This window comes from Microbacterium luticocti DSM 19459 (assembly GCF_000422405.1).
In the GTDB taxonomy this organism is placed as follows: domain Bacteria; phylum Actinomycetota; class Actinomycetes; order Actinomycetales; family Microbacteriaceae; genus Microbacterium; species Microbacterium luticocti.
Genome location: NZ_AULS01000004.1, coordinates 114,035 through 171,705, shown reverse-complemented (window position 1 = coordinate 171,705; position 57,671 = coordinate 114,035). Strand labels below are relative to the sequence as shown.

At 71.4% G+C, this 57,671-nt stretch carries 51 protein-coding genes and 1 pseudogene (2 of these 52 running past the window's edge); 29 read left to right on the top strand and 23 right to left on the bottom strand.

Features of this window, described 5'->3' with window-relative positions; translation table 11 throughout:
• Window positions 1–761, bottom strand: partial view of a thiolase family protein gene (locus H577_RS0106950; RefSeq protein WP_029145350.1) — the 5' portion only. 415 nt of this gene lie to the left of the window's left edge; 761 of the gene's 1,176 nt are visible here — the first part of the coding sequence; its start codon is at window positions 759–761; the stop codon falls past the left edge of the window.
• Window positions 762–912: 151 nt separating this feature from the next.
• On the opposite strand from H577_RS0106950, the gene fdhD reads away from it, so the two are divergent.
• Window positions 913–1,782, top strand: coding sequence for a formate dehydrogenase accessory sulfurtransferase FdhD (gene fdhD / locus H577_RS0106945; RefSeq protein WP_029145349.1), 870 nt, complete (start codon window positions 913–915; stop codon window positions 1,780–1,782).
• A 31-nt stretch (window positions 1,783–1,813) separates the two neighbouring features.
• Window positions 1,814–4,111, top strand: a complete 2,298-nt coding sequence (locus tag H577_RS0106940; protein WP_029145348.1) for an FdhF/YdeP family oxidoreductase — start codon at window positions 1,814–1,816, stop codon at window positions 4,109–4,111.
• Here H577_RS0106940 and purU read toward each other — a convergent pair.
• From purU to H577_RS0106925, 3 genes are all read right to left on the bottom strand, one after another.
• Entirely contained in the window at window positions 4,104–4,979 is an 876-nt protein-coding gene (purU, locus tag H577_RS0106935; RefSeq protein ID WP_029145347.1) for a formyltetrahydrofolate deformylase, read from the bottom strand. The genes H577_RS0106940 and purU overlap by 8 nt on opposite strands.
• A 58-nt stretch (window positions 4,980–5,037) precedes the next feature.
• The gene (locus H577_RS0106930) at window positions 5,038–5,871 is read right to left on the bottom strand and encodes a serine hydrolase (RefSeq protein WP_245570351.1); all 834 of its coding nucleotides are present in this window, start codon (window positions 5,869–5,871) and stop codon (window positions 5,038–5,040) included.
• 112 nt (window positions 5,872–5,983) lie between these two features.
• A complete protein-coding gene (locus H577_RS0106925; protein ID WP_029145345.1) occupies window positions 5,984–7,975 on the bottom strand; it encodes a M13 family metallopeptidase in 1,992 nt (663 codons plus the stop codon).
• 113 nt (window positions 7,976–8,088) lie between these two features.
• Here H577_RS0106925 and H577_RS0106920 point away from each other — a divergent pair, with 113 nt between their 5' ends.
• The 3 genes from H577_RS0106920 (at window position 8,089) to H577_RS0106910 (ending at window position 11,257) form a co-directional block, all read left to right on the top strand.
• On the top strand, window positions 8,089–8,661 hold the full coding sequence (locus H577_RS0106920) for an isochorismatase family protein (RefSeq protein WP_029145344.1): 573 nt from the start codon (window positions 8,089–8,091) through the stop codon (window positions 8,659–8,661).
• Window positions 8,662–8,670: 9 nt separating this feature from the next.
• Window positions 8,671–9,993, top strand: a complete 1,323-nt coding sequence (locus H577_RS0106915; protein WP_029145343.1) for an MATE family efflux transporter — start codon at window positions 8,671–8,673, stop codon at window positions 9,991–9,993.
• A 151-nt stretch (window positions 9,994–10,144) separates the two neighbouring features.
• On the top strand, window positions 10,145–11,257 hold the full coding sequence (locus H577_RS0106910) for a hypothetical protein (RefSeq protein ID WP_169566263.1): 1,113 nt from the start codon (window positions 10,145–10,147) through the stop codon (window positions 11,255–11,257).
• Window positions 11,258–11,473: 216 nt separating this feature from the next.
• Here H577_RS0106910 and H577_RS0106905 read toward each other — a convergent pair whose 3' ends face one another.
• Window positions 11,474–12,127, bottom strand: a complete 654-nt coding sequence (locus H577_RS0106905) for a TrmH family RNA methyltransferase (protein WP_051191839.1) — start codon at window positions 12,125–12,127, stop codon at window positions 11,474–11,476.
• A gap of 116 nt (window positions 12,128–12,243) precedes the next feature.
• Here H577_RS0106905 and H577_RS0106900 point away from each other — a divergent pair, with 116 nt between their 5' ends.
• Window positions 12,244–13,533 carry an Nramp family divalent metal transporter gene (locus H577_RS0106900; protein ID WP_084515919.1) on the top strand — a complete coding sequence of 430 codons (1,290 nt, stop codon included), beginning with the start codon at window positions 12,244–12,246 and terminating at the stop codon, window positions 13,531–13,533.
• A 40-nt stretch (window positions 13,534–13,573) separates the two neighbouring features.
• Window positions 13,574–14,212, top strand: a complete 639-nt coding sequence (locus tag H577_RS0106895) for a metal-dependent transcriptional regulator (RefSeq protein WP_029145339.1) — start codon at window positions 13,574–13,576, stop codon at window positions 14,210–14,212.
• Between the two features lie 44 nt (window positions 14,213–14,256).
• On the opposite strand, the gene H577_RS0106890 is transcribed toward H577_RS0106895, so the two are convergent.
• Both H577_RS0106890 and H577_RS0106885 read right to left on the bottom strand, forming a co-directional pair.
• Window positions 14,257–14,943 carry a VIT1/CCC1 transporter family protein gene (locus H577_RS0106890; protein WP_029145338.1) on the bottom strand — a complete coding sequence of 229 codons (687 nt, stop codon included), beginning with the start codon at window positions 14,941–14,943 and terminating at the stop codon, window positions 14,257–14,259.
• On the bottom strand, window positions 14,940–15,908 hold the full coding sequence (locus tag H577_RS0106885; RefSeq protein ID WP_029145337.1) for an SDR family NAD(P)-dependent oxidoreductase: 969 nt from the start codon (window positions 15,906–15,908) through the stop codon (window positions 14,940–14,942). The genes H577_RS0106890 and H577_RS0106885 overlap by 4 nt, the downstream gene beginning before the upstream one ends.
• Window positions 15,909–15,983: 75 nt before the next feature.
• Here H577_RS0106885 and H577_RS0106880 point away from each other — a divergent pair, with 75 nt between their 5' ends.
• Both H577_RS0106880 and H577_RS18170 read left to right on the top strand, forming a co-directional pair.
• Window positions 15,984–16,775, top strand: a complete 792-nt coding sequence (locus H577_RS0106880) for an HAD-IIA family hydrolase (protein WP_029145336.1) — start codon at window positions 15,984–15,986, stop codon at window positions 16,773–16,775.
• A gap of 12 nt (window positions 16,776–16,787) precedes the next feature.
• Window positions 16,788–16,919, top strand: a complete 132-nt coding sequence (locus H577_RS18170) for a hypothetical protein (RefSeq protein WP_281166851.1) — start codon at window positions 16,788–16,790, stop codon at window positions 16,917–16,919.
• 91 nt (window positions 16,920–17,010) lie between these two features.
• On the opposite strand, the gene H577_RS0106870 is transcribed toward H577_RS18170, so the two are convergent.
• From H577_RS0106870 to pyrE, 6 genes are all read right to left on the bottom strand, one after another.
• The gene (locus H577_RS0106870; RefSeq protein WP_029145335.1) at window positions 17,011–17,907 is read right to left on the bottom strand and encodes an ROK family protein; all 897 of its coding nucleotides are present in this window, start codon (window positions 17,905–17,907) and stop codon (window positions 17,011–17,013) included.
• The gene (locus H577_RS0106865) at window positions 17,904–18,821 is read right to left on the bottom strand and encodes a carbohydrate ABC transporter permease (RefSeq protein ID WP_029145334.1); all 918 of its coding nucleotides are present in this window, start codon (window positions 18,819–18,821) and stop codon (window positions 17,904–17,906) included. The genes H577_RS0106870 and H577_RS0106865 overlap by 4 nt, the downstream gene beginning before the upstream one ends.
• Entirely contained in the window at window positions 18,818–19,708 is an 891-nt protein-coding gene (locus tag H577_RS0106860; protein WP_029145333.1) for a carbohydrate ABC transporter permease, read from the bottom strand. Before H577_RS0106860 ends, H577_RS0106865 begins: the two co-directional genes overlap by 4 nt.
• A gap of 123 nt (window positions 19,709–19,831) precedes the next feature.
• Window positions 19,832–21,115 carry an ABC transporter substrate-binding protein gene (locus H577_RS0106855; protein ID WP_029145332.1) on the bottom strand — a complete coding sequence of 428 codons (1,284 nt, stop codon included), beginning with the start codon at window positions 21,113–21,115 and terminating at the stop codon, window positions 19,832–19,834.
• A 161-nt stretch (window positions 21,116–21,276) separates the two neighbouring features.
• Entirely contained in the window at window positions 21,277–22,317 is a 1,041-nt protein-coding gene (locus tag H577_RS0106850) for a LacI family DNA-binding transcriptional regulator (RefSeq protein ID WP_029145331.1), read from the bottom strand.
• Between the two features lie 75 nt (window positions 22,318–22,392).
• Entirely contained in the window at window positions 22,393–22,971 is a 579-nt protein-coding gene (gene pyrE, locus H577_RS0106845; protein ID WP_029145330.1) for an orotate phosphoribosyltransferase, read from the bottom strand.
• Between the two features lie 176 nt (window positions 22,972–23,147).
• Between pyrE and H577_RS0106840 the strand changes: the two genes are divergently transcribed.
• The 4 genes from H577_RS0106840 to H577_RS0106825 all read left to right on the top strand — a co-directional run bounded on the left by H577_RS0106840 (window position 23,148) and on the right by H577_RS0106825 (window position 28,307).
• Entirely contained in the window at window positions 23,148–24,710 is a 1,563-nt protein-coding gene (locus H577_RS0106840; protein ID WP_029145329.1) for a Re/Si-specific NAD(P)(+) transhydrogenase subunit alpha, read from the top strand.
• Between the two features lie 5 nt (window positions 24,711–24,715).
• Window positions 24,716–26,119: a Re/Si-specific NAD(P)(+) transhydrogenase subunit beta gene (gene pntB, locus H577_RS0106835; RefSeq protein ID WP_051191838.1), complete on the top strand. Its 1,404-nt coding sequence runs from the start codon at window positions 24,716–24,718 to the stop codon at window positions 26,117–26,119.
• A 362-nt stretch (window positions 26,120–26,481) separates the two neighbouring features.
• Window positions 26,482–27,018 (top strand): YbhB/YbcL family Raf kinase inhibitor-like protein, encoded by a 537-nt coding sequence (locus H577_RS0106830; RefSeq protein ID WP_029145327.1) that lies wholly within the window; start codon window positions 26,482–26,484, stop codon window positions 27,016–27,018.
• 446 nt (window positions 27,019–27,464) lie between these two features.
• Entirely contained in the window at window positions 27,465–28,307 is an 843-nt protein-coding gene (locus H577_RS0106825; RefSeq protein ID WP_029145326.1) for an exodeoxyribonuclease III, read from the top strand.
• Between the two features lie 97 nt (window positions 28,308–28,404).
• On the opposite strand, the gene H577_RS0106820 is transcribed toward H577_RS0106825, so the two are convergent.
• Window positions 28,405–28,986, bottom strand: coding sequence for an NADPH-dependent FMN reductase (locus H577_RS0106820; RefSeq protein ID WP_029145325.1), 582 nt, complete (start codon window positions 28,984–28,986; stop codon window positions 28,405–28,407).
• A gap of 417 nt (window positions 28,987–29,403) precedes the next feature.
• Between H577_RS0106820 and H577_RS0106815 the strand changes: the two genes are divergently transcribed.
• The 4 genes from H577_RS0106815 to H577_RS0106800 all read left to right on the top strand — a co-directional run bounded on the left by H577_RS0106815 (window position 29,404) and on the right by H577_RS0106800 (window position 33,602).
• Window positions 29,404–30,630 carry a sensor histidine kinase gene (locus H577_RS0106815; RefSeq protein ID WP_029145324.1) on the top strand — a complete coding sequence of 409 codons (1,227 nt, stop codon included), beginning with the start codon at window positions 29,404–29,406 and terminating at the stop codon, window positions 30,628–30,630.
• A 22-nt stretch (window positions 30,631–30,652) separates the two neighbouring features.
• Window positions 30,653–31,513, top strand: a complete 861-nt coding sequence (locus H577_RS0106810; RefSeq protein WP_029145323.1) for a response regulator — start codon at window positions 30,653–30,655, stop codon at window positions 31,511–31,513.
• A gap of 101 nt (window positions 31,514–31,614) precedes the next feature.
• Window positions 31,615–32,499, top strand: a complete 885-nt coding sequence (locus H577_RS0106805) for an ABC transporter ATP-binding protein (RefSeq protein WP_029145322.1) — start codon at window positions 31,615–31,617, stop codon at window positions 32,497–32,499.
• On the top strand, window positions 32,496–33,602 hold the full coding sequence (locus H577_RS0106800; protein ID WP_029145321.1) for an ABC transporter permease: 1,107 nt from the start codon (window positions 32,496–32,498) through the stop codon (window positions 33,600–33,602). The genes H577_RS0106805 and H577_RS0106800 overlap by 4 nt, the downstream gene beginning before the upstream one ends.
• A gap of 10 nt (window positions 33,603–33,612) precedes the next feature.
• Here H577_RS0106800 and H577_RS0106795 read toward each other — a convergent pair whose 3' ends face one another.
• Window positions 33,613–35,409: a glycoside hydrolase family 15 protein gene (locus H577_RS0106795; RefSeq protein ID WP_029145320.1), complete on the bottom strand. Its 1,797-nt coding sequence runs from the start codon at window positions 35,407–35,409 to the stop codon at window positions 33,613–33,615.
• A 63-nt stretch (window positions 35,410–35,472) separates the two neighbouring features.
• Between H577_RS0106795 and H577_RS0106790 the strand changes: the two genes are divergently transcribed.
• A complete protein-coding gene (locus tag H577_RS0106790; protein WP_029145319.1) occupies window positions 35,473–36,843 on the top strand; it encodes a glucose-6-phosphate dehydrogenase in 1,371 nt (456 codons plus the stop codon).
• A gap of 141 nt (window positions 36,844–36,984) precedes the next feature.
• On the opposite strand, the gene rraA is transcribed toward H577_RS0106790, so the two are convergent.
• The 5 genes from rraA to H577_RS0106765 form a co-directional block, all read right to left on the bottom strand.
• On the bottom strand, window positions 36,985–37,461 hold the full coding sequence (rraA, locus tag H577_RS0106785; protein ID WP_029145318.1) for a ribonuclease E activity regulator RraA: 477 nt from the start codon (window positions 37,459–37,461) through the stop codon (window positions 36,985–36,987).
• A gap of 4 nt (window positions 37,462–37,465) precedes the next feature.
• A complete protein-coding gene (locus H577_RS0106780; RefSeq protein WP_029145317.1) occupies window positions 37,466–37,951 on the bottom strand; it encodes a peroxiredoxin family protein in 486 nt (161 codons plus the stop codon).
• 77 nt (window positions 37,952–38,028) lie between these two features.
• The gene (locus H577_RS15460) at window positions 38,029–40,224 is read right to left on the bottom strand and encodes an ATP-dependent Clp protease ATP-binding subunit (RefSeq protein ID WP_084515913.1); all 2,196 of its coding nucleotides are present in this window, start codon (window positions 40,222–40,224) and stop codon (window positions 38,029–38,031) included.
• Window positions 40,225–40,509: 285 nt separating this feature from the next.
• The gene (locus tag H577_RS0106770; RefSeq protein WP_029145316.1) at window positions 40,510–41,715 is read right to left on the bottom strand and encodes a glycosyltransferase family 4 protein; all 1,206 of its coding nucleotides are present in this window, start codon (window positions 41,713–41,715) and stop codon (window positions 40,510–40,512) included.
• Between the two features lie 9 nt (window positions 41,716–41,724).
• Entirely contained in the window at window positions 41,725–42,927 is a 1,203-nt protein-coding gene (locus H577_RS0106765; protein WP_029145315.1) for a glycosyltransferase, read from the bottom strand.
• Window positions 42,928–43,128: 201 nt separating this feature from the next.
• On the opposite strand from H577_RS0106765, the gene H577_RS0106760 reads away from it, so the two are divergent.
• A complete protein-coding gene (locus H577_RS0106760; protein WP_029145314.1) occupies window positions 43,129–43,722 on the top strand; it encodes a hypothetical protein in 594 nt (197 codons plus the stop codon).
• Window positions 43,723–43,746: 24 nt separating this feature from the next.
• Here H577_RS0106760 and H577_RS15455 read toward each other — a convergent pair whose 3' ends face one another.
• Window positions 43,747–44,919 (bottom strand): AI-2E family transporter, encoded by a 1,173-nt coding sequence (locus tag H577_RS15455; RefSeq protein WP_245570350.1) that lies wholly within the window; start codon window positions 44,917–44,919, stop codon window positions 43,747–43,749.
• Window positions 44,920–45,030: 111 nt separating this feature from the next.
• Between H577_RS15455 and H577_RS0106750 the strand changes: the two genes are divergently transcribed.
• Entirely contained in the window at window positions 45,031–46,404 is a 1,374-nt protein-coding gene (locus H577_RS0106750; RefSeq protein ID WP_245570349.1) for a DUF2252 domain-containing protein, read from the top strand.
• Window positions 46,405–46,419: 15 nt separating this feature from the next.
• Here H577_RS0106750 and H577_RS15450 read toward each other — a convergent pair whose 3' ends face one another.
• Window positions 46,420–47,793, bottom strand: a complete 1,374-nt coding sequence (locus H577_RS15450; protein WP_036284084.1) for a glutamyl-tRNA reductase — start codon at window positions 47,791–47,793, stop codon at window positions 46,420–46,422.
• Between the two features lie 174 nt (window positions 47,794–47,967).
• Between H577_RS15450 and hemE the strand changes: the two genes are divergently transcribed.
• The 9 genes and pseudogenes from hemE (at window position 47,968) to H577_RS0106695 (ending at window position 57,622) form a co-directional block, all read left to right on the top strand.
• Entirely contained in the window at window positions 47,968–49,086 is a 1,119-nt protein-coding gene (gene hemE / locus H577_RS0106740) for a uroporphyrinogen decarboxylase (protein WP_029145312.1), read from the top strand.
• Window positions 49,083–50,588 carry a protoporphyrinogen/coproporphyrinogen oxidase gene (locus tag H577_RS0106735; protein WP_029145311.1) on the top strand — a complete coding sequence of 502 codons (1,506 nt, stop codon included), beginning with the start codon at window positions 49,083–49,085 and terminating at the stop codon, window positions 50,586–50,588. Before hemE ends, H577_RS0106735 begins: the two co-directional genes overlap by 4 nt.
• Window positions 50,589–50,657: 69 nt before the next feature.
• On the top strand, window positions 50,658–51,371 hold the full coding sequence (hemQ, locus tag H577_RS18080; RefSeq protein ID WP_051191826.1) for a hydrogen peroxide-dependent heme synthase: 714 nt from the start codon (window positions 50,658–50,660) through the stop codon (window positions 51,369–51,371).
• Window positions 51,368–52,438, top strand: a complete 1,071-nt coding sequence (locus tag H577_RS15445; RefSeq protein WP_051191825.1) for a ferrochelatase — start codon at window positions 51,368–51,370, stop codon at window positions 52,436–52,438. Before hemQ ends, H577_RS15445 begins: the two co-directional genes overlap by 4 nt.
• Window positions 52,435–53,523: a hydroxymethylbilane synthase gene (gene hemC / locus H577_RS0106720; RefSeq protein WP_029145309.1), complete on the top strand. Its 1,089-nt coding sequence runs from the start codon at window positions 52,435–52,437 to the stop codon at window positions 53,521–53,523. Before H577_RS15445 ends, hemC begins: the two co-directional genes overlap by 4 nt.
• Entirely contained in the window at window positions 53,520–54,494 is a 975-nt protein-coding gene (gene hemB / locus H577_RS0106715; protein WP_036284082.1) for a porphobilinogen synthase, read from the top strand. Before hemC ends, hemB begins: the two co-directional genes overlap by 4 nt.
• 349 nt (window positions 54,495–54,843) lie before the next feature.
• On the top strand, window positions 54,844–56,286 hold the full coding sequence (hemL, locus tag H577_RS18075) for a glutamate-1-semialdehyde 2,1-aminomutase (protein WP_029145307.1): 1,443 nt from the start codon (window positions 54,844–54,846) through the stop codon (window positions 56,284–56,286).
• A 197-nt stretch (window positions 56,287–56,483) separates the two neighbouring features.
• Window positions 56,484–57,062, top strand: a pseudogene (locus H577_RS15440) (magnesium transporter); the annotation flags it as partial.
• 95 nt (window positions 57,063–57,157) lie between these two features.
• Window positions 57,158–57,622, top strand: coding sequence for a hypothetical protein (locus H577_RS0106695; protein ID WP_156876574.1), 465 nt, complete (start codon window positions 57,158–57,160; stop codon window positions 57,620–57,622).
• 7 nt (window positions 57,623–57,629) lie between these two features.
• Here H577_RS0106695 and H577_RS0106690 read toward each other — a convergent pair whose 3' ends face one another.
• Window positions 57,630–57,671: the 3' portion of a hypothetical protein gene (locus H577_RS0106690; protein ID WP_029145305.1), read on the bottom strand. 909 nt of this gene lie beyond the right edge of the window; the window shows 42 of its 951 coding nt (coding positions 910–951); its start codon lies beyond the right edge, outside the window; it ends in the stop codon at window positions 57,630–57,632.

Sequence of the window (57,671 nt, the reverse complement as noted above, 5' to 3'; positions counted from 1 at the left end):
CCGTCGTTGATCGGTGACGAGTTGCCGGCGGTCACCGAGCCGTTCCCGTCCGGCGCGAACAGCGCCCGCAGCCCGGCGAGCTTCTGGATCGACGTGTCATCGCGGATCCCCTCATCGCGGGCCAGCTCTGCCCCGGGCACCTGCACGATCTCGCCGTCGTAGACGCCCTGCGCCCAGGCATCCGCCGCCAGCCGGTGCGACCGCAGCGCGAACGCGTCCTGCTGCTCGCGCGTGATGCCCCCGTCGCGCGCGACCTTCTCGGCCGACTCGCCGTTCGAGATGGTCCAGTGCGCCGGCAGGGCCGGGTTGACCATGCGCCACCCGATCGAGGTGTTCCACATGGTCTGGTTGCCGGTGGCAGGCCATGGCCGCGCCGACTTCTCGACGATGAACGGGGCACGGCTCATCGACTCGACCCCGCCGGTCAGCACCAGCTGCGCGTCGCCGGTTTCGATGGCCCGCGAGCCCTGGATCACCGCCTCGACCGACGAGGCGCACAGCCGGTTGACGGTGACGCCGGTGACGGATGTCGGGAACCCCGCCAGCAGCGCACCCATGCGCGCGATGTTGCGGTTGTCTTCGCCGGCCTGGTTCGCATCGCCGAAGATCACGTCGTCGATGCGTGCGGCCTCACAGCCGGTACGCTCGACGATCGCCCGCATCACGACGGCGGCCAGGTCGTCGGGCCTCACGCCCGCAAGCGCACCGCCGGCGCGCCCGAACGGGGTGCGGACGGCGTCGTAGACGTAGGTAGCGGTCATCTCACTCCTTCGTGGGGGTCAGCTCGATCGTATTCGCACCGAACACCCCGCGCGCCGTGAAGCCGGCCGCGCCTTCCGGTGCCCGTCCGGTGGGAACGGGGTACCGTGGAGGAAGTCGAGGACGCAGGGTCGCGGCCTCGCGGAGGGTGCGATGGGCAGGGTCACGGCACGGACGAAGATCGTGCATCTGACCGTGGGCGGTGCGGCCGACGCGGCGATGGTGCGCCGTATGGACACGCTCGCCGCCGAGGAGCCGCTGGAGATCCGGGTGGGATCGCGGCCGCTCGCGGTCACCATGCGCACGCCCGGCGACGACGTCGAGCTGGCGGCGGGGTTCCTCGTCTCGGAGGGGGTGATCACCCGCGCCGAGCAGTTCGCTTCGGCGATCCACTGCGCGGGCGCCGACTCGCGCGGACCGGACGGCGCGAACACCTACAACGTGCTCGATGTCGCCCTGGCTGCCGGCACCGCGCCGCCGGACCCGGCCCGGGCGCGCCATTCGTACACCACCAGCGCCTGCGGCGTGTGCGGGGCCGCGTCGATCGACCAGGTGCGCACGAGCTCTGTCTTCGACGTGTCGGCCGACGACGTGCGCGTGGACATCGCCGTACTGGCCCGCCTGCCCGAGGCGCTGCGTGCGCGGCAGGCGGTGTTCGACCGCACCGGCGGCCTGCACGCCGCCGCGCTGTGCGACGCGCGCACCGGCGACGTGCTCGCCGTGCGCGAAGACGTCGGCCGGCACAACGCTGTCGACAAGGTCATCGGCTGGGCGGTGCTGCACGACCGGCTGCCGCTTCGCGGCACGGTGCTGCAGGTGTCGGGCCGGGCGAGCTTCGAGCTCGTGCAGAAAGCGGTGATGGCCGGCATCCCGATCCTGTCGGCGGTGTCGGCGCCCTCGTCGCTGGCGGTCGCGCTGGCCGAGACATCCGGCCTCACCCTGGTCGGTTTCGCGCGCGGCACCTCGATGAACGTGTATGCGGCGGCCGAACGGATCGCCGTGGACGAACCGGTACCGGTGTGAGCCGGCGCGACGCGAAGGAGCGTGGACCACGATGACCGCCAGGGCCCCCATCGAGGACGTCACCGAAGACGCCGCCGTCATGCAGGTCGGCGAGCCCAAGCACTGGGCGGCGGGCGTGCCCGGCATCGCGCACGCCATGGGGCCGGCGATCGCCGACATGGGCGCCGGCCGTGCCCTGACGCTGCTCACCGACATGAACCAGAAGGACGGGTTCGACTGCATGAGCTGCGCGTGGGCCGACCCCGAGCATCGCAAGACGTTCGAGTTCTGCGAGAACGGTGCGAAGGCGGTCACCTGGGAGGCGACGCCGGTGGTGATCCCCACCACGTTCTGGGCAGAGCATCCGATCAGCTCGCTGCGCGAGCGTTCGGAGTACTGGCTGGGCATGCAGGGCCGGCTGGTCGAACCGGTGTACAAGCCGGCCGGCGACGACCACTACCGCCCGATCTCGTGGGACGACGCGTTCACCCTCATCGCCGATCGGCTGAAGGCCATGGAGTCGCCTGACCAGGCCACGTTCTACACCAGCGGCCGCACCGCCAACGAGACCGCGTTCGCGTACCAGCTGCTGGCCCGGGTGCTGGGCACCAACAACCTGCCGGACTGCTCGAACATGTGCCACGAGTCCACCGGCATCGCCATGGGCGAGACGATCGGCATCGGCAAGAACACCGTCGCCTACAAGGACTTCGCCAAGGCCGACCTGATCATCGTGATGGGTCAGAACCCCGGCACGAACCATCCGCGCATGCTCACCGCGCTCGAAGAGGCGAAGGATGCCGGTGCCCAGATCGTCGCGATCAACCCGCTGCTGGAGGCGGGCCTGGTGCGGTACAAGAACCCGCAACGGGTGCGGGGCATCATCGGCCACGGCACCGGCATCGCCGACCAGTACCTGCAGATCCGCGCCGGCGGGGACGGCTGGCTGATGAAGGCGATCTCGCAGCGCGTGTTCGCCGCCGAGGACGCGAACCCCGGCACCGTGCTCGACCACGCCTTCCTCGCCGAGCACTGCCAGGGGCTGGACGAGTTCCGCGAGAGCCTGGCAGACCTCGACCCCGAGACGGTGCTGCGTGCCACGGGGCTGTCCACCGCCGAGATCGACGAACTGGCCGAACGCTATCTGCACGCCGACCGGGTCATCATCACGTGGGCGATGGGGCTGACCCAACACCGCGACGCGGTGAACATCATCAAAGAGGTCATCAACCTGCTGCTGCTGCGCGGCAACATCGGCAAGCCCGGCGCCGGCGCCTCGCCGATCCGCGGACACTCCAACGTGCAGGGCGATCGCACCATGGGCATCTGGGAGCAGATGCCCGACGCGTTCCTGGATGGGCTGGGCCGCGAGTTCGGATTCGAGCCGCCGCGCGCACACGGCTACGACGTGGTCAAGGCCGTCGAGGCGATGCGTCAGGGGCGGACGAAGGTGTGGATCGCGATGGGCGGCAACCTGGTCTCGGCGGTCGCCGACACCCGCGCCGCCGAAGAGGGGTTCGCCAAGGTCGGGCTGAACGTGCAGATCTCGACCAAGCTGAACCGCAACCACCTCACCGTCGGCGACGAGGCGCTCATCCTGCCGGTGCTCGGCCGCACCGAGATCGACATGCAGGCCACCGGTGAGCAGATCCTGTCGGTCGAGGACTCGGTCTGTGCCATCCACGCCAGCCGCGGCAAGGTGCAGCCGCTCTCGCCGCTGCTGCGCTCCGAGATCTCGGTGATCGTCGGCATCGCCCGGGCCCTGTTCGGCGACGACGGTCCGGTGGACTGGGCGAGCTTCGAGTGCGACTACGACGTGATCCGCGACCACATCGAGCACGTCGTGCCGGGTTTCGAGCACTTCAACGAGCGCCTCCACCGCGACGACGGGTTCATCCTGCCGCACGGGCCGCGCGATTCGCGCACCTTCCCGACTGCGACCGGCAAGGCGATGATCACCGTCACCGACCTGGAGTACATCGACTGCCCGCCCGGTCGGTTGCTGCTGCAGTCGATGCGCTCGCACGACCAGTTCAACACCACCGTGTACAGCCTGAACGACCGCTACCGCGGCATCAAGAAGGGCCGCCGCGTCGTGTTCGTGCACCCCGACGACCTCGCCGAGCTCGGCATCGCCGACGGTGCTCTCGTCGACGTGCACAGTGAGTTCTCGGACGGGGTCGACCGGGTCGTGCGCGCGTTCAAGGTCGTCGCCTACCCCACCTCCCGCGGCTGCGCGGCCACATACTTTCCCGAGGGCAACCCGCTGGTGCCGCTCGGGTTCACCGCCCTGGGCAGCAACACACCGGCATCCAAGTCGGTCGTGGTGCGCCTCGAACCGGTCAGGTGAACACGATGGTGTGGTTGCCGTGGCGGATGATGCGGTCTTCGGCGTGCCATTGCACCGCACGCGCCAGCACGGCACGTTCCACGTCGGCGCCGCGGGCCTGCAGATCGCCCGCGGTCATGGAGTGATCGACCCGGGTCACGTCCTGTTCGATGATGGGGCCGGCGTCCAGCTCGCGGGTCACATAGTGGCTGGTGGCGCCGATCAGCTTCACGCCGCGTTCTTTGGCCTTGCGGTAGGGGGCGGCGCCGACGAAGGCGGGCAGGAACGAGTGGTGGATGTTGATCACGGGCACCCCGACGGCATCCAAGAAGTCTTCTGAAATGATCTGCATGTACCGGGCCAGCACCAAGAAGTCCACGTTGCCGCGCACCAGGTCGAGGATCTTCGCCTCGGCCGCGGACTTGTCGGCGCCGGCGGAGGGCACGTGGAAGAACGGGACCGAGAAGCTGCGGACGTCGTCGGCGGTGACGGTGTGGTTGGAGATGACCATCGGGATCGTCACCGGCAACTCGCCGCGGCGGTGCCGCCACAGCAGCTCGAGCAGGCAATGGTCGCTGGTCGAGACCAGGATGCCCATGCGCTTGGGGATGGACTGGTCGGTGAGCCGCCACCTCATGCCCAACGGCGTCAGCGTCGCGTGAAGGTCGGCGTCGATCTCGTCGATCGCGGCGGCAAGGTCCGGCCTGTGGAACACGACCCGCTGGAAGAACGCACCCCCGGCGGGGTTGTCGGAGTACTGGTCGAGGGTGACGATGTTGCCGCGGTTGCGGGCGATCAGCCCCGACACCGCCTGCACCAGTCCCGGCTGGTCCGGGCCGTGCACGATCAGACAGGCGTGATCGGCGGGGGCGTGTGGCAGGGTCGGCATGCGTGTGACTCCTTCTGTCGCGTTCGTTCCCAGTCTGACCGATGCCGCCCGGGATGGGTCAGAACGCGTATTCCATGAGTTCGACGCCGAGCGTGCGGAACACCTCGTGTGCGCGCAGCCGGTGCATGATCGACAGGTCGTCGAAGCACACGATCAACGCGTACGAGACGCCGGCGCGCGGGCCGGCGAGCACGCCCGCTTCGGCACGGATGCCACGGTCCCGGCCGGTCTTGTTGATGAAGAGCAGCCCGTGCTCGTCGTTGAAGTGCGCGAACGGGTCGAGCCCGGTCGCCGACGCCACCAGCGACAGGTCGTGGTTCAGGCTCAGCCACTCCGCGACCTGGGCGCTGACTGCGGCGCTGACCGCCGCGGAATTGACCAGTGCCGCGAACATCTGCGCGAGCTCGCGCGCGGTGGCCAGGGCCACATGCGGGGCGTCGTCGGGTCCGCGCCGGTCACGGAACCGGTCGAGCAGGGCGGAGCGCTTCAGCCCCAGCTGCTCGATCCGTCCTCGCACCGCCGGCAGCCCCACGCGGGCGATGAGAGCGTTGGCGGCGGTCGCATCGCCGGCGGCCGCGGCCAGCACCGCCAGATCGCCGATCGGCAGCGCCGGTGCCTTGAGGTGCTGCCAGAGTCCGCCGACCTCGACCCGCTCGATGCCGTCGCGGTCGACGATCTCGAGCGGGTCGAGCGTGCCGGACTCGATCTGGGCGGCCACCTCGATCAGCAGCGGTACGACGCCGAGCCCGGCCACCGGCAGTGTGACGAAGTCGTCGCCGCCGAGCACCGGTGTGCCGCGGTCGAGGTCGTCGATGCGCACCGACACCTTCGCGCCCGCCGCGGCGAGCTCGTCGAGCGCCTTCAGCGTGGCCGTGAAGCTGCGTTTGCCCACTGCCGCCCTCCTCGGCAGGGGCTTGCTGCTGCGCCGCGACCCCCGTAGCGGCGCCGTCTCCCGTCTGGGCTCTGGGGGCGTGCCCACTGTCGTCCTTCCGCGTACTGTCAGGTCACCAGATGGTGACGCGCTGATCGGTCGGCAGCCAGAGCGCGTCGGAATCGGTGACCTCGAACGCGTCGTAGAACGCGTCGACGTTGCGCACGATCTGGTTGCACCGGAACTCGTTCGGCGAGTGCGGGTCGATGGTCAGCAGGCGGATGGTCTCAGCATCCCGCCCCTTCTGCCGCCACACCTGCCCCCAGCTCAGCAGCAGGCGCTGGATGCCGGTGAACCCGTCGATCTCGGGCGCCTGCCCGCCGCCCAGCGACAGCTCGTACGCCTTGATCGCGATGCCGAGCCCACCCAGGTCGCCGATGTTCTCGCCGATGGTCAGGGCGCCGTTGACGTGGTGCTCGTCGGACAGCCCGACCGGCACGAGCGCGTCGTACTGCGCGATGAGGTCCTTGGTGCGCTGCTCGAAGGCGGCACGGTCGGCGTCGGTCCACCAGTCGGCGAGCTTGCCGTCGCCGTCGTACCGGCTGCCCTGGTCGTCGAAACCGTGGCCGATCTCGTGGCCGATGACCGCGCCGATGCCACCGTAGTTGGCCGCGGCATCGCGCTCGGCGTCGAAGAACGGGTACTGCAGGATCGCCGCCGGGAACACGATCTCGTTCATCAGCGGGTTGTAGTAGGCGTTCACCGTCTGCGGGGTCATGAACCACTCGTCACGGTCGATGGGCTGCCCGATCTTGGAAAGCTGCCGGTCGTGCTCGAACACGTGGGCGCGGCGCACGTTGCCGATCAGGTCGTCGGCGTCGATCTGCAGGGCCGAATAGTCCCGCCAGCGCACCGGGTAGCCGACCTTCGGGGTGAACGAGTCGAGCTTGGCGAGGGCGCGCTGCCGGGTCTCGGGGCTCATCCACTCCAGCTGCGAAATGCTCTGCCGGTAGGCCTCGATCAGGTTGCCGACCAGCTCGTCCATCGCCTCTTTGGCGGCGGGCGGAAAGTGCCGCTCGACGTACACCCGGCCGACGGCCTCGCCGAGCGCGGCCTCGACGATGCCGACGCCACGCTTCCACCGCTCGCGGTTGGCCGGCACACCGGTGAGGGTGGTGCCGTAGAACGCGAAGTTCTCGTCGACGAACGGGTCGGGCAGGAACGGGGCGGCGGCGTGCACGACCTTGAAGCGCAGCCAGGCCTTCCAGTCCTCGAGCCGGGCGGGCACCAGCAGCGCACCGAGCGCTTCGATGAAGCTCGGCTGGTACACCACGGCCTCGTCGAACGCGTGCTCGTGCCCGGCCGCGACGGCGTCGCGCCACGGGTCGAGGTCGACGCCGGCGAGCCGGCCGATCTCATCCCAGGTCTTCAGGTTGTAGGTGGCGACGGCGTCACGGCTGCGCACGTTGTCCCAGTGGCCGGCGGCGACGTCGGCTTCGAGCCGGTAGATCCGCTCGGCGACGGATGCCGCATCCTCGCCCGGTTCAAAGCTGTCGGCGGCCGTGATGCCGGCCAGCTGCAGCATCCGTGCGATGTGGGCACGGTACGCCTCGCGCACCTCGGCGAAGTTCTCCAGCCGGTAGTAGCTCTCGTCGGGCAGGCCGATGCCGCTCTGGATGAGGAAGGGCACGTACCGTTGCGGATCGCCGGGGTCGGGCTCGACGTACAGGTCGATGATGCCGCCGACCCCGTCGCGTTCGAACCGGCCGACGGTGGCCAGGAACGCGGGGATCGAATCGATGGCGTCGACCTCGGCGAGCCGGTCCGCGATCGGGGCGGTGCCGAGTTCGTCGATGCGGGTCGTGTTCATGAAGCTCGCGTACAGGTCGCCGATCTTGCGGGCTTCGGTGCCCGGCTCGGCGTGCTGCATCTCTTCGACGATCGTGCGCACCTGGGCCTCGGCCTGCTCGGCGAGGAAGTGGAACGAGCCCCACCGCGCCTTGTCGTCGGGGATGTCGGTCTGCTCGATCCAGGTGCCGTTCACGTGACGGAACAGGTCGTCCTGCGGGCGGATGTCGGCACTGAACGCGTCGACCTCCAGTCCCGAACGGGGGGTTTCGGTCATGCGTTCCAGGATATGCCGCCCGGCTGTGCTTCACACCGACGTCGAGGGCGGATGTCGGGGGGCGCTCGTACTCTGAGAACACGCGAGCCCGAACGGGCGACGAAGGAGGCACGATGACGACCTTGACCAACCGGCCGAACACGGCGCTGCTCGTGGTGGACGTGCAGAACGACGTGGTCGGCGCAGCCTACGAACGGGATGCGGTGGTCACGCGCATCCGCGACCTGGTGGAGCGCGCGCGCACGGCCGGCGTGCCCGTGGTGTGGGTGCAGCACCGCGACGACGAGCTGGTGCCCGACACCGACGGCTGGCGCATCGTGCCCGAGCTGGAGCCGGCGCCCGACGAGGCCGTGGTGCACAAGGAGTACGGCGACGCGTTCGAGGGCACCGACCTTCAGGCAGTGCTCGACCGGCTCGGCGCCGGCCGGCTGGTGGTCAGCGGCGCCGAGACGGATGTCTGCATCCGCTCCACGATCCACGGCGCGTTCACCCGCGGGTACGACACCACGCTGGTCGCAGACGCTCACACCGCCGGCGACAAGACCGCGTGGGGTGCGCCGCCGGTCGACCAGGTGATCGCGCACACGAACCTGTACTGGTCGTTCCAGGGCGCACCCGGCCGTACCGCGGCCGTGGTCGACGCGGCCGACGTCGACTTCACCGGCGGCGCCGATGCGCGCCCCTAGGCTCGGAGGGTGAGTCGAGCAGACACGCTGAACCGCGACATCCTGAGCCTCGCGGTGCCGGCGCTGGGCGCGCTCATCGCCGAGCCGCTCTTCTTGATCGTCGATTCGGCGCTGGTCGGTCACCTGGGTGTCGTGCCGCTGGCGGCGCTGGGCATCGCGTCGGCCGTGCTGCAGACGATCGTCGGACTCATGGTGTTCCTGGCGTACTCCACCACGCCCGCGGTGGCGCGGCGGTTCGGCGCCGGTGACAGCCGCGACGCGGTGTCGGTGGGCATCGACGGGATGTGGCTGGCGCTGGGCCTGGGCGCGGTGCTCGCGCTGGTCGGCTACCTGTGCACACCGGCGCTGGTCGGGCTGTTCGGGGCGGGGGCCGAGGTGGCCGCCGACGCGCGCACGTACCTGGGCATCTCGATGTGGGGGCTGCCGGCGATGCTCATCGTCTTCGCGGCGACCGGCCTGCTGCGGGGCATGCAAGACACCGTCACGCCGCTGTGGATCGCCGGCACCGGGTTCGCCGCCAACGCGCTGCTGAACGCCCTGTTCATCTACGGGGCCGGCTGGGGCATCGCGGGTTCGGCATTCGGCACGGTGCTGGCCCAGTGGGGCATGGTGGCCGCGTACGCGTTCGTGATCGGGCGGCTGGCGCGGCGGCATCGGGCGTCGCTGCGCCCGCAGCGCGAGGGGGTGCGCGGGTCGGCCCGCTCGGGGGTGTGGATGTTCGTGCGCACGGTGTCGTTGCGGGTGGCGCTGCTGTCGACGGTCGCCGTGGCCACCTCGTTCGGCACGGCGGAGCTGGCCGGCTGGCAGGTGGCGTTCACGATGTTCTCGACGGCGGCGTTCGCCCTGGACGCCCTGGCGATCGCCGCGCAGGCGCTGATCGGCAAGGGGCTGGGGGCGGGGTCGGTCGGCGAGGTGCGCCGGGTGCTGCGGCGCACCCTGGCGTGGGGCGCCGGGTTCGGCGTCGTGGTCGGCGCCGTGATCGGAGGGCTCTCAGGCTGGATCGGTCTGCTGTTCACCGGCGATGCGGCGCTGGCCGCGCTCGTGCAGCCGGCGCTGGTCGTGCTCGCGGTGGCACAGCCGGTGTGCGGGATCGTGTTCGTGCTGGACGGCGTGCTCATTGGCGCGAACGACGCACGCTACCTCGCGATCGCCGGCGGTGTGAACCTCGTGGTGTACGTGCCGGTGCTCGTCGCGCTGTGGCTGTGGCATCCCGCCGGCGCGGCAGGGTTGAGCCTGCTGGCGGTCGCGTTCTTCGGCGTGTACATGCTGGCGCGCGTGGTGACCCTGGGCTGGCGCATCCGCCGACCCGAGTGGCTGACCCAGCCGGCGTGAGCCACTCGGGTCGGCGTGCCGGCCGATCCGGAACCTTCCGGGGCGAAAACCTGCGGTGCGGCGGCGTGCTGGGTACGGTGAAACAGGCCGACCGTGACGCAGACGGCGTCGTGCGGCCGACGACAAGGGGGAACGAACGATGGTGCATGCTGTGCAACGAAGGGCACGGGTGCTCGTGATCGCCGTGATGGCGGCGATCGTGCTGGCCGTGGGAGCGGGGGCTCCGGCATGGGCGGATTCGACGTCGGACATGACGCAGATCGACACCCAGCTGGGCAAGGCGATGGACACGTTCACCGCCGTGTACGGCGACAGCTCGGCGTCGCTGAGCGATGCCGAGGCCGCAGCACGCGACTTCGAGAAGGCCGCGGCGAAGGCGCAGAAGGACTTCCAGCGCGTCGCCGACGGCGAACAGAACAAGGACCTGGCCGCATACGGCACGAAGTTCGCCGGCATCGCCGGTGACATGGCGAGCGCGGCCAAAGGCATCGGCGCACTCTCGACCCAGGACGAGTCCGCGCTGTCGAAGGCCGAGAGCGCCATGAACGACGCGATCGACGCGTACTCGAGCACGGCCGACGAGTACAACGAGTTCATCAAGACGCTGCCGGCCAATCCGACCAACGACCCGGCGTTCGTGCTGTGGTTGACGGTTCTGATCGTCGGCGTCGTGTACCTGCTGCTCACACTGCTGTTCGCACTGCTCACCCGAAAGCAGCAGGGCCTGCTGCCCGCCAAGGTCGACAAGAAGGGCACGGTGCAGCAGGCCTCGCTGAGCCGGCTGCGCTGGATGGTGGTGCTCTGGGCCGGCGTGTTCGTCGTGGGTGCGGCGATCCCGTTCGTGCAGGTGATCGTTGCCGAGATGAGCACCACCGGCGAGTACACCTACCGGGTGTTCTGGTACCCGCTGGCGATCGGCGCGGCGCTGTCGGTGATCGGTCTGGTGCAGTACTTCGTGGCTGCCGCGAAGGTGCGCCGCGAGGGATCGGCTCAGCCGCACGACCCGTCCGCCATGCCCGCCGACGGCATGCCGGTGCCCGTCGGGCCGGACGGTGTGCCGGTGGCGCCGGCCGGTACCGCGGCGCCGCCGGCCTACGCGGTCGCGCCCGGACAGCCCGCCCCGGCCGTTCCCCCGGCGCCCGGGCAGCCGACCCCGGGCGCCTCGGGCCAGACCGCGCCGACCGATCCGGCAGCCGGGTCGGCACCGGGCACCCAGCCGCCGGCGGCACCGCCCGCCGGACCGGACGCGCCGCAGCGCGACTGACACGCCGAACGGGGGCGTCGGGCTACGGCTCGGCGCCCCCGCGGCATCCCGCAGCAGGAGAAATCACCAGATCAGGAGCTGGGAGCGCGCTCACGTCCTGTCGCCGCGATTTCTCCTGTCCTCGTGCCTGGCTCTGCCGCGGGGCTGTGCGTGGCTCTGCCGTGTGGCGGTGGACGATCTCGCCGGGCTACGGTTCGGCGCCCCCGCGGCATCGGGCTACGGCCGCGCCCAGCGGCGGCACCATTCGTACATCACCACGGCGGCCGCCGCCCCCGCGTTGATCGAACGGGTCGAGCCGTATTGGGTGATCTCGACGATCCCGGATGCCACGGCCACCGCTTCCGGCGAGAGCCCGGGCCCCTCCTGGCCGAACATCAGCACACACCGTTGCGGTAGATCGGCCTCCGGCAGGGCCACGGCCCCGGCGACGTTGTCGACCGCGATGATCGGCAGGCCGGCGGCATCCGCCCACTGCGCGAACGCCGCGATGTCGGGGTGGTGCTCGACATGCTGGTACCGGTCGGTTACCATGGCCCCACGACGGTTCCAGCGGCGGCGCCCGACGATGTGCACGGTGTGCGCACCGAACGCATTGGCGCTGCGCACGATCGAGCCGATGTTCATGTCGTGCTGCCAGTTCTCGATCGCAACGTGGAACCCGTGTCGCCGGGTGTCGATGTCGGCGACGATCGCCTCCATGCGCCAATAGCGGTAGCGGTCGATCACGTTGCGCCGGTCACCGTGCGCGAGCAGGTCGGGGTCGTACCGATCGTCCTGCGGCCACGCATCCCTGCCGCCGGGCCACGGACCGACCCCGTGCGTGTGCTCGACCGGATCGTGCGCGGGATCGGGCGCGGTCTCGTGCGGCAGGTCGCTCACCGCACCAGGGTAGCGGCGCGCGGCCCTCGCACAGCGCACCGGCTCGCTCGGGCGCCAGACGGGCCGGCAGCTCGAGATTTCGGCGCACCGAAGACTATGATTTCGGTATGCCGAAAGATCGACCTCAGAGTATCGCGGCCCCGGCACGTCGGCGCCGCGTCCGCTCCACGCGCGTGCGGGACGGGCTGACCTCGCGCCCGCGCGCGGCGTGGCTGCTCGGACCGGCACTGGTCGCCGGCGTCGCCTATCTCGACCCCGGCAACGTCGCCAGCAACATGACCGCCGGCGCCCGCTACGGCTACCTGCTGGTGTGGGTCGTCGTGCTCGCGAACCTCATCGCCTGGCTCGTGCAGTACCTGTCGGCAAAGCTCGGCGTGGTGACCGGGAAGAGCCTTCCCGAACTGCTCGGCGAGCGCATCCGCCGCCCCTGGGCGCGCCGCGCCTACTGGGCCCAGGCCGAGTTGGTGGCGATCGCCACCGACATCGCCGAGGTGATCGGCGGCGCGGTCGCCCTGCAGCTGCTGTTTCACATCCCCCTGCTGTGGGGCGGGCTGATCACCGGCGCCGTCTCGCTCGCGCTGCTGGTCGTGCACACCCGCCGCGGCCCGCAGACCTTCGAATTCATCGTCATCGGCCTGGTCGCGATCATCTCGATCGGGTTCGTCGCCGGTGTGTTCGTCGCCCCGCCCGACGGCACCGGGATCGCCGGCGGGCTGGTGCCGCGGTTCGAGGATTCCGGATCCGTGCTGCTGGCGGCATCCATTCTCGGGGCCACGATCATGCCGCACGCCATCTATGCGCACTCGGCACTGTCGCGCGACCGGTTCGCGGCCGATGCCACGCCGGTGCCGCGGCTGCTGCGCGCCACCCGGTGGGATGTGTCGATCGCGATGGCCGTGGCCGGGGCGGTCAACGTGTGCATCCTGCTGCTGGCCGCAGCGAACCTCGCCGGCGCGCACGGCACCGACTCGCTCGAGGGCGCGTACGCGGCGCTGCGTGACGGCATCGGCCCGATCGTGGCCACCCTGTTCGCGGTCGGCCTGCTCGCCAGCGGCCTTGCCAGCACCTCGGTGGGCGCCTATGCGGGCTCCGAGATCATGCACGGCCTGCTGCACGTGCGCGTGCCGCTCGTGCTGCGCCGGGTGATCTCGCTGGTGCCCGCCCTCGGGCTGCTCGCGGTCGGCGCCGATCCCACCGCCTCGCTCGTGCTCAGCCAGGTCGTGCTGTCGTTCGGCATCCCGTTCGCGCTCGTTCCGCTGATCCGGCTCACCGCGCAACGGGCGGTGCTCGGCCGGTACCGCAACCGCACCGCGACCACCGTGCTCGGAGTGCTCGCGGCCGTCTTCTTGATCGCGCTCAACGGGATGCTGCTGGTGCTCGTTCTCACCGGGGCCTGACGCCCAGGGTGCCGACACGTGGCGCGTATACCCTGGGGGCGTGCCCTCCCCCGCCGTCGACGACTACCTGAAGACCATCTACCACCACACCGAGTGGCAGGATGCACGCATCACGCCGTCGCAGCTGGCGTCGGTGCTGGGGCTTGCGCCTTCGAGCGTGACCGAGATGGTGCAGAAGCTCGCGGCACAGGGGCTGGTCACGCACCGGCCCTACGGGCCGATCGCGCTGACCGACGACGGCCGGCGGCGCGCGGCGGGCATCATCCGGAGGCACCGGCTGATCGAGACCTGGCTGGTCGAAGAGTTCGGCTACGCCTGGGACGAGGTGCACGACGAGGCCGAGGTGCTCGAGCACGCGATCAGCGACCGCCTGCTGGAGGGCATCGACGCACGGCTCGGCCACCCCCGCATCGACCCGCACGGCGATGCGATCCCCGATGCCGACGGGCACGTGCACCGCGAAGCGTTCGTGCTGCTGCGCGACGCCGCGCCGGGGCACCACGGCCGGGTGCTGCGGGTGAGTGACCGCGACCCGCGGCTGCTGCGCGCGGTCGAAGACGCCGGGCTGCGCATCGGCAGCACGATCGAGGTGATCGGGCCCGAGATGGTGCGGGTGGCCGATGCCGCCCCCGTCGCGATCCCCGACGGTGCCGCCGACGCCATCTGGCTCTCCGCCTGAACGGCGGGCACACCGTTCCACGCCCGGTCCTGACCACGCCCGGGTCAGAACAACAGCAGCCCGACGAGGTAGCTGATCAGCGCGGTACCCAGGCCCACGCCGAGCGAACGGACGATGGTGCGGCGCACCGAGAGCCGGCCGGTGCGGGCCGCGATGACCGAGACCACGATCAGCGAGACCACCACCGTCGCCAGGATCACCCAGAACTCCAGCGCCGGAACGAACAGTGCGATCAGAAACGGGATCAGTGCGCCCACGAGGAACGCGCTACCGGCACCGATGCCGGCGGTCACCGTCTCGCGCACCGTCATCACCTCGTCGATGCCGTACTCACTCTCCAGCTGTGCCCCCAGCGGGTCGGCGGCCGACAGCTGCTCGGCGACCCGTCGCGCCAGGTCGGCGTCCAGCCCCTTGGCCTCGTAGTGTGCGACCAGTTCGGCGATCTCGTGCTCGGGGTTCGCGGCCAGCTCGGCCTGCTCGGCGGCGGCGATCCGCAGCTGCGCCTCACGTTCGGCGGCGGCCTCGGCCCACTTCGTGCCGCCCAGACTGAGCGCACCGGCGATCATCGCCATGGCGGCCGCCGTCACCAGCACCCGGTCGGCCGCCCCGGCACCGGCGAAGCCTTCGAGGATGCCCGCCGTGGCGATGATCCCGTCGTTCGCGTCCACCGCCCACGAGCGAAGGGTCGCGGCATCCCAGCCACGACGCCCGGATGCCACCGGCTCTCTCATCCGCGGAACCGGCGCCGGGCCTTCGCGGCCTTCTCGAACGGCCAGCGCACCCGGGTGGCGTTCTCGCAGTACTCCCAGAGGCGTTGCCCGAGCTCCGGGCTGCGGGTGAGCTTGGCGGGCCGACCGCGGTGCGGGGCGCCGTGCACGACGAACCGGGGACCCCAGAACTCGCCGCCGGCGATCGCAGGGTCGATCAGGGCACGCACCAGGCTGCGCGCACCGCGCTCTTTGGACTGTGAGAACGGGGTCTGCAGATTGTCGACGAACCGGGTCATCCGCGACGGCTCGTTCACACCGCGCACCCCGGTGGTGCGCCCGCTGATGGAATAGCCGGGGTGGGCGACGACACTGGATGCGGGGACCCCGGCATCCCGCAGCCGCCGGTCGGCCTCGAGCCCGAGCACCGTGGTGGCGACCTTCGACTGCACGTACGCGCGCCACGGGGTGTATCCCTCGGCCAGTTCGACATCGATCGGTTCGTAATCGCCGAGCGAGGTCGACATGCTGCCGATCCACACCATCCGCCCGTTCACGACGGCGAGGTTCTGCAGCAGCTCGCCGGCCAGGGCGAAATGTCCGAGCACGTTCGTGGCGAACACCAGCTCGTGCCCGCCGGCGGTGCGGCGCTGCTTGGGCGGGTGCACGATGCCGGCGTTCAGCAGCAGCCCGTGCAGCGGCCCACGACCGCGCGCGGTGGCAGCGGCGGCACGCACCGAACCGAAGTTGCTGGTGTCCAGCAGCAGCGTCTCCACGTCACCGCCCGAGGCATCCCCCACCCGTCGTTCGATCGCCGCGTGTGCCGCCTGCAGCCGGTTCGGGTTGCGTCCGGTCATGATCACGTGGGCGCCCGCGCGCACGAGCTGCTCGGTGGCGAAATACCCCAGGCCACGCGTGGAACCGGTCACCAGAAAGCGCCTGCCGCTCAGGTCGGGCAGGCGCTGCGGATCCCACCCGTTCTGCGCCACACTCAGAGCCTATGCCCGTTGCGGCATGATCGCGATGAGAGGGCGCGCGACGCGCCCGCTGGGTAGGCTGACCGCATGCGGACACGCGCGGACATCGACTGCTGGCTGACCGATATGGACGGCGTGCTGGTGCACGAGAACCGGCCGATCCCCGGAGCCGCAGAACTGCTCGCACAGTGGCGGGATCGGGGCATCCCGTTCCTGGTGCTGACGAACAACCCGATCTTCACGCGCCGCGATCTGTCTGCACGGCTGGCCCGCTCGGGTCTGGACGTGCCCGAGGACCGCATCTGGACGTCCGCGCTGGCGACAGCTCAGTTCCTCAAGTCGCAGATGCCCGGCGGCTCGGCGTTCGTGATCGGCGAGGCGGGGCTGACCACGGCGCTGCACGAAGCCGGGTTCATCATGACCGAGACCCAGCCCGACTACGTGGTCGTCGGCGAGACCCGGCAGTACTCGTTCGAGGCCATCACCCAGGCGATCCGGTTCATCAACGCGGGCGCGCGGTTCATCGTGACGAATCCGGATGCCACCGGCCCGACCCCCTCGGGTGTGGTGCCGGCGACGGGCTCGTTCGCGGCGCTGATCACCAAGGCGACCGGCAAGGAGCCGTACGTGGTCGGCAAGCCGAACCCGATGATGTTCCGCTCGGCGATGAACCAGATCGGGGCGCACTCCGAGAACACCGGCATGATCGGCGACCGGATGGACACCGACGTCATCGCCGGCATCGAGGCGGGGCTGCACACCGTGCTCGTGCTCACCGGCATCAGCGACCGCTCCGAGATCGAGCGCTACCCGTTCCGGCCCGACGAGATCGTGGACTCGGTCGCCGAGCTCGTCGAGCCCGAGGCATCCGGCGCATGAACGGGGTGCGGCGTGAATGAGCTCGAGCAGACGCTGCTGTTCGCCACGACCACGTTGGTGCTCGCCGGCACGCTCGTCGTGTTCGTCGTGCAGTACATCCGCCGCTACGGCCGCAAGGACCGGGGCCGCGACCGCGACGAGTGACGGGCGGGTCAGCGCGGGCGGCGGGTGCGCACAACTGCGCCGCCCGGCCCCACGCGCACGGCGCCCCGGCCGCAAGCGCAGCACGAGAGCGTCAGCGCAGCACGAGCGCGGCGGCGCCGACCAGCGGTCCGTCGCCGTGCAGCCCGCTGGGAACCACCCGCGCGGCGCGCGCATAGTCCAGCACGGCGGCCGAGCGCAGCGCGGCGCCGACCATGGCGACGTAGTCGTCCGACACGTGCGAGAACCCGCCGCCGACGGCGATCACCTCGAGGTCGACCAGGGCCGCCACATCGGCGAGCGCCTCTCCAACGGCGCCGGCCGACCGCTCGATCGCGGCGCGGGCGACCCTGTCACCGGATGCCGCGTCCCGCCCCAGCTGTTCACCGCTGTCGCCGTCCCAGCCGTGCTCCCGCGCCCAGTCGACGCTCGCCGGCCCGGACGCGACCCGTTCCAGGCACCGACCGTTCTCGGAGTGCATCTGACCGAGGTGCCCGGCGTTGCCGGTCGCGCCCGAGACCAGGTGCCCGTCGAGGATGAACCCGCCGCCGATCCCGGTCGACACCACGAACGCCAGCGACGCGCGCGCGCCGCGCGTCGCGCCGACCCACGATTCGGCCAGGGCGAGGCATCCGCCGTCGTGCCCCAGGTGCACCGGCACGCCGTCCAGCCCGGCCCGGGCGGCGGCGTCGACGACGGCGTCCTTCAGCCCCATCCCGCGCAGCGCCGGCATGTTGACCGGCATGATCGTTCCCGCGGCGTGGTCGATGGGTCCGGCGCTGCCGATCCCGACACCGCGCACCGGGCCCGGCGCGTTCGCGGCGGCCTGCCGCACGACCTGGATCAGTGCCCCGTGCAGCAGCTCGGGTGTGGCGTCGGGTCCGGTGGGACGGCGGTGGCGGGTTCCGGGCAACACCGTGCCGGTGGCATCCACCAGGGCGGCCTCGACCTTCGTGCCGCCCAGGTCGACGGCCAGGGCGAGGTCGGTCACGACTTGACCGACCCGCTCATCAGTCCGCCGATGAAGTACTTGCCGAGGATGATGTAGACCACCAGGGTCGGCAGCGACGCGATCAGTGCCCCCGCCATCGACGCGCCGTAGTTCGACAGCTGCGCGCCCTGCGACAGGTTCACCAGCGACAGCGACACCGGCCCCTGGTTCGCGTCCGACAGGAAGAGCGCGAACAGGTAGTCGTTCCACGCCGAGGTGAACTGCCAGATGATCGTCACCACGAACCCGGGCAGCGACAGCGGCAGGATGATGCGCCAGTACGAGCCCAGCATGCCGGCGCCGTCCACGCGCGAGGCCTCCATGAGTTCGTTCGGCACGCCCTCGTAGTAGTTGCGGAAGATCAGCGTGCAGATCGGCAGACCGTAGATGATGTGCACGATCAGCAGGGTGAGGATGTTGCTGGGCATCCCCAGCGACGTCTTCATCTGCACCAGCGGCACCATGATCGCCTGGTACGGGATGAACATGCCGAACAGGATCAGGGTGAACACGATGTTCGCGTACGGGAACTTCCAGCGGCTGAGCACGAACCCGTTCATCGAGCCGAGCATCGCCGAGATGATCGCGGCGGGGATCGCCAGCAGGAACGTGCGTCCGATCGGTGCGGCCAGGGTGTTCCAGGCGGCGGCCCAGTTGTCGAACCCGGTCATCCCGTCGGGGCCGGCCTGCCACGGCCAGCGCAGCGGCAGTGACCAGGATGTCGCGGCCGAGACGTCCGACGGGGGCTTCAGGCTCGTCACCAGCAGCACGTACACCGGCATCAGCACGATCACCACGAACAGCAGCAGGATGACGTATTTGGCGGTGCGGCCGACGCGGGCGCGGGTCTTGTGTGCGGTGGGGACGCCGACATCCAGCGGGGCGCGGCGCTCGATTCCGGTGGCGACGGTCATCGGCGGGCCTTCCTCTCGGCGCGGGCGGTGTAGATCAGGTACGGCACGATGAACACGCACACCAGCAGCAGCAGGATCGTCGCGATCGCGGACGCCTTGCCGTACTCGGCTCCGGTGAGCGCCACCCACATGTAGGTCGCCGGCACCTCGGTGATGTACACCGACCCGGTGATCGCCATGATCAGGTCGAACACCTTCAGCGACATGTGCGCGACGATCACCAGCGCCGACAGGGCGACCGGGCTCAGCTGCGGAAAGATCACATGCCGGTACAGCTTCCATTCGCTGGCGCCGTCCATGCGGGCGGCCTCACGCAGTTCGTCGGGGATGCCACGGAAGCCCGACAGGAACAGGGCCATCACGTAGCCGGCCAGCTGCCAGATCGCCGGCATCGCCATGGCCGCCATGCCCCACAGCGGGGTGTTGTACCAGTCGTTCTGCAGGCCGCCCAGGCCGATCGCCTGCAGCAGCCGGTTCAGGCCCGAGGCGCGGTCATCCTTGGCGGAGCTGAGCAGCCACCGCCAGACGACACCGGACGCCACGAACGAGACGGCCATCGGGAACAGATAGATGGATCGAAACGCTCCCTCGGCCGTCACGCCCTTGTCGAGCATCCACGCCCACAAGAACCCGAACAGCATCGTGCCCACCATGAAGAACACGGTGAAGATGCCGAGGTTGGCCAGTGAGTGCAGAAAGCGCGGCTCGGTGAGCAGGTCACCGAAGTTCGCCAGGCCCACGAACTCCGACGCCGACAGGGCCGAGTCCTTGGTCATCGCGGTGGAGATGTTCACGCCGATGAGGACGTAGACGAAGATGCCGATCAGCACGATGGTCGGCGAGATCAACAGCAGCGGCGGTCCCCAGTTGCGGATGCCCTTGCGCATCGGTGTCCTCCTTGACGTGGCGGGCGGGGCGGGCCCGGGTTCACGCCGCGCGGGGCGGGCCCGACGCGGCGAACCCGCGCGGGGCGGCGAACGGATGCCGTCGCCCCGCGCGGGTGCGGGTTGTCACTGTCCGAGACCCTTGGTCTGCGCCTGCACCAGCGCATCCTGCAGGGCCTTGCCGTCCTTGGTGGAGACGTACTGCCCGATCGCGGAGGTGATGTCGTTCAACCACGACACCTTCACCGCCGCGCCGTGCGCGAGCGAGCTGACCACGGTGTCCTTGGCGAACGAGGCCATCGCGCCCTGCTGGTACTCGGGGTAGTCGGCGGCGTTCGCGTCGGTGCGCGCGGGGATCGAGCCCTTGGCGAGGTTGAACGCCTTCTGCCCGTCGGCCGAGCTGATCGTCTTCAGCCAGTCCTTCGCGGCGTCGGGGTGCGGGGCACCCACCGGCAGCGTGAACGAGTCGGCGAGGAAGTCGAACGTGCCGTCGGTGCCGGGCGTCGGCCAGGTGGTGTACTCCTTGCCGTACGTCTTGCCCTTGGCGTCGAACTCGGCCAGCGCCCAGTCGCCCATCACGTTGTAGGCGGCGGTGCCGTCGATGACCATGTCGGTCGCGACCGGCCAGTCCTGCCCGGTGCCGTCGGTGTTGGCGTAGGCCAGCAGCTTGCCGTAGTTGTCGATGGCCTTGGTGACCTCGGCCGAGTCGAACTTGGTGTCACCGTTCCACAGGCCCTGGTAGCCGTCGGCGCCCAGCGTCGACAGCAGCACGTTCTCGAACAGCTGCACCTGGGTCCAGTCGGTGGCCACCGACAGCGGGGTGGCCACGCCCGAGTCCTTCAGCTTCTTCATGTCGGCCAGCCACGCGTCGATGTCGGCGGGGGCCTTGGTCGGGTCGATGCCGGCCTTGGTGAGCAGGTCGGTGTTGACCCACACCACGTTCGCGCGGTGGATGTTGCTGGGCACCGAGTAGATCTTGCCGTCGACGGTCAGGCGGTCCAGCAGCGTCGACGGGAACACGTCGGTCAGTCCGTTGTCTTTGTAGAAGCCGCTGAGGTCTTCGAGCTTGTTCGCCTCGATGTAGTCGGTGAGCTCGGCGCCGGCGTGGGCCTGGAACGAGTCCGGCGGGTTGTTCGCCTTCAGGCGCGAGGCCAGCGCGTTCTTGGCGTTCGACCCGGCACCGCCGGCGACGGCGGCGTTGATGAACTTCACGTTGGGGTACTGCTCGTTGAACACCTTGACCAGCGCATCCAGGCCGGTCTTCTCAGAGCCGGATGCCCACCAGGTGAACACCTCGACCTGGTTCGGGTCTCCGCCCTTGTCGCCCCCGCCGTTCGAGCCGCCGGCGCAGCCGGCGAGCGCGAGTCCGGCGACCGCCAGGCCAGCGACTGCTGCGAGTGCTTTCCGCATGTGATCCTCCGTTGGATGTGGTCGTGGGATGCCGCAGCCCGCCGGTGGGTCGGCCTGCACGTCCTCGATTGGTGCCATGAAATCTGAAAACGTTGTCAGACGCAAGATGAGAGGCAACAGACATCCGACCTGTGACCGAATCGTGATCCGGTGGACCGGGCTCAGTCGCGGTACGGCACCAGCTCGCCCGAGCCGCGCTCGACCAGGCGGGTGGCGAGCGTGATGTGCTGGACCGGGCCGGTGCGCCCGGCGATACGGCTGAACAGCAGGTCGGCGGCCGCGCGGCCGATGGCGACCGGGTCCTGCACGATCGTCGTGGTGGGCGGATCCATCAGCACGGCGAGGTCGAAGTCGTCGAAGCCGATCAGCGCCAGGCGCGAGCCGAGCAGCCGCTGCGCGCCGAGGATCGCCTTGGTGGTGCGGCCGTTGGTGGAGAAGATCGCGGTGGGCGGGTCGGGCAGCCGCGCCAGCTCGAGCAGCGCCTCGGTGCACACGTCGACCTCGTCGTCGACCGAGACGACCAGCGCAGGGTCGGCGGGAAGCCCGGCCTGTGCCAGACCGCGGTAGTAGCCGGCTTCGCGGCGGGCCGAGGTGTACCGGCCCGACACGTGCGCGAAGCAGGCGATGCGCCGGTGTCCTACCTCGTGCAGGTGCCGCACGGCGGCGGCCGCGCCGCCCTCGTTGTCGACGACGACGACGTCGGCGTCCATGCCGGTGGGTGGTTGGTCGACGAACACGACCGGGGTGCCGGCGCGCTGCTCCTCCTGCAGAAAGCGCAGGTCGGCGTCTTCGGGCGCGACGAGGATCAACCCGTCGAGGCGACGCTGCAGCAGTCGGCGGATCACCCGTTCGGCCTCGGCCGAGTCATCGGTGACGGATGCCACGAGCACGAGCTGATCACGCGCCCGGGCGCGTTCTTCGACGCCGCTGACCAGGGCCGAGAAGAACGGGTCGGAGATGTTGGTGACGACCATGCCGATGGTCGCCGAGGTGCCGGTGCGCAGCCGATGCGCGAAGTCGTTGCGGCTGAAATTGAGGTCGCGGACCGCCCGTTCCACCGCCCGCACCTTCGCCGGCGCGACACCGCCCTTGCCCGAGACCACCCGCGAGACGGTCGAGAGTCCGACACCCGCGCGGGCCGCGACATCCTTCATCGTCGCGCGCCGCGGCGCGGCGTCGCCCGCTGCCTGAGCGGCGGTCATCCCTGCGTCGTCCATGGCGCTCCGGTCCTGCCTTTTTGGCAACGTTACCGGATCGGCGCCGGTCGCCGCGCGCGACTACTGCGGCTGCAGGCCGAGATCGTCCAGGTCGATCGCGGCCAGCCACTGCAGCCCGGCGGCCTCGACGGCGGCCTGCGCCCCGGTGCGCCGGTCGACGATCACGGCGACCGCCACCGGCTCGGCCCCCTCCCGTCGCAACGCCTCGACCGCCTTCAGCGCGGATTGCCCGGTGGTCGAGGTGTCTTCGACGACCACGACGCGTCTGCCCGCGACATCCGCCCCCTCGATCTGCCGACCGCGGCCGTGGTCCTTGGGCTCCTTGCGCACCACGAACGCGTCCAGCGGCCGGTCGGTGCGCGCCGACTCGTGCATGATCGCGTTCGCGATCGGGTCGGCCCCCAGGGTCAGCCCGCCCACGGCGACGATGCCGTCGATGTCGCGGATGAGGTCGAGCATGATCCGTCCGATCGCCGGCGCCGCCCGGTGGTCGAGGGTGAGCTTGCGCATGTCGACGTAGTAGGTGGCCTTCTTGCCGCTGGACAGCGTGAAGTCGCCGTGGAACACCGCCTCGCCGGTGATGAGGTCGATGAGGGCCCGGCGGTCGGCTTCGAGGGCGGGGGTGGATGCGGCGGTCATGGCGTCGAGTCTACGAGCCGGGCCACCCACTTCCGCCGGAGGAAGATCTGTCGATTCTTTCGGTTTGCACCGGCGCTACGAACCGGGTCGTCTTCTGCCCTGCCCCTATAGTCGGTCACAGACCCCGCCGTGGCCCGAAGCCGCGGGATCCCCACCCAGAACAACGGAGCTCATCGATGCGCATCGGAATCGTCATCGAACCCGACGACGAGAATCGGGTCGCGGCCACACCCGCGACCGTCGCGAGGATCCGAAAGCTCGGCTACGACGTGGTGGTGCAGGCCGCAGCCGGCGCCCGCTCGTCGTTCCCCGACGCCGCATACGCCGACGCCGGGGCCAGTGTCACCGACGCGGCGGATGCCTGGAGCTCGGACGTCGTGCTGAAGGTCGCCGCGCCCGACGACGCCGAGATCGAGCGGCTGCGCCCCGGTGCGGTGCTCGTCGCGCTGCTGAGCCCGGCACTGCGCCCCGAGTTGCTTGCGCGACTCGCCGCCCGCGGCGTCACCGCGCTGGCCCTGGACGCCGTGCCGCGCATCTCTCGCGCGCAGTCGATGGACGTGCTCAGCTCGATGGCCAACATCGCCGGGTACCGCGCTGTGGTCGAGGCAGCCCACGAGTTCGGCCGGTTCTTCACCGGTCAGGTCACCGCCGCCGGCAAGGTGCCGCCCGCGAAGGTGCTCGTCGCCGGTGCCGGTGTGGCGGGCCTGGCCGCGATCGGCGCGGCCTCGAGCCTGGGTGCGATCGTGCGCGCCACCGACCCGCGCCCCGAGGTCGCCGACCAGGTGCGCTCGATCGGCGGCGAATACCTGCCGGTCGATGTCGAGGTGGAGCAGTCCACCGACGGCTATGCCAAGGCTACCAGCGAGGCGTACGACCGTCGGGCCGCCGAGATCTACTCCGAGCAGGCACGCGAGGTCGACATCATCATCACCACCGCGCAGATCCCCGGCCGGCCAGCGCCCCGGCTGATCACCGCGGCCGATGTGGCGAGCATGAAGCCGGGCAGCGTCATCGTCGACATGGCCGCCGCTTCGGGTGGCAACGTCGAAGGATCGGTGTCGGGGCAGCGCATCGTCACCGACAACGGCGTGGTCATCCTCGGGTACTCCGACCTCGCCGGGCGCCTGCCCGCACAGGCGTCGCAGCTGTACGGCACGAACCTGGTCAACCTGCTGACCCTGCTCACACCCGGCAAGGACGGGCAGCTGTCGATCGACGACGACGACATCGTGCAGCGGGCCGTGACCGTCGCCCGTGACGGTGCGGTGACCTGGCCGCCCCCGCCCGTACAGGTCTCGGCCGCTCCCGTGCCGACGGCGCCGGCCGCGGCATCCGCCCCCGAACCGACACCGCGCACCACGCTCTCGCGCGGCGCGAAGACCGGGCTGATCGTGCTGGGCATGGCCGTGCTGTTCGCGGTGTGCGCGATCGCGCCGCCGCCGCTGCCGCAGCACTTCTTGGTGCTGACCCTTGCCGTCGTCGTCGGCTTCTATGTGATCGGAAACGTGGCGCACGCGCTGCACACCCCGCTGATGAGCGTCACCAACGCGATCAGCGGCATCATCGTGGTCGGCGCCATGGTGCAACTGACCGTGCCGAACCTGGTGGTGCAGATCCTCGCGGCCGTCGCCGTGCTGCTGGCGAGCATCAACATCTTCGGCGGTTTCGCCGTGACCCGCAGGATGCTGGCGATGTTCGTGAAAGAACCGGCGACCGACGCGAAGGAGACCCACCGGTGAGCGCCCTGACCATCGCCGGCGCGATCGCCGGCGCGGCGTACATCGTCGCCGCACTGCTGTTCATTCTGAGCCTGGCCGGCCTCAGTCGGCACGAGCGCGCCCGGGGCGGCGTCGTGTACGGCATCGCCGGCATGACCGTCGCGCTGCTGGCGACGCTGTGGCTGATGATCTCGGATGCCTGGGGTGCGGCATCCGGTGCCCTCGGGCTGAGTCTGCTGGTGGTGGCCGTCGTGATCGGCGCGGCGATCGGACTGTGGCGGGCCCGCACCGTGCAGATGACCGGCATGCCCGAGCTGATCGCGCTGTTCCACAGCTTCGTCGGGCTGGCCGCGGTGCTGGTCGGTTGGAACGGGGCCCTGCACGCCGAGGGGATCGCGCCGAGCCTGGAGGGCATCCACCGCGGTGAGGTGTTCATCGGGGTGTTCATCGGTGCGGTGACCTTCACCGGGTCGATCGTGGCCTACCTGAAGCTGTCGGCGAAGATGTCGTCACGGCCGCTCATGCTGCCGGGCAAGAACGTGCTGAACGTCGCGGCGCTGGTGCTGTTCGTGGCGCTGACCGTCTGGTACGTGATCACCCCGCAGTTGTGGCTGCTGGTCGTGGTGACGGCGCTGGCCCTCGCGCTCGGCTGGCACCTGGTGGCGTCGATCGGCGGCGGCGACATGCCGGTCGTGATCTCGATGCTCAACAGCTACTCGGGGTGGGCGGCCGCGGCGGCCGGCTTCCTGCTGAACAACGATCTGCTCATCGTCACCGGTGCGCTGGTGGGATCGTCGGGTGCGTACCTGTCGTACATCATGTGCCAGGCGATGAACCGGTCGTTCATCTCGGTGATCGCCGGCGGGTTCGGCATCGAGGCGCCCGCGAAGGGCGAGGAGGTGACCGGCACGCATCGTGAGACGGATGCCGTATCCGTCGCCGAACTGCTGACCTCGGCGTCGAGCGTGGTGATCACCCCGGGGTACGGCATGGCGGTCGCGCAGGCGCAGTATCCGGTCGCCGACCTGGCCCGCCGGCTGCGGGAGCGCGGCATCGAGGTGCGGTTCGGCATCCACCCGGTCGCCGGGCGACTGCCCGGGCACATGAACGTGCTGCTGGCCGAGGCGAAGGTGCCCTACGACATCGTGCTCGAGATGGACGAGATCAACGACGACCTCGCCGACACCGACGTGGTGCTGGTGATCGGCGCGAACGACACCGTGAACCCGGCGGCCGCGCAGGATCCCGGCAGCCCGATCGCCGGGATGCCGGTGCTGCGGGTGTGGGAGGCACGCAACGTCGTCGTGTTCAAGCGGTCGATGGCATCGGGGTATGCCGGTGTCGCGAACCCGCTGTTCTACCGCGACAACGCGCAGATGCTGTTCGGCGACGCCAAGGAGCGGGTGCAGGACATCCTGTCTGCACTGTGAGTGCTGGGGGCGCCGGGGCGCCGGGCTTCGGTTGAACTCGGGGTTCGGGGCCGTCGGCCCTCCCGCAGCTCTGGGCGCCACCGGCCCGTCGACAGGCGCAACCGCGCGAACCATGCAACACGCGGGCACGAAGGGCCGATCCAGCCTGTCGACGGTCCGGTCCGGCGGTCGGCCGGAGTGGCGGTCCGGTCTGGCCGTCGGCCGGAGCGGCGGTCCATCCCCGACGCTCAGCGCCACCGGCCCGTCGACAGGCGCAACCGCGCGAACCATGCCGCACGCGGGCACGAAGGGCCGATCCAGCCTGTCGACGGCCCGGCCCGGCGGGTAGCGTGGGCGAGAGGACTGCGATGAAGGAGGACGCGATGTTCGAGTATGACCCGTACGCCGAGCTGGCACGGCTCAAGGACTTTCCCCGGATGACCCTGACGAGCGCGGACTTCACCGAGGGCCAGGCCCTGCCGAAGGAGTGTTGGGGGTCCGGTATGGGCGGCGCGGACCGCTCACCTCAACTGAGCTGGTCGGGAGCACCCGAGGGCACCCGCAGCTTCGCCGTGTCGTGCTTCGACCCCGACGCGCCGACCGGGTCGGGCTACTGGCACTGGGCGGTCTACGACATCGATGCGGGCGTGACCGAGTTGGCCGCGGGTGCCGGGAGCGGTGCCGCCGGATCGCTACCGGCCGGGGCGGTGACGCTGCCGAACGAGGCGCGAAGCGAGCGCTACATCGGCGCGGCGCCGCCGGCGGGCACCGGTGTGCACCGCTACTTCTTCGTGGTGGACGCGTTGGACGTGTCGCACCTCGAGCTCCCGTCCGGGGCGACCCCCGCGGTGCTCGGGTTCAACCGGCACTTCCACTCCCTCGCGCGCGGCATCCTGGTCGGCACCGCCTCCAGCGACTGACCCGCCGTAGCCCGCAGCATCCGCCCGCACCCAGTTCGGAGGATCACGCCAAGTTCGGATGATTCCCGCGACATCGTCCGAACATCACGCGATCCTCCGAAGTCTGGGTATGGCGGACGGGTCGTGCGCAGACGGGCCGGTCGCAACATCCGCCCGCGGCTGCAGCCCGCGGCATCCGTCGCTACCCACCCCACGGCATCCGCCCGTACCCACCCGCGGCATCCGCCCGCATCCACCCGCGGCATCCGCCCGCACCCACGCGCGGCCGCGGCCCGCAGCATCCGCCCGTAGAAGGTTCGGAGGATCACGCCAAGTTCGGATGATTCCCGCGATATCGTCCGAAGATCGCGCGATCCTCCGAAGTCTGGGTGCGGCGGCATCTGGGGACACCGCGGCCGGGTCGGCCGCAGCACGCGACGTCGGAGGCGGCGAATAGGCTGGATGCCATGCGCCTGGCCACCTGGAACGTCAACTCGATCCGCGCCCGCGTCACCCGCACCGTGGAGTTCGCCGTGCGCGAGCACGTCGACGTGCTGGCGATGCAGGAGATCAAGTGCCGGCCCGACCAGTTCCCGTACGAACCGTTCGAGGCCGCCGGGTATGAGGTGCACGCGCACGGCCTGAACCAGTGGAACGGGGTCGCGATCGCGAGCCGGCTGCCGGTCGACGACGTGCAGACCGCGTTTGGCGGCATGCCCGGGTTCGCGAAGGGCATGGAGGGCCCCGACCAGCCGCAGGAGGCGCGCGCGCTGGGCGCGCTCATCGACGGGATGCGGGTGTGGAGCCTGTATGTCCCCAACGGGCGTGGCCTGGACGACCCGCACTACCGGTACAAGCTCGACTGGCTCGCCGCGCTGCGCGCGCACGTCTGTGACGAACTGGGCCGCGAGCCCGGGTTGCCGCTGGCGTTGGTCGGCGACTTCAACATCGCCCCGACCGATGCCGACAACGGCGACCCGACGGTCGTCGAGGGCGTGTCGACGCATGTGTCTGCGCCCGAACGGGACGCGTTCCGCGCACTCGAAGACGCCGGGCTCACCGACGTGGTGCGCCCGCTGGTGCCCACCGGCTTCACCTACTGGGACTACAAGCAGCTGCGCTTTCCGCGCAACGAGGGCATGCGCATCGACTTCATCCTCGGATCGCGTGCCCTCGCCGACGCCGTGACCGGGGCAGCGATCCACCGCGACGAGCGCAAGGGCGAAGCCCCCAGCGACCACGTGCCCGTGGTGGTCGACGTCGACCTGGCCGGCGGTGCCGACGACGACGTGCCGATGATCTTCGGTTGAGCCCGCGCGCGGCGCTGTCACGCATGCGCCCGAGACACCCAATGCATGCGATGGGGGCCGGGATGCGGCATCCCGGCCCCCTGCATCACACGGCGGGTCAGGCCGCGGCCGACTCGCGCTTCGCGGTGACGTCGACGTAGCGGTCGATCAGCTGCACGAACGCGTCGAGGTAGACGCGCAGGAATGCCGCGGTGCCCTCGTTGGAGACGGTGCCGTCCTCGCCGAACAGACCCGGCGTCGCCTGGATGTAGCCCTCGGGCTGGCCGAGCGTGGGCGCGTTGTAGTGGCTGAGGATCGCCTTGAGGTGCTGCTGCGCCGCGGCGGTCGAAATCGCGCCACCCGAGGTGCCGATCACCGCGGTGGGCTTGCCGTCGAACGAGCCCTGCCCGTACGGGCGTGCAGCCCAGTCGAGCGCGTTCTTGAGCACCCCGGGGATCGACCGGCTGTACTCCGGGGTGACGATGATCACACCGTCGACGTCGGCGATCGCCTTCTTGAAGTCGCGCGCGACCTGGGGGTAGTCGGCGTCGTGATCGGGTGAATAGAACGGCAGGTCCTTGATCGCGATCTCGACCAGCTCGACGTCGGCGGGGGCGAGCTTCGCGAGCGCGGTCGCCAGCCGGCGGTTCAGCGAGGTGGATGAGATGCTGCCGACGATGTAGCCGATCGTGTAGGTCACGGGATTCCTTCTGCCTTGTCTGTCTTGTCGGGCCCGGTGTGGCCGGGCGGGCGACACGCGCCCGAACAACTCAATCACGTCATCCTGTGATCTATTCCCATGCATGTATGCAGGCCGCGCGGTCGGCTGACCTGCCCGCGACCCGGAGAAGTCGACGCAATGTGCGGGTCAGGGGGCCTCATACTCGCACTTTGCGGCGACTGGGCGGCCCGAGCGCGGCAGGAGCCCTGCAGGAGCCCTGCAGGAGCACGCCCGCACCCGCGCCGCGCGACAGCCCGCACCCGCGCCGCGCGACAGCCCGCACCCGCGCCGCGTGACAGCCCGCACCCCCGCGCCCGACAGACGGCACCCGCACCGCACGCCGAGATCCGCCGCACGGGGGAGGCACCGGCATCCGCTCACCCGTACGGTGGAGGGATGGCGCTCGATCCCCGGCTGCAGCGACAGGATGCCGCCCTGGCGGCGGCGATCGGCGTCGGCACCGTGATCAGCGCGGGCCTGGGCGCCGTGGCCGGCCTGTACGGCGACCGGCAGGCTCCGATGTGGGCTGCCGTGGCCTACGCGCTCGTGCTCGCGGCCGCGGTCGCGATGCGGCGGCGCTTTCCCGGCACCGTCGCCGTGGTCACTGCCGCCGCGTTCTTCGCCGCCGGCACCTGGCACGTGCCCGAACTGTTCGTGGGCACGATCGCGATGTTCATCGGCTTCTACACGGTGGGCGCGATCTCGCCCGACCGGCGCCGTGCCGCGTGGATCCGCATCGGCATCACGATCGGCATGTTCGTCTGGCTGCTCACGGCGACGTTCGTGCAGGCCACCAGCCCCACCGACGACACGCTCTCGCAGGCGGGCGCGTTCTCGCCGTTCGTGGCCTACGCGCTGCTGAACATCCTGATCAACGCCCTCTATTTCGCCGGCGCCTACTATTTCGGCGAGCGCGCGTGGGCCGCGGCTGCGGCACGTCGGACCCTCGAAGAGCGCACCGCCGAGCTCGAGCACGAGCGCGAACGCACCGCCGCCCAGGCGGTGGCCCTCGAGCGGCTGCGCATCGCGCGCGAGCTGCATGACGTCGTCGCCCACCACGTCTCGCTGATGGGAGTGCAGGCGGGCGCAGCACGCGCAGTGATGACGAAAGATCCGGATGCCGCAGCCCGCACGCTCGCACAGGTCGAGGCATCCGCCCGCGATGCGCTGGGCGAGCTGCGCCGGCTGTTGCAGACGCTGCGGTCGGACTCGGACACCGACGCCCCCAGCACCGTGGGGCTCGCCGGCCTGGCCGACCTCGTCGCCCAGGCCACAGACGCGGGGCTTGTCGCGACCCTCACCGTGATCGGCGAGCCGCGCCCAGCGCCCGACACCGTGCAGGTCTCGCTGTACCGGATCGCGCAGGAGGCTCTGACCAACGCACGCCGGCATGCCGGCCCCGGCGCGACCGCGGACGTGCGGCTGCGCTACGGCGCGCGCGGCGTCGAGCTCGAGGTGACCAACACCGGCCGCCAGGTGCTGCGACCCGGCCGCGGGCTGGGGCTGGTCGGCATGCGCGAGCGTGCCGCCGCGGTGGGCGGGCTGCTCGAGGCACGTCCTCGCGAGCAGGGCGGGTTTCTGGTGCGGGTGTCGGTGCCGATGCGCGAGACGACGGATGCCTGAGCCTCTGCCTCTGGTCGCGCCGATGCCTGAGCCGGTTCGCGTGCTGCTGGTCGACGATCACGCCATGATGCGGGCGGGGTTCCGGCTGATCCTCGAGACCGAAGACGACATCGCCGTCGTGGGGGAGGCATCCACGGGGCGCGAGGCGCTGACCGCCGCGCACGAGCTGCGCCCTGATGTGATCTGCATGGACGTGCAGATGCCCGACATGGACGGACTCGAAGCCACCCGGCGGCTCGCGACCGACCCCGAGGTGGCGGCCGCGGTGCTGATCGTGACCACGTTCAACCGCGACGACTACCTCTTCGACGCCCTGGCGGCGGGAGCCGCGGGTTTTCTGCTGAAGAACGCCGGACCCGAAGAACTGGTGCGGGCGGTGCGGGTGGCCGCTGCCGGCGACGCGCTGCTGGCACCCGAGGTGACGCGCCGGGTGATCGCGCGGTTCGCGCGGGATGCCACGGGCCGCAGCGGAGCCGGATTGCCTGAGTCCGGCGGGTTCGCGGCGGCTTCGCCCGGCAGGTCCACGGCCACCCCCGGCAAAGCGCCACCGGTGGCCGCGTCCGACGAAGGACCGGCGGCCAAGCCCGGCGAAGCCCCGGCGGTGCCCGGCGAAGGCCCGGCGGTGCCGGGCGAAGCCCCGGCGGCCCGGCCGGTTCCCGGGTCGGACCATTCTCCGGCTCAGCTGCCGGCCGTGCCGCTCACCGACCGCGAGGCCGAGGTGCTCGCCCTCATGGCCGAGGCCCTCAGCAACGCCGAGATCGCCGGGCGCCTGTACATCGGCGAGGCCACCGTCAAGACGCACGTCTCGAACGTGCTCGGCAAGCTCGGCGCCCGCGACCGTGTGCAGGCGATCGTGCTCGCCTACCGGCACGGGCTGGTGTGAGTCCACTCCCCCGTATGGATGAGGCGGCGAAACCCGCCCTGCGGGGGAGGCGGTGACATCCGCCCGCCCGTAGCGTGGCAGGTACGAGACGAGGAGGACGGATGCTTCAGCTGCGCGGCATCACCAAGAGCTACGGCGGACGCCGGGTGCTCGACGAGGTCGGCTTCGACGTCGCACCGGGGCGGCTCACCGGCTTCGTCGGCGGCAACGGGGCCGGCAAGACCACCACCATGCGCATCGCGCTGGGTGTGCTCGACGCCGACGGCGGCACGGTCAGCCTCGACGGCGCCCCGATCACCGTCGGCGACCGGCGCCGGTTCGGGTACATGCCCGAAGAGCGCGGGCTGTACCCGAAGATGAAGGTCGCCGAGCAGATCGCCTACCTGGCCCGGTTGCACGGCTACACGAAGGCGGATGCCGAAGCGAACGCCGCCGCCCTGCTCACCCAGCTCGGACTCGGCGAGCGCCTGAACGACAAGGTCGAGACGCTGTCACTGGGCAACCAGCAGCGCGCGCAGATCGCCGCGGCGCTGGTGCACGAGCCCGAGGTGCTGATCCTCGACGAGCCGTTCAGCGGCCTGGACCCACTCGCGGTCGACGTCGTGGCCGGGGTGCTGGCCGAGCGTGCCGCGCAGGGCGTGTCGGTGCTGTTCAGCTCGCACCAGCTCGACGTCGTCGAGCGGCTGTGCGACGACCTCGTCATCATCGCGGCCGGCACGATCCGCGCCGCCGGTTCGGCCGAGCAACTGCGCGCCGAGCACGCCGGCAGCCGGTACGAGCTGCGCACCGCGGGCGATCTGGGCTGGCTGCGCACCGAACCCGGCGTCGAGGTCGTCGACTTCGCCGGCGGCTCGGCGGTGTTCGACGTCGACACCGATGACACCGCGCAACGGGTGCTGCGCCGGGCCGTCGACACCGCCGCCGTGCACCGGTTCGCCCCGCAGCATCCCTCTCTCGCGCAGATCTTCAAGGAGGTCATCCAGTGAGCACCCCCACCTCATCCGCCCCCGCCGCACCCAGCCTCGGCCAGGGCGTGTGGCTCGTCACCGAACGCGAGATCGCCTCGAAGCTGCGCAGCAAGGCGTTCGTCATCTCGACGCTGATCCTGTTCGCGTTCGCACTGGCCGGCGTGATCTGGGGCGGCGTCGCCGCGGCGAACCCGTCGAAGACCCCGGTCGCGGTCACCGCCGAGACCGCGTCGGTCGTGCAGGGCATGTCGAACCTGCAGGTCACCACGGCCGCGTCGACGGATGCCGCGACCGCGCTGGTGCGAGCCGGTACGGTCGACGCGGCCCTCGTGCCCGACGATGCCAGCCCGGTGCACGTGGCGATCGTCGCGAGAGACTCCGTGCCGCAAGAGCTGGTCGCCCAGCTGAGCATCTCACCGCGCGTCGAACTGCTCGAGCACAGTCCACAGGACGCGCTGCTGCGCTACCTGGTGGCGATCGGGTTCGGGGTGGTGTTCCTGATGTCGGCGTCGATGTTCGGCGGCACGATCGCGCAGTCCGTGGTGGAAGAGAAGCAGACCCGGGTGGTCGAGATCCTCATCTCGGCGATCCCGGTGCGGTCCCTGATGGCCGGCAAGGTGCTCGGCAACACGATCCTGGCGATGGCGCAGATCGTCGCCCTGGTGGCGATCGCGATCGTCGGGCTGAGCGTCAGCGGGCAAAGCGCGGTGCTTTCCGGGCTCGGCGGACCGATGGTGTGGTTCGCGGTGTTCTTCCTGTTCGGGTTCGTGCTGCTGGCTTCGCTGTTCGCGGGAGCTGCGGCGATGGTGTCGCGGCAGGAGGACATCGGCTCGACCACGATGCCGCTGACGATGCTGATCCTCGCGCCCTACATCCTCGTCATCCTGTTCAACGACAATCCGGTGGTGCTGGCGGTCATGTCATACGTGCCGTTCTCGGCGCCGGTGGGGATGCCGCTGCGGCTGTACCTCGGTGACGCACAGTGGTGGGAGCCGCTTCTCTCGCTCGTGATCCTCGTCGCCACGTGCGTGGCCGCGATCGGGATCGGCGCGAGGATCTACCGCAACTCGCTGCTGCGCATGGGTGCCCGGGTGAAGCTCGCCGAGGCGCTGAAGGCCTGACGCCTCGCCGTCACCGCGGCTTGTGCCGGGCGCGGGCCAGAGCATCGGCGGCGCGCACGAGCGCCAGGTGCGAGAACGCCTGCGGGGTGTTGCCGGCCTGACGCGAATGCGCGACGTCGTACTCTTCCGACAGCATCCCCACCTCGTTCGCCAACGCACACAGCCGGTCCATCAGCACCCGCGCCTCGTCGATGCGGCCGGTCGCGGCGTACTGCTCGACGAGCCAGAACGAACACGCCAGAAACGGGTACTCCTGCCCGGGCAGGCCGTCGACCCCGCTCGAGGTGCGGTAGCGGCGCAGCATGCCGTCCTGCATCAGGTCGCGCTCGATCGCCGCGACGGTCGCGAGCATGCGCTCGTCGTCGGGGGCGCAGAACCCGACCTGCGGGAGCAGCAGCAGGGATGCGTCGACCTCGTCGGTGCCGTAATGCTGGGTGAAGTGGCCGCCCCGCACCCCGTGTTCGTCGATCTCGGCACGCACCCGGTCGCGCAGCTCGCGCCAGTGCGGGGCCGGGCCGTCGAGCCCGTGCACGTCGACCGCGCGCACCGCCCGGTCGAAGGTCGCCCACATCATCACGCGCGAGTGCGTGAACATCTGCGGCTCGCCGCGGATCTCCCACAGCCCATTGTCGGGCCGGTCGAGCTGCTGCGCGGCCGCGTCGACCAGGCCCCGCTGCAGCGACCACGAGTAGTCCGACTCGTCGAGCCCGGCCTCGCGGGCCGCGCACAGCGTGACCAGCACCTCACCGAACACGTCGGCCTGGTACTGCAGGGCGGCGCCGTTGCCGATGCGCACCGGCGCCGAACCCTGGTAGCCGGGCAGGCTGGTCAGCTCGCGCTCGGGCAGGTCGCGTTCGCCGGCCAGTCCGTACATGATCTGCAGATCGGCCGGGTCACCGGCCACCGCGCGCAGCAGCCACTCGCGCCAGTGCCCGGCGAGGGCGACGAACCCATGGTCGAGCAGGGCCTCGAGCGTCAGCGCGGCATCGCGCAACCACACGTAGCGGTAGTCCCAGTTGCGCACCCCGCCGAAATCCTCGGGCAGCGAGGTGGTGGCGGCCGCCGCGATCCCGCCGGTCTCGTGGTCGGTCAGCGCCCGCAGGATCAGCAGCGACCGCACCACCTCGTCACGGTGCGCACCGTCGTGCGAGATGCGGTCGGCCCAGCGCTGCCACCACCGGCGGGTCTGCTCGAACGCGGCGTCGACGTCGAGCCGGTCGGGCACGTCCAGGTGCGACGGAAACCAGGTGAGGGCGAGGTCGACACTCTGCCCGGCCTCGACAGCGACCTTGCCGCGGTGCACGTGGTCGGCCGCGCGCAGCAGACCCCCACGCACGGTCACCGCGTCGGGGCCGGCCATCGCCACCAGTTCGGGCTCGTCGGGCGTGCCGGTCTGACGCACCCACGGCATGGCACGGGCGTAGTCGAAGCGCATGCGCAGGGTCTGGTCGAACTCGACCAGCCCGTGCACCCCGATCACCCGACGCACCACGTCGATGCGGTCGGCGTTCACGTGCCGGCGCGGATCGACGGGCATGACATCGTGCACCTCGGCGACGCCGTCGGCGGTCTGCCACCGCGTGATCAGCACGAACGTGTCACCGTCGTAGCGTCGGGTGGCCCGCGCATCCGGATCGGCGGGGCGCAGGCCCCAGCATCCATGCCGCTCATCGCCCAGCAGCGCGCCGAACACCGACGCGGAGTCGAGTCGTGGCAGACACAGCCAGTCGATGCTGCCGTCGCGCGAGACCAGCGCGGCGGTGCGACAGTTGCTGAGCAGAGCGTAATCCTCGATGGGTACCGGCATCGTCTCGAGTCTGGCACCGCGCGGGCGCAGGCGGTGCGCGGCGCGGCGGATTATCGTGACGGTATGTCGAAGCCGACCACGTTCCTCATCCTCGGCGCCTCGGGCGACCTCACCTCGCGACTGCTGCTGCCCTCGCTCGGTCAGCTGTTGCAACGCGAGCCCGAGCGCGAGGTGGTGCTGCACGGTGCGGGGTCGGATGCCTGGACCACCCGCAAGTGGCGCGACACGGTGCGGGAGGCCTTCGCCTCGGTGGGCGCCGACGACCAGGTCGAGAAGGTCGCCGGCACCACCTACACTCAGGCCGACATCACGAAGACGGCCGACCTGAAGACGCTGGTCGCCGACGCCCAGGGCCGCCTGGTGATGTACTTCGCGGTGCCCCCGGCGGTGGCCGCCACCGCCTGCGAGGTGATGCAGGACGTTCCGCTGCCTGAGGGCACGGTGCTCGCGCTGGAGAAGCCGTTCGGCTCCGACGAGCACAGCGCCAGGGAACTGAACCGCACGCTGCGGATGCTCGTGCCCGAAGAGCAGGTGTTCCGGGTCGACCACTTCTTGGGCCGGTCGACGCTGCTGAACGTGCTGGGCGTGCGGTTCGCGAACCGGGTGGTCGAGCCGGTGTGGTCGGCCGACCACGTGGAGTCGGTGCTGATCCGCTATGACGAGTCGCTGGCCCTGGAGGGCCGGGCCCGGTACTACGACAAGGCCGGAGCGATGGTCGACATGCTGCAGAGCCACCTGCTGCAGGTGCTGGCGGTGCTGGCGATGGAGGCTCCCGCATCGCTGGACGAGAAGGACCTGCGCGACGCGAAAAGCGCTGCGCTGCGCGCCACCCACATCTGGGACGACAACCCGGTGCGGTTCTCGCGCCGGGCCCGGTACACCGCCGGTCGGATCGGCGATCGCGAGCTGCCGTCGTACGTGGACGAAGAAGGGGTCGACCCCGAGCGCGAGACCGAGACGCTGGCCGAGATCGTGTGCGAGGTGCGCTCGTCGCGGTGGGCGGGCGTGCCGTTCACGCTGCGCAGCGGCAAGGCACTCGGGCAGAAGACGGCCGAGATCGTGGTGCGGTTCCGCCCGGTGCGACACATGCCGGTGGGGTTGACCGGTGCCCCGGCGGACGGCGGTGTGCTGCGGTTCTCGCTGGGCCCGGACCAGATGTCGCTGGAGTTGAACGTGAACGGCGGCGACGACCCGTTCGCGCTGCACCGCGAGTACCTGACCACCGACCTCGGCGAGGGCCGGCTGAAGGCGTACACCGAGGTGCTGAGCGAACTGCTCGACGGCGATGTGGCGCTGTCGGTGCGCGGCGACGCGGCCGAGGAGTGCTGGCGGATCATCCAGCCGGTGCGCGACGCGTGGGAGCGCGGCGATGTGCCGATGGAGGAGTACCCGGCAGGGTCACCCGGCCCGAAGGGGTGGCCGACCTCGTCCTGAGTCGGCGGCGTTGTGGGCCGCTCCGCGGCCAGAACAGGAGAATCCGGCCAGAGCAGGAGTTTTCGCGGCGATTTCTCCTGCACTCGGCCGATTCTCCTGCGGCCGGCGGCAGGCGCCGTGCGCTCGGGCCCGGCGGGGGCCTCAGGTGCCGGGGCGCTCGACGAGGATGCCGTCGGCGTCGGCCCACACGTGGCATCCGGGCGTGAACACCACCCCGCCGATGGTCACCGGCACATCCACCTCGCCGGCACCGGTCTTGGTGCTCTTGCGCGGGTTCGAGCCGAGTGCCTTGATGCCGATAGGCACCTCGGCGAGCGCGACGCGGTCGCGGATGGCGCCGTGCACGATGAGCCCCGCCCATCCGTGGGCGACGGCGGATGCTGCGATCAGGTCGCCGACGAGGGCCGACTGCAGCGATCCCCCGCCGTCGACCACGAGCACGGCGCCGTCACCAGGGCTCGCCAGGGTGGCCTTGACCAGGGCGTTGTCGCGGTGGCAGCGGACGGTGCGGATCGGCCCGTCGAACCCGACGCGCCCGCCGAGGTCGTGGAACTGCACGGACACCGAGTCGAGGTCGTCGCCGCGCTCGTCGTAGAGGTCGGCCGTCGCGATGGTCATGCCTTCACTGTACGGCGGGCTCGGCGAGCAACTCTCCGAGCATGGCGCCGAGCGAGAGTTCGGCCAGCGCACCCAGGTGGGTCAGACGCAGGTTGCCTGCCTTGTCGATCAACACGGTGGACGGTGTGCCCTGCAGGTCGTAGGCGCGCATCGTGACCGGCATCCGCTGGCCGTCGTGCCGGTCGACGGCGACCGGGAACGGGATGCCGAACTCGCTGAGGAAGACGGCGAGCGCGTCGGGCCCGGTCACCCCGTGGTGCTCGAACACGGTGTGCAGCCCGATGACGGCGACCTCGGGGAACTGGCGGTGCACGCGCTGCGCCTGCGGCAGGCCGTAGCTGAGGCATCCTGGGCACAGCATCTGGAACGCCTCGATCATCACGACCCGGCCGCGCAGCTGCGCGAGCGAGGTCGGCTCGCCGCCGAACCAGCGGTCTACGTCGAGCTCGGGTGCCGGGTACGCGGAGCCTGCCGATTCGAGTCTGTCCATGCCCTCACGCTACGCCCGGCGGCGGGGTCCGGCCCCGAGGCATCCCTCGGCCGCCGGGCCCGTGTGGGCACAGTGGGTCAGTCGATCAGCTCGGCCTCGATCACGTCGTCGCCTGCCGGCGGCGCGGCCGGGCCGTCGCTGGTGAGCACCAGTTCCGAGCCGTCGGCGGCGACATCCACCCGCACCACGTCGCCGTCGTGCACGCGCCCGCCCAGGATCGCCATGGCGAGGCGGTCCTGGATCTCGCTCTGGATGAGTCGGCGCAGCGGCCGCGCACCGAACACCGGGTCGTAGCCCCGCGCCGCGAGCCAGGCTCGGGCATCCGGGGTCACGGCCAGCGTGAGCCGGCGCTCGTGCAGACGCCGCTGCAGCTGGTCGACGGCCAGCTCGACGATCTGCGCCAGGTCGTCCTCGCTCAGCGCCTGGAACATCACGATGTCGTCGAGCCGGTTGATGAACTCGGGCTTGAATGCCTGCCGCACCAGCGCCATGACCTGCTCGCGCTTGGTCTCGGCGCCGAGCGTCGGGTCGATCAGGATCGGCGAGCCGAGGTTCGAGGTGAGGATCAGGATGACGTTCGTGAAGTCGACCGTGCGCCCCTGGCCGTCGGTCAGCCGCCCGTCGTCGAGCACCTGCAGCAGCACGTCGAACACCTCGGGGTGCGCCTTCTCGACCTCGTCCAGCAGCACCACCGAGTAGGGCCGGCGGCGCACCGCCTCGGTCAGCTGGCCGCCCTGCTCGTAGCCGATGTACCCCGGAGGGGCACCGACCAGTCGCGCCACCGAGTGCTTCTCGCCGTACTCGGACATGTCGATGCGCACCATGGCGTGCTCGTCGTCGAAGAGGAACTCCGCCAGGGCCTTCGCCAGCTCGGTCTTGCCGACACCGGTCGGCCCGAGGAACAGGAACGACCCGGTGGGGCGGTTCGGGTCGCTGATGCCCGCGCGCGAGCGGCGCACGGCATCGGCCACGGCCTTCACCGCCTGCTTCTGGCCGACCAGGCGCTTGCCCAGCTCACCCTCCAGGTGCAGCAGCTTCTCGGTCTCGCCCTGCATCAGCCGCCCGACCGGGATGCCGGTCCACGCGGCGATGACGTTGGCGATGTCTTCCTCGGTCACCTGGTCACCGACCATGCGGTCCTCGGAGTCCTCGGCCTGCTCGGCCGCCATCAACTCGCGCTCCAGGCCCGGGATCTCGCCGTACAGCAACCGGGACGCCTTCTCGAGGTTGCCCTCACGCTGGGCGCGCTCGGCCTCGACACGCGCGGCGTCGAGCTTGGTCTTCAGGTCACCGACCCTGTTCAGGGTGGCCCGCTCACGCTCCCAGCGCGCCTGCAGGTCGCGCAGCCGCTCCTGCTCGGCGTGCAGGTCGCCGCGCAGCGCGGCCAGGCGCTCCTTGGATGCCTCGTCCTTCTCCTTCTTCAGCGCCAGCTCTTCGAGCTTCAGCCGGTCGACGTGGCGGCGCAGCTCGTCGATCTCCAGCGGCGCCGAGTCGATCTCCATGCGCAGCCGCGACGCGGCCTCGTCGATCAGGTCGATGGCCTTGTCGGGCAGCTGCCGCGCCGGGATGTACCGGTGCGAGAGGGATGCCGCGGCCACCAGTGCGTTGTCAGAGATCGCCACCTTGTGGTGGGCCTCGTAGCGCTCCTTGAGCCCGCGCAGGATCGCGATCGTGTCTTCGACGCTGGGTTCGCCGACGTACACCTGCTGGAAGCGGCGCTCCAACGCGGCATCCTTCTCGATGAACTCGCGGTACTCGTCGAGCGTCGTCGCACCGATCAGGCGCAGCTCGCCGCGGGCCAGCATCGGTTTGAGCATGTTGGACGCCGCCACCGACCCCTCGCCGCCGCCGGCACCCATCAGCACGTGCAACTCGTCGATGAACGTGATGATGCGGCCCTCGGACTCGGTGATCTCCTTGAGCACGCTCTTCAGGCGCTCTTCGAACTGGCCGCGGTACATCGCGCCGGCCACCAGCGCCGAGATGTCGAGGGCGATGAGCTCTTTGTCTTTGAGCGACTCGGCGACGTCGCCCGCGACGATGCGCTGGGCGAGGCCCTCGACCACGGCGGTCTTGCCGACGCCGGGTTCGCCGATGAGGACGGGGTTGTTCTTGGTGCGCCGGGTGAGCACCTGGCTGACCCGGCGGATCTCGGCGTCGCGCCCGATGACCGGGTCGAGCTTGCCCTGACGGGCGCGGTCGGTGAGGTTGATCCCGAACTGTTCGAGGGGGCTTTGCTGCTCCTCCTGCCCGGGCTGTGGTTGTGCGTTCATGTGTCTCCTTGAAAACCTGCGGGGACTCACGTTCGTTCAAACTTGAGTCTCGATGGCTCAAGTTTACCAGGTGATGGATGCCTCGGCAATGCCCCGTGCGGGCGGCCGGGCGGGCCGCACGTCCACGGTCGCGCGAGGCCGGGCGGGGCGCGGCGTCCGCGGCCGCGCGAGAATCAGCATCCCGGCCGAGAATCGCCGCGATGCACTGATTCTCGACCGGAATCGCGATTCTCGAGGTGAAAAGGGCAGGGCCAGACGACGGGGCGCCGCGCGCAGGGCCCGCCGTCAGCGGCGCACGCGGTCGTACACGGCGAGCATCGCCGCGGTGCGCGACGACTGGCGGAACCGCTCGGCGACCGACGGATTCGGCTCGGGTGCGGTGCCGGCGACGATGTCCGAGGCGGCGCGCGCCAGGGTGTCGGCGAGCGCGCGGGTCGAGGCATCCGGCACCTGCCAGAAACCCGACTCGAGTTCGGCGCCGATGTCGGGGTCGCTGATGATCGACGGGGTGCCCAGCGAGGCGCCCTCGAACACCGTCATGCCCTGTGTCTCGAAGCCGATCGAGGTCTGCACCACGGCATCGGCCTCGGCGATGCGCCGCAGCGTGGCCGCGTACGTCATGCGTCCTCCGAAGACGACGGATGCCTCGGGTGCGCGCCGCTCGATGTACCGCTCGGCCACGGCCCGCTGCCCCCCGCCGCCGAGCACCTGCACGTCGGCGCGCAGGCCGCTGTCGCACAGCGCCTGCAGGAACGGGAGCAGGCGCTTTTCGGGACTCATCCGGCCGAGCCAGATGAACCGTGCCGGCCCGGGCCGGCGGGGTGCGCGCAACGTCAGGGCCTCGTCGAGGATGCCGTCGTCGATGCCGTTCCAGATCACGTCGACACCGCCGCCGCGACGCGGCACGACGCCGTGTGATTCGAGCCTGCGGGCGAAGTGCGCCGACGGCGCGGTGACCGCGTCGGCATGCGCGGCCAGTCCCGCCAGGTACGCCCACGCATCGTGGCCGGATGCCGCCGACCCCAGCAGGCGGCGCTGCCACCCGCCGAGCACCCGCAGCGCCAGCGCGGGGAACGGCACGGTCGCCGCCAGGCCCACGCCGACCCGGTTGTGCATGGTGTGCACGAGCGGCACGGCATGACGGGCGGCGAACCGGTGACCGGTGAGCGCGCCCCAGAAGTCGGCCTGCACGTGCACGATGTCGACCGGTCCCCGATCGCGCAGGGCGCGGTCGACGAACCGGTCGGTGCGCCGCCCGGGCAGCGTGAACGAGTACTCGCGGTCGGGTGTGATCGCCACCGAGGGGGTGTCGATGTATGCCGGATCGGACATACGACCGGCCAGTGCCGCCGCCCGCGGGCCGTGCATGCGCGGGGCGACGACCGAGACGGTGTGCCCGGCGCGTTCGAGGTATCGCTTCTGCAGCCGCATCGAGACCTGGGCGCCGCCGAGCGACTCCAGATGCTGATCGGCGAAGAAGACGATGTGCACGGCCGAACCCTAGTCGGGGAGCGGCTCGCCGCGATAGAGCGCCTCGAACGTGTCGAGCGTGCGGTTGATGTCGTGGATCACGACGCCGTCCAGCGAGGCCTGCTGCATCCTGCGACGCTCGTCGGGGTCGGCGGTGAGCACACGGGTGAGCCGGTCGGCCAGCGCGTCGACGTCGCCGGGCGGGAACAGGTACCCGTTCTCGCCGTCGTGCACCAGGTGCGGCAGCGCGACCGCGTCGGCGGCGACCACGGGCAGGCCCGACGCCATCGCCTCCATCGTGGCGATCGACTGCAGCTCGGCGATCGACGCGATCGCGAACACGCTGGCCCGGGTGTAGAGGTCGCGCAGCTCGTCGTCGGAGGTGTGCCCGTGGAAGGTGACGCGGGCATCCAACCCCAACTCGTGCGCGAGACCCTCGAGGTTGCGGCGCTGATCGCCGCGCCCGACGATGTCGACGTGCACGTCGAGTGCGGGATCGAGCGCGGCCACCGCCCGCAGCAGCACGTCGATCTTCTTCTCGGTGGTCAGCCGGCCCACGAACAGCACGCGGTTCGTCTCGCGGGGCGTCAGGTCGGCACGGTAATGGGTGCGGTCGATGCCGCACGAGACGGGGACGATGCCCGAGATGTCGATCGTGGACTCGAGGAAGTCGGCGGCCCGGCGCGTCGGCGTGGTCACGGCACGCGCCATCTTCAGGGTGCGTTCGGCGTCGCTCCACGCGAGCTTGATGAACACCTTGTCCAGCAGCGGCGGCAGCGTCGTGAAGTCGACGATGTTCTCGGCCATGACGTGGTTGGTGGCGATGATCGGGATGCCGCGTTTGCGGGCTTCGCGGGCGAGCCCGCGGCCGATCACGATGTGCGACTGGATGTGCACGACGTCGGGCTTGACCTCGTCGAGCACGCGCCGGGCGTAGTGCTTGCTCATCCACGGCAGCACGAAGGTGAGCCAATCGTGCGGGGGCCAGCGCCACGAGGGCAGGCGGTGGATCGTCATCGGCTGCCCTTCGATCTCTTCGACGAAGGTGCCGTGGTTGCGGTGGCCGGCGCTGGGCGCCGACACGTGCACGTCGTGCCCGCGGGCGACCAGGCCCGCGGCCAGGCGCTCGGCGAACCGGGCGGCGCCGTTGACGTGCGGCAGGAACGTGTCGGCACCGATGAGGACGGTGAGCGGGCGTCGCTGCGGGTCGGCGGACGATGCGGCGGGAGTCACGGTGGGAGTGGGTGCCTCTCTCTGCGTCGGCGTGCGGGGTCGGCCGCACGCCGCCGTCCACTCTACCCGCGCCCGCCCGAGAACCCCCCGACCTCGGCGCGTCCGCTGCCGCCGCGGATCGATGCCGCAGGTCGGATGCCGCCGGGCCACGCGGCATCCGGCCCCGAGCGCACACCCAGCCGCGGCCTCTACCGTGGGGTCATGGCGCGACTTCAAGCCGACGCACCCGCCGACCGCTGGGTGCCCGTGACCGGTTCGCTGGGATTGCGCGGGCGCCGGCAGCGCAAGGCGGCGATCCGGATGCTGTTGACCCAGGCGAACGGCGCGCTCGGGCGGCGGCTGATACCGGGCGGGCGGGTCTTCGCGTGGCTGCTCAGCCAGGCGGCGCCGGTGCTCATGCGCAAGGCCGACGGGCGCGTGCTGGTGTGGATGTGGAAGGACGACCCGGAGCTCGTGGTCGCGATGGCCGTGCTGCAGAAGGTGACGCCGCAGCAGCGCGCGGCTCAGGCGATGAAGCGGACCGAGTTCGACGGCGCCGAACAGTTCCGCAGCCCGCATCTGGGTGTCGGTGAGCGTCTGGTGGTGCCGTTGCCCGCCGAGCCCGATGCGCCGCCGTTCGCCGCCTACACGTGGGACGTCGGCATGCACGTCGTGACGCTCACCGCGGTGTGCGGTGACCGGTCACGCTTCGGCACCGTCACCGCCGCCCTGGACGACCTGGCGCGCAGTCTGCGCATCACCGACGATGTGCGGCTCAACGAATCGACCGTGTTGCGCCTGGATCCGCCGCACTGAGCGCGCACGGGCTGTGGCGTCCGCTCAGCCGGAGGCTGCGGCATCCGGCGCCGTCTCGCCCGACAACCAGCGCAGCCACCGCGTGTCGGGGTCGTCGCCGAGCACGAGGGCGCGCACCAGCAGGGTGAGCGGGATGGACAGGATCGCGCCGAGCGGGCCGATCACGAACGTCCAGAAGATCACCGAGAAAAAGCTCAGCGTGAGGCTCAGCCCGACGGCGTCCGACACGAACTTCGGCTGCACGAGCACCTGCAGCACCACGTTGACCACACAGTAGACCGCGATCACGCCCAGCATCAGCGGCCAGCCGCCCACGACCAGAGCCAAAAGCGCGGGCGGGATGAGGCCGACCACGAACCCGATGTTCGGGATGAAGTTGGTCACGAACGCGAGGATCGCCCACACCGCCGGCGCCGGCACGCCCAGCCACCACAGCGCGAGCCCGTCGATGACCGCGACGATCGCGCCGAACACGGCGTTGACCACGTAGTAGCGGCGCACCCCGGTGTTGAAGGTGCGGAAACGGTCGACGACGGGGCGGATGCCACGGCCGAAGCGCTGCTCGGCGCGGGAGTACCGCGATCCGTCCGCGGCCATGAAGATCACGTACGCGAACACGAAGAACAGGGCGGTGACCACGCCGATCACGGTGCCGCCCAGCGACACCCCGAACGACACGATGCGGCCGGGGTCGAGTACCGCGCCGACCGCTTGGGACACCTCGGTGTCGATGCCGAACGTTCCCAGCCAGTCCACCAGGCTGCGCGCGGCGTCCTGCAGCGCACCCGCGTAGTCGGCGACCAGGCGGGTGAACCGGATGCCGGCGAACACGAGCAGTGCGGCGAGGGCGAGCAGCACGATGTAGGCGACCGCGATGACGGCGGTGGTGGCCGCCCAGCGCGGCCAGCCGTACCGTTCGAGCGGGTGGCGCACCGGGTGGCAGATGATCGCGATCACCGCGCCGACCGCGAGCGGCCCGATGATGTCGCGGGCGAACGACATGCCGGCCAGCACGATCACCGCGGCGGCCAGCGCGAGCAGGATGCGCAGCGGCGGCGGCAGGGCAGGGCCGGCCGTCTGCCGGTCCGGTGCCGACCCGCCGGGCGTCGCCCGACCCGGGGTCGGCGCGGGCCGACGCGATCTCGGGGCGGGCGCGGGCTGTCCGGGAGTCGGGGCGGGCGCGGGGCGGCGTCTCACCCCGCCACAGTAGCGGCGGGGCGGGCGGGATGCCACGAACCGCGCCGCCGGCGCAGCAGCCGGTGCCGATGCGTGGCTGCCCCGGCGCCGGTGTGGTGCCATGATGAGCGGGTGACCGATCCTCTGGCCGCGATGTGGCGGCCGCCGGCATCCCTGTCCGCCCGGCTCGAGCAGGGACGCGCGCTGCGCCGGCGCACGCCGCGCCGCGCGCTCGCCGCGTCGGGCACCGGTCCGCGCGATCCGGTGGGCATCCTGGAACGGCAGAACCGGACGCGGCTGCCCGAACTGGTGCCGTTGCGCACCGAGCGGATGGGCGCCGACCCGTTCGCGTTCTATCGGGGCACGGCCGCGCTGATGGCGGCGGATCTCGCCGACGCGCCGACCAGTGGCATCCAGGTCGCCTCGTGCGGTGACGCGCACGTGTCGAACTTCGGGTTCTACGCGTCGCCGGCCCGCCGGCTGGTGTTCGATCTGAACGACTTCGACGAGGCGGCGTGGGCGCCGTGGGAATGGGATCTGAAACGTCTGGTCACCAGCGTGGTGATCGCGGGGCGGTCGAGCGCGCGTGACGACGTGGTGGTGCGGGATGCCGCGCGCACGGCCGTGCTCGTGTACGCACGCGCGCTGCGCGCCGGCGTCGAATCCAGCCCGACCGCGCGGTACTACACGCACTTCTCGGTCGAGACGGCGCGGGCGACACTCGACAAGGCGTCGCGGCGCACGCTGACCGCGGCGATCCGCGACGCGCAGAAACGCACCGGTGAGCGGGCCGCGCGGCGCACCACCGAGACCGGCGCGGACGGGCGGCGACGGTTCGTCGAGAACCCACCCACGATGACGCACGTCGAGGCCGAGGTGGTGCGGGACGTGCAGCAACACGTGGCGCGGTATCTGGACACCACGAACGTCGACATCCGCATGCTCATGCAGAACTACACCGTCGCCGACGTGGCCCGGCGGGTGGTGGGCGTGGGCAGCGTCGGCACACGCTGCTACCTGATCGTGTTCCAGGACGGCGACGAGAATGCGCTGCTGCTGCAGGCGAAACAGGCCTCGCAGAGCGTGCTGGTCGAGCATGGCCGGATGACGCAGCCCGACGTGGTCGCCGAGTACACGGCCGCGCACGGCCAGGGTGGCCGGGTGGTCGCGTTGCAACGCATCCTGCAGGCGGCGTCCGACCCGTTCCTCGGGCACTTCCGCTCCGACACCGGGTTCGACCTGTACGTGCGGCAGTTCCACGACATGAAGGGCGGGATCGACATGGCCACGCTCGAGGACGTGCCGTTCACGCGGTACGCCCAGGCGTGCGCGGCCGTGCTCGCCCGTGCGCACGCGCAGTCACCGTCGGCGGCCGTCGCCTCGGGGTACCTGGGCCGCGGCCGCGCGGCGGCCGAGCCGCTGCTGGAGTGGGCGTACACGTACGCCGACCTCTCGCGCGCCGACTACGACGCGTTCTGCGCGGCCTCCGGCCGGCCCGGTCGCTGAGATTCCGGCTGGGATTCAGGATGCCGCGCCGGCGCGCCCGGTGTCCTCGGTCGCGCGCAACTCGGTCACCGGACAGCCACGAGAGGGCGCGGTGCCGTCGGATTCCACGCCGAACAGGGCCGCCACGGCACGGGTGAACTCGTCGGCACGGCCGGCTGCCGCCAGGTCGCGGGCACGCACCGACGGACCGTGCAGCAGCACCCCGGCCAGGTGACGCAGGGCCGCCTCGGTCTGTTCGCTGCTGTCGCCGCGGCGGCGCGCCCAGGCGATCTCGCCGTCGAGCACGTCGAAGATGTGCGCGCGCAGGGCCACCAGCGCGGGGGTGACCGCATCCTCCGCCGCCACCCGGCGGTAGTCGGCGACGGCCTGCTCGACGAGTTCGCGCGCCTCGTCGGTAGCGCCCAGCTCGGGCAGCGGCGCGTGCGTGCGCAGCGTCTCCAGATCCAGCAGTTCGGTGTCGGGCACGGCGGCCACCGCGGCATCGACGTTGCGCGGCAGCCCGAGGTCGATGATCAGCCGTCGCGGCAGCGCGCCGGGCCGGCTGCGCGCGGCGGCGACGGTCGCGGCATCCAGGATCACCGTCGGCGCGACGCTGCACGCCACGATGAGATCACTGTCGGCGACGGCGTCGGTCAGCGATTCCACCGGCTCGATGTCGTGGCTTGCGGCGAAGGCGCCGGCGCGGCCGGTGCGCGAGTACGCGCGCACGTGCACCACGCCGCGTTCGCGCAGCGCGGCCAGGCTGGCGCCGGCGTACCGACCGGTGCCCACCAGCAGCACGCGGGTCGCCGACCAATCGGTGATGCGCGTCTCGGCCATGTCGAGCGCCAGCCGCACCACCGAGCGGCCCGCGCGCGACAGTCCGGTGCGGTTCTTCACGCCGCGCGAGGTGCGGGCGGCGAGCTGGAACACCCGCTCCAGCTCGCGGGTCGCGGTGCCCCGTTCGCGGGCGGACTCGAGCGCCCGACGCACCTGCCCGGCGATCTCGCCCTCGCCGACGACGATCGACTCCAGGCCGCTGGCGACGCTGAACACGTGCTCGGCGACGGCATCGCCGTGCAGCAGCATCCCCGCACCCCGCACCTCGTCCGGGCCCAGGCCCGTCGCGGCCGCGATGGTGTCGATCAGGCGGTGGGCGGATGCCGCGGGCCGCGCGTCGCGGCCGGGTTCCGCGGTCTGAGATGCCACCGTACGGCCGGGTTCCGCGGCCGCGTCATCGGGGGCATCGACGTACACCTCGAAGCGGTTGCAGGTGGCCAGCACCACGCTGCCGCCGAGGCCGGCATCGGGTGCGCACAGCCGGGCGATGACCTCGTCGGCGCCGCGCTCCAGCCGCTCGACCACGTCGAGGGCGGCGGTGCGATGGCTGGACGAGAAGCAGAGGAGCACGGACCGTAAGGATACGCGACCGGTCTGTGCCTGCCGCACCACCGGTTGCGCCTGCCGCACCACCGGCGGCCACGGCCCAGCGCCCGCGGGGTCGCACTGGCGGCCACGGCCCAGCGCCCCACCCGGGCCGCACCCGGCGGCAGACCTCTCATCCGGGTCTGCGAGAATCGCCGCGTGATCGAACCCCGTGCCCCGCGCCCGCTGTCCGCCGACCATCCGCTGACGACCGGGAGCACGGCATCCGCCCCGCTGATCCAGGCGTACCGGGGCGTGCGGCCGGCGACCACGCCGGTGTGGTTCATGCGGCAGGCGGGCCGGTCGCTGCCCGAGTACCGCGCGCTGCGGGTGGGCACGAGCATGCTCGACAGCTGCCTCGACCCCGCGCTGGCCAGCGAGATCACGCTGCAGCCGGTGCGCCGCCACGGCGTCGACGCGGCGATCTTCTTCAGCGACATCATGATCCCGTTGCGGCTGGCGGGGGTGGGTGTCGAGATCCAGCCGGGCGTGGGACCGGTGATCGAGGGCGCCGTCACCGACGCGGCCGGCGTCGACGCCCTCATCGCGCGCGGCACGCTCGACGCCGACGACGCCGGGCTCGAGCCGATCCGCGAGGCGGTGCGCCGCACGGTGGCAGAGCTCGGCTCCACTCCCCTGATCGGATTCGCCGGCGCGCCGTTCACCCTGGCCGCGTACCTGGCCGAGGGCCGCCCGTCGCGCGACCACCTCGCCGCCCGCCGTCTCATGCACGCCGATCCCGACGCGTGGGCGCGGCTCATGCGCTGGTGCGCGGATGTCACCGGCGCGTTCCTGCGCGCGCAGATTCTCGCCGGCGCCAGCGCCGGGCAGTTGTTCGACTCGTGGGCCGGGTCACTTTCGCGGGCCGACTACGCCGCGCATGTGGCACCCGCCTCGGCCCGGGCGCTGGCCTGGGCCCGCGGACTGACCGGGCGCGACGGCGCCGCGGTGCCGCTCGTGCACTTCGGCCTGGGCACGGGCGAGTTCCTCGACGAGATGCGGGATGCCGGTGCCTCGGTCGTCGGCGTGGACTACCGCATTCCGCTGGATGAGGCATCCCGCCGCCTGGGCGGCACGGTGCCGGTGCAGGGGAACATCGACCCGGCGAGGCTCGCCACCGGGTGGCCGGTGCTCGAAGCGCATGCGCGCGACGTGCTGCGCCGCGGCCGTGCCGCACCGGCGCATGTCGTCAACCTCGGCCACGGCGTGCCGCCCGACACCGACCCCGACGTGCTGACGCGCCTGGTGCGGCTCGTGCACGAGGCCGGCACGCAATGACGACGGATGCCACCGGCCCGTTCGCCGGCGCCGGGTCGCACCTCGTCGTGATCGGTGGCGGTCCGGCCGGGCTCGTGGCGGCACGTGCCGCGCTGGTGCGCGCCGCGGCCGGGCGCGGTGCCACGCCCACGGGTGTGCGCGTGACGGTGCTCGAGGCCGCCCCGGCGGTGGGCGGATGCGTGGCCCGCCACCAGGTCGGGGGACTCGCGCTGGACGCCGGGGCCGAGAGCTTCGCCACCCGCGGCGGTGCCGTCGCGCAGCTTGTCGACGAGCTCGGGCTGGGCGACCGGCTCGAGTGGCCGAACGCGGCAGGCGCCTGGCTGCACCTGCCCGATGGCCCCGTGCCCGCGCCGAAGGGCGGACTGCTCGGCATTCCCGTCGATCCGCTCGCGTCCGACGTTGTCGCCGCGATCGGCGCCGCGGCCGCGCAGCGAGCCGCACGTGACCTGACCGATCCGTGGCCGGACGGCTTCGCGCCGCGCACGCTCGGCGAGCTCGTTCGGGTTCGAATGGGCACGGCGGTGCTCGACCGGTTGGTCTCACCGGTCGCGACCGGGGTGTACTCCACCGCCGCCGACGACCTCGACATCGACGCGGTCGCGCCCGGCCTTGGCGCGGCCCTGGTCCGCACCGGATCGCTCGCCCGCGCCGTCGCCGAGCTGCGTCAGGCGGGATCGGCTCGGCCCGCCGCGCCCGGTTCGGCCGCGGGCGGCCTGCGCGGCGGAATGTGGACGCTCATCGATGCACTCGCCGCGGATGTGACCGCCCGTGGCGGGGTGATCCGCGCCGGCGTGCGCGCCGTGGGCCTGAGCCGTGCTGCCGACGGCTGGCGGGTGCGGCTTGCGCCGCCGCATCCGGGTGCCGCAGCCGACGGCATCCTGCACGCCGACGTCGTCATCGTCGCGACCGCACAGTCCGATGCGATGCCACTGCTCGCCGATGCGCTGGCGCCCGGCGACCTGCCGACCGACTGGCCCGAGCCCACCCGCGTCGACCTGGCCACCCTCGTGCTCGACGCACGCGAGCTCGACGCCGCCCCGCGCGGCACCGGACTGCTGGTCGCCGACCACGCCCACGCCGACGTGGCGGCCAAGGCCCTCACCCACGCGACCGCGAAGTGGAGCTGGCTCGCCGCCGCGGCGGGCTCCGGCCGCCACGTCGTGCGGCTGTCGTGCGGGAAGACCGGGCAGCGCAACCCGGCTGCCGGCCTCGACGATGCCGCGCTGCGCGCCCTGGCGCTGCAGGATGCCGCCACCCTGCTGGGCGTTCGGCTGCGCCCCGATCAGGTCGTGGGCTTCGCACGTGCGCGGTGGGCCACCGCGGTCTCGCTCGCCGCTCACGGCCAGGCCGACCGGGTCGCCGCGGTACGCGCCGCCGTGGCCGGCGAGACGGGCCTGGAGGTCACCGGCTCGTGGGTGGCCGGCACCGGCCTGGCGTCGGTGGTGCCCGATGCGACGGATGCCGGAGCCCGGGCGTTCTCGCGTTTGGCCCGGGCGCGCTGACCGGCAGCCCGGGCGCAACCCCCAGCCAAGCTGAAGGTTTTCTGGGAACTCATATCCGGGCAGGACAGGATGGAAGCCGTGGCAGACCGCGACCAGACTCCGTCCCCGTCCGAACCGGCTCCCGCCGTCTATACGCTCTGGGCGGTGTTCGCCCGACCGGGCGGCGGTGTGCCCGCCGCGGCACTGACGTCGGTGGCATCCGATCTGCACGATGCCGTCGCGCAGGTCGAGGCATCCGGAGTCACCGTGCGCGGCCTGTACGACGTGTCGGGATTCAAAGCCGACACCGACCTGCTGTTCTGGCTGCACGGTGACAGCCCGGCCGCCCTGCAGTCGGCACTGCGCGTGCTGCGCCGGGTGCCGGCGATCGCCGCGCTCACCCCGCACACGAACCTGTTCGGCGTGCACCGCGAGGCGGAGTTCAACCGGCAGCACATCCCCGCGTTCGTGCGCGGCGTCGAGCCGAAACAGTGGATCACGGTGTACCCGTTCGTACGCAGCAAGGACTGGTACCTGTTGCGCGAGAACGAGCGCAGCCGCATGCTCGCCGAGCACGGCCGGGCCGGCGCCGCCTACACCGGCGTGCTCACCAACACCGTCGCCGCGTTCGCGCTCGGCGACTACGAATGGGTCGTGCCGATCGAGGGCGACGAGCTCACCGACCTCGTCGACATGATGCGCGCCCTGCGCTACGTCGACGCACGACGTCACGTCATCGAAGAGACCCCGTTCTTCACCGGTCGCCGCATCGGTGCGGCCGAGGTCGCCGAGGTGCTCTCGTGAGCGCCGGCGGCTTCGACGCCGTGCTGCTGGCCAGCTTCGGCGGGCCCGAGGGGCAGGATGACGTCATCCCGTTTCTGCGCAACGTCACGCGCGGGCGTGGCGTGCCCGACGAGCGGCTCGAAGAGGTGGCCGTGCACTACCGGCATTTCGGCGGTGTCAGCCCGATCAACGCGCAGAACCGCGCGCTGAAGGCCGCCCTCGAGGCCGAGATCGCCGCCCGCGGCCTCGACCTGCCGGTGTACTGGGGCAACCGCAACTGGCACCCGTACTTCGCCGACGCGGTCCGTGCCGCCCACGCCGACGGCAACGACCGGCTGCTGGCGGTGGTCACCAGCGCGTACACCTCGTACTCGGGGGTCGGCCAGTACCGCGAGAACTTCGAGCAGACCCTCGCCGACACCGGACTCGCCGGGGTCGTGTCGATCGACCGGCTGCGCGAGTTCTTCGACCACCCCGGCTTCGTCGCGCCGTTCGTCGAGGGGCTGCGCGCCGCGCTCGGCGAGGCCGAGGCGGCCGGGGCGCACGTGCTGTTCGTGACGCATTCGATTCCGGATGCCGCAGCCGTCGCATCCGGCCCGGAGTACGGCCCCGGCGGGGCCTATGTGGCACAGCACCTCGCGGTCGCCGACGTCATCGCCGCGCAGGCGGCGCCGGGCGTGCCGTACTCGCTGTGCTACCAGTCGCGCAGCGGCGACCCGCGCACGCCGTGGCTGGAACCCGACGTCAACGACGAGATCCGGCGGCTCGCCGCGGCCGGCGTACGTCGCGTGGTCGTCGTGCCGATCGGGTTCGTCAGCGACCACATGGAAGTGCTGTGGGACCTCGACACCGAGGCCGCCGAGACCGCGGCCGAGGTCGGCGTCGGGTTCGCCCGGGTGCCCACCCCCGGCGTGCATCCGGCGTTCGTGGCGGGCCTGGTCGACCTCATCCAGGAGCGCGTCGATCGGACGCCGGACGCCGAGCGGGCGCACCTCACCGACCTGGGGCCGTGGCCCGATCACGAGACGGTCGGGGTGTCTCAAGTTGAGACAGACCTCCCGGCCGACGCGCGCGCGGTGGCGCGATGACGCTGCGCGTCGGCACCCGCGGCAGCGCGCTCGCGGTCGCGCAGACGCAGCTGGTCGCCGACGCCCTGGCCGCCGCCCTCGGCGGAGTCGACGTCGAGATCGTGCGGATCACCACCCACGGCGACACCTCACGCGCCTCGCTGTCGAGCCTGGGCGGCACCGGCGTGTTCGCCACCGCACTGCGCGACGCGCTGCGCGAGGGCCGGTGCGACGTGATCGTGCACTCCTTCAAAGACCTGCCCACCGCGCCCTCGCCGGGCCTGACGATCGGGGCGGTGCCGGTGCGCGAGGACGCGCGTGACGTCGTCGTCACCCGCGACGGCACGCTTCTCGACCGGCTGCCCGCGGGCGCCCGCGTGGGCACCGGCTCGCCGCGTCGCGTGGCGCAGGTGCGCTCCGTGCGACCGGACCTCGAGGTCGTCGACATCCGCGGCAACGTCGACTCGCGGCTCGCACGGCTCGACGCGGCCGGCGACGAGCGTCTGGATGCCGTGGTCCTGGCCGCCGCCGGATTGTCGCGCCTGGGCCGCGTCGACGTCGCGGCCGAGCATATGCCGCTGACGGAATGGCCCACGGCCCCCGCGCAGGGCGCCCTCGCCGTCGAGGTGCGCGCCGAGGATGCCGTCGGCACTCCCCTCGCCGACGCCCTGGCCGTCCTGAACGATCCGGTCTCGGCAGCGTGTGCCGCCGCCGAGCGCGGCGTGCTCGCCGGGCTGCAGACCGGATGTGCCGCGCCGCTGGGCGCGACCGCCACCATCACGGGCGGCTGCCTGACCCTGACCGCCGCGGTGTATGCCGTCGACGGCACGCGCCGGCTCGAAGCATCCCACACCATCGCCGTCGGCGCCCTCGCGACGCCCACCGCCACGATCCACATCACGCCCACCGGTGACCCAGCCGACCCTGTCCCGGTGGACCCAGCCTCGCCCGGGCTCGCCGCAGCCCGTCCTGCCGCCGCGGCCGGCACATCGCCCACAGCGATGCCGGCGGCGCTGATCGCTGCGGCCGACCAGGCGGCGCGCATCGTCACGGTGCAGCTGCTGGCCGACGGCGCCGCCGACCTCACCGTCCGGGAGGACGCATGAATCCCGTCATCCGCCCCCGCCGTCTGCGCACCACCGCGGCGATGCGGCGCCTGGTCGCCGAGACCCGCATCCACCCGGCGCAGCTGATCCTGCCGGTCTTCGTGCGTGAGGGCATCGCCGAGCCCGCTCCGATCGGCTCGATGCCGGGCGTCGTGCAGCACACGCTCGACTCGCTCAAGGGCGCGGTGGCGGATGCCGCGGCTGCGGGCCTGGGCGGTGTGATGCTGTTCGGCATCCCGTCCACCCGCGATGCGGTCGGTTCGGGCGCGACCGGGGCCGACGGCATCCTGAACCGGGCGACCGAGGTCGCCGTCGCCGAGGCGGGCGATGCGCTCGTGGTGCAGACCGACCTGTGCCTGGACGAGTTCACCGATCACGGCCACTGCGGCGTGCTCGACGCGCGCGGCCGGGTCGACAACGACGCGACGCTGGAGCGCTACCGCGACATGGCGGTGGCGCAGGCGCAGGCCGGCTCGCAGCTGCTGGGGCTGTCGGGCATGATGGACGGTCAGGTTGCGGCGGTGCGCGAGGCGTTGGATGCCGCGGGCTTGACCGATACCGCGATCCTGGCGTACGCGGCCAAGTACGCGTCGGCGTTCTACGGGCCGTTCCGCGAGGCGGTGGATTCGCAACTGGTCGGCGACCGGCGCACGTATCAGCAGGACCCGGCGAACCGCATCGAGGGACTGCGCGAGGCGGCGCTCGACGAGGCCGAGGGTGCGGACGTGCTGATGGTCAAGCCCGCGATGAGCTACCTGGACGTGCTGGACGATGTCGCGGCGACCGCGCAGGTGCCGGTGTGGGCGTACCAGGTGTCGGGCGAGTACGCGATGATCGAGGCGGCCGCTGCGAACGGCTGGATCGACCGCGACCGGGCGATCCGCGAGAGCGTGACCGGCATCCTGCGCGCCGGCGCCGGCGCGGTGCTGACATACTGGGCGCTCGAGCTGGCGACCGGGGCGGCTTCGTGACCGTGCGGGGCGGTGGGGTCGTGTCTCAGAACTTGCGGGTTCGGGATGACACATCCCACACCTTCTGCGACACGCCCGTAAGCGTGTCCCCCAACCCGCGGGTTCGGGCCGCGGCATCCCGCACCTTCTGCGACATGCCAGCCAGCGTGTCCCGCAAACCGCGGGTTCGGGCCGCGGCATCCCACACCTTCTGCGACACGCCCGTGACCGTGTCTCAGAAACTGCGGGTTCGGGATGCCGCATCCCACACCTTCTGCGACACGCCCGCCAGCGTGTCCCACAACCCGCGGGTTCGGGCCGTGGCATCCCACACCTTCTGCGACACGGTCGCCCGGACGGAGGCACACGCATGAGCAACGAGAGCGCATTCGCCGAGGCATCGGCGGTGATCCCCGGCGGGGTGAACTCGCCGGTGCGGGCGTTCCGCTCGGTGGGCGGGGCGCCGCGGTTCTTCGTGTCGGGCCGCGGCCCGTACATCACCGACGTCGAGGGTCGCGAATACGTCGACCTGGTCTGCTCGTGGGGGCCGCTGCTGCTCGGGCACGGGCATCCCGCAGTGCTCGACGCCGTGCACGCCGCGGTCGATCGCGGCTTGTCGTTCGGGGCGTCGACGCCGTCCGAGACCGAGCTGGCGGAGGCCGTGATCGCGCGGCTGGCGCCGGTCGCCAGTCCGGTCGTCGAGCGACGGAGCGGCCAGCGCGCCACCCCGGTCGTCGAGCGAGGGAGCGGCCAGCGCGACCGAGTCGAGACGTCGCCGAACGAGGGCGCTTCGCCGCACACGACCCACGCGACGACCGACGCACCCCGCTCCGTCGTCGAGCAGGTGCGGCTGGTGTCGACCGGCACCGAGGCCACCATGACCGCGATCCGGTTGGCCCGGGGCGTGACCGGGCGGCCGCTGATCGTCAAGTTCGCCGGGCACTACCACGGCCACTCCGACGGGCTGCTGGCCGATGCCGGCAGCGGCCTGGCGACGCTGGCGCTGCCCGCGTCGGCGGGTGTTCCCCCCGAGATCGCCGCCCAGACGCTGGTGCTGCCGTACAACGATACGGCCGCCGTCACGGCGGCGTTCCGGACGCACGGCGACCGTATCGCGGCGGTCATCGTCGAGGCCGCGGCCGCCAACATGGGAGTCGTGGCCCCGGCATCCGGGTTCAACGCGTTTCTCGCCGACACCGCGCACACCCACGGCGCGCTGCTGATCGTCGACGAGGTGCTCACCGGGTTCCGCGTGTCGCCGGCGGGATGGCTCGGGCTCGAGCCGGTGGCCGCCGACATCGTCACGTTCGGCAAGGTCATCGGGGGTGGGATGCCACTGGCCGCCCTCGGCGCGCGGCGCGAGATCATGGAGCAGCTCGCTCCCCTGGGCCCCGTCTACCAGGCGGGAACGCTGTCGGGGAACCCGGTGGCGGTCGCCGCGGGCCTCGCGACGCTGCGCGCCGCCGACGACGCGGTGTACGCGCGCGTCGATCTCGTCGCGGATGCGATCTCTGACGCCGTCGACGAGGCGCTCTCGGCGGCGGGTGTCGAGCACGTCATCTCGCGCGCGGGCAACCTGTTCAGCATCCAGTTCCAGTCCGATCTCGCGCACGACTACGCGGGCGTGCAGCGGCAGGAGGCGTTCCGCTACGGGTCGTTCTTCCATGCGATGCTCGACGCCGGGGTGTCGCTGCCGCCGAGTGCCTACGAGGCGTGGTTTCTCAGCGCCGCCCACGACGATGCGGCGGTGTCCCGCATCCTCGAGGCGCTGCCGGCGGCCGCCCGCGCCGCCGCCGCGGCGACCCCGGCCTGAGCCCCCGCACGCCCTCCCAGACTTCGGAGCATCGCGCGAAGTTCGGAGCGATCACGCGTGACGGTCCGAACTTCGTCAGATACTCCGAAGTCTGTGGGTTGCGGCGGCGCCCTTCCCGGCCACGTCGCGCGCGGTGGGCGTCGCCCTCGCGCGGGCGCGCGAGGCGTCATGGTGAGTGGATGCCGCGGCATCCACTCCAGGATGTCGCCCGCCAGGGCGGCGTCGAGCCGCTGGGCCGGCCGTACCTGAGCACGCCGATCCCACGGCTCGTGCGCTCGCGCGCGGTGTGGCTGTTCGTGCTGGCCATCGGTGCGACGCTCACCGTGCAGGTGCTCTCGCACTTCGAGGCCACGCTCGCTGAGATGACCGCGCTCGCGCTGTTCGTGCCGCTGCTGATCGGCACCGGCGGCAACACCGGCAACCAGGCGGCCACCACCGTCACGCGCGCGCTCGCACTGGGCGAAGTGGCCCCGCGTGACATCCTCCGCGTGCTCGGGCGGGAGGTGCGCGTCGGCTTCCTGCTCGGCCTCGCGCTGGGGCTCGTCGGATTCGTCATCGCCGGTGCCGTCTACTCCTGGCCGATCGGCGTCGTGATCGGCCTGACCCTGATCGCCGTGTGCACGGTGGCGGCGACCATCGGCGGGATCATGCCGCTGGTGGCACGGGCCATCCACGTCGACCCGGCGGTGTTCTCGAACCCATTCATCACGACATTCGTGGATGCCACGGGCCTGGTGATCTACTTCCTCATCGCGAGGACCGTGCTCGGGCTCTGACCTGTAGCGCGCCTCGGGTGGGCCTGCAGGCGGGCCGGGTGGGCGCGCAGGCGGACCGGGCGGGCGGTGCGCAGGCTGGGCGGTACACAGACGGGATGCCGCGCGCCGCGCGCCGGGTCACGGCATCCCTCTGCCATCCTGGGCACGTGGCAGTCCCGCCGAAGCGTCTGTTCGAGAGGATCGTGTTCCTCGTCCACGGGGTCGTGACCCTCGCGGCCGCAGTGGTGCTGGTCGTCTTTCCTGCAGCGATCCCGGCGACTGTGGGCATTCGCTTCGCCACCGATGCGGTCGTGCTGCTGCCCTATCTGCTCGGCGCCACGGAGCTGGCCATCGCGCTGATCTCGCTGGGCGCCGTGCGGATCGCCGACCGTCGGGCAGTCCGCCTCATCGCATTCGCGTTCGCCCTGCTGCACGCAGTGACCGCGGCGCTGGAAATCGTCTATCTCGCGGCCGAGGGCATGTCGGTGGTGCTGGTGGTCAACCTCGCAGTGCGCATCGTGGTGACCGGCGTGTTCGTCGTGATCTGGTGGAACCGGCGCCCGGTGGGAACCGCCGCCTGAGCCACGGTCAGAGCGGTTCGACGCGGAACGTGAACGCGCGACCCTGCCG

Excerpts from the sequence above, each read along its gene's own strand:
- pyrE (WP_029145330.1), bottom strand. The coding sequence starts at position 22,971 with ATGACCGCCGCATCCACCCCCGCCCTCGAAGCCGACCGCCGGGCCCTC.
- H577_RS0106815 (WP_029145324.1), top strand. The coding sequence starts at position 29,404 with ATGGCGCTCGATCCCCGGCTGCAGCGACAGGATGCCGCCCTGGCGGCG.
- hemQ (WP_051191826.1), top strand. The coding sequence starts at position 50,658 with ATGGAAGCCGTGGCAGACCGCGACCAGACTCCGTCCCCGTCCGAACCG.
- H577_RS0106900 (WP_084515919.1), top strand. The coding sequence starts at position 12,244 with ATGCCGAAAGATCGACCTCAGAGTATCGCGGCCCCGGCACGTCGGCGC.
- H577_RS0106925 (WP_029145345.1), bottom strand. The coding sequence starts at position 7,975 with ATGACCGAAACCCCCCGTTCGGGACTGGAGGTCGACGCGTTCAGTGCC.
- H577_RS0106860 (WP_029145333.1), bottom strand. The coding sequence starts at position 19,708 with ATGCGCAAGGGCATCCGCAACTGGGGACCGCCGCTGCTGTTGATCTCG.
- rraA (WP_029145318.1), bottom strand. The coding sequence starts at position 37,461 with ATGACCATCGCGACGGCCGACCTCTACGACGAGCGCGGCGACGACCTC.
- H577_RS0106735 (WP_029145311.1), top strand. The coding sequence starts at position 49,083 with ATGACGACGGATGCCACCGGCCCGTTCGCCGGCGCCGGGTCGCACCTC.
- H577_RS0106825 (WP_029145326.1), top strand. The coding sequence starts at position 27,465 with ATGCGCCTGGCCACCTGGAACGTCAACTCGATCCGCGCCCGCGTCACC.
- H577_RS0106880 (WP_029145336.1), top strand. The coding sequence starts at position 15,984 with ATGCGGACACGCGCGGACATCGACTGCTGGCTGACCGATATGGACGGC.
- H577_RS0106810 (WP_029145323.1), top strand. The coding sequence starts at position 30,653 with ATGCCTGAGCCGGTTCGCGTGCTGCTGGTCGACGATCACGCCATGATG.
- H577_RS15460 (WP_084515913.1), bottom strand. The coding sequence starts at position 40,224 with ATGAACGCACAACCACAGCCCGGGCAGGAGGAGCAGCAAAGCCCCCTC.
- H577_RS0106855 (WP_029145332.1), bottom strand. The coding sequence starts at position 21,115 with ATGCGGAAAGCACTCGCAGCAGTCGCTGGCCTGGCGGTCGCCGGACTC.
- H577_RS0106865 (WP_029145334.1), bottom strand. The coding sequence starts at position 18,821 with ATGACCGTCGCCACCGGAATCGAGCGCCGCGCCCCGCTGGATGTCGGC.
- H577_RS0106920 (WP_029145344.1), top strand. The coding sequence starts at position 8,089 with ATGACGACCTTGACCAACCGGCCGAACACGGCGCTGCTCGTGGTGGAC.
- H577_RS0106940 (WP_029145348.1), top strand. The coding sequence starts at position 1,814 with ATGACCGCCAGGGCCCCCATCGAGGACGTCACCGAAGACGCCGCCGTC.
- H577_RS0106795 (WP_029145320.1), bottom strand. The coding sequence starts at position 35,409 with ATGCCGGTACCCATCGAGGATTACGCTCTGCTCAGCAACTGTCGCACC.
- purU (WP_029145347.1), bottom strand. The coding sequence starts at position 4,979 with ATGCCGACCCTGCCACACGCCCCCGCCGATCACGCCTGTCTGATCGTG.
- hemC (WP_029145309.1), top strand. The coding sequence starts at position 52,435 with ATGACGCTGCGCGTCGGCACCCGCGGCAGCGCGCTCGCGGTCGCGCAG.
- H577_RS0106790 (WP_029145319.1), top strand. The coding sequence starts at position 35,473 with ATGTCGAAGCCGACCACGTTCCTCATCCTCGGCGCCTCGGGCGACCTC.
- fdhD (WP_029145349.1), top strand. The coding sequence starts at position 913 with ATGGGCAGGGTCACGGCACGGACGAAGATCGTGCATCTGACCGTGGGC.
- hemL (WP_029145307.1), top strand. The coding sequence starts at position 54,844 with ATGAGCAACGAGAGCGCATTCGCCGAGGCATCGGCGGTGATCCCCGGC.
- hemB (WP_036284082.1), top strand. The coding sequence starts at position 53,520 with ATGAATCCCGTCATCCGCCCCCGCCGTCTGCGCACCACCGCGGCGATG.
- H577_RS0106830 (WP_029145327.1), top strand. The coding sequence starts at position 26,482 with ATGTTCGAGTATGACCCGTACGCCGAGCTGGCACGGCTCAAGGACTTT.
- H577_RS0106805 (WP_029145322.1), top strand. The coding sequence starts at position 31,615 with ATGCTTCAGCTGCGCGGCATCACCAAGAGCTACGGCGGACGCCGGGTG.
- H577_RS0106695 (WP_156876574.1), top strand. The coding sequence starts at position 57,158 with ATGCCGCGCGCCGCGCGCCGGGTCACGGCATCCCTCTGCCATCCTGGG.
- H577_RS0106890 (WP_029145338.1), bottom strand. The coding sequence starts at position 14,943 with ATGAGAGAGCCGGTGGCATCCGGGCGTCGTGGCTGGGATGCCGCGACC.
- H577_RS0106850 (WP_029145331.1), bottom strand. The coding sequence starts at position 22,317 with ATGACCGCCGCTCAGGCAGCGGGCGACGCCGCGCCGCGGCGCGCGACG.
- H577_RS0106840 (WP_029145329.1), top strand. The coding sequence starts at position 23,148 with ATGCGCATCGGAATCGTCATCGAACCCGACGACGAGAATCGGGTCGCG.
- H577_RS0106760 (WP_029145314.1), top strand. The coding sequence starts at position 43,129 with ATGGCGCGACTTCAAGCCGACGCACCCGCCGACCGCTGGGTGCCCGTG.
- H577_RS0106780 (WP_029145317.1), bottom strand. The coding sequence starts at position 37,951 with ATGGACAGACTCGAATCGGCAGGCTCCGCGTACCCGGCACCCGAGCTC.